The following is a 56,138-nucleotide window of genomic DNA, read 5'->3' on the forward strand; positions in this document are numbered from 1 at the left end:
CCGCCCGCGGTGCGGGCAGTGTCGCCGCCCGCGGGGCGGGGGGTTTCGACCCCACCCGTCACGATGGCCGGGCCGCGCAGGGGAGCCGAGGACGCCCTGTTCGCGCTGCTCGGCGTGTCGACCGGATTCGGCGTGGGGCGTGCCATCGCCGCCGGGGTGTCCGCGATCGGAGGTGGATCGATGGGTGCCGGGTCCGCTGTGGCGTGGGCACTCACCCCACTCACGGTGGTAACCGGCCTGGCGATCGCGCTGTGGGTGATCGGGGTGCGACGCACGTCCGCGGCCCGGACCCAGCTGCGAGCGGCGACGGCTTCGGCGCTCGCCGAATTGCGCGCCACCTGCGAGCGGCTCGTCGTGGCACGGTCGTCGGCGCTGGAACTTGAGGTCACCGGTCATATCGCCCGCCACTACGACAGACTCGCCCGGGACACGGCCCGGCGGGCGGCGGCCATCGACGCCGAGATCGGCAGACTGCGGAGTCCGGCTGCGGATCCGGCCCGGCTGCGATCCGCCCGTGCCCTCGCCGACCGGCTGGCGGTACTCGCTGATCCCGAAGCGGCCAACACTCCCGGACCCGGACCGGGGACCGACGACGAACAGGACAGGTGATGGTCATGGAGGCGGACATGTTCGGAGACAGCGATGGATGTACCCCAACCCCAGACCCCGACAACCAGTTCACGGACGTGTCCCGGGCCGGCCCGGCGGACCATCTGTGGCTGTCGCAGGGCGATGACGTGTGGGATCTGGGCCCCGCCGACATCGACACCGACGCCGACGGGATCGCCGACTCGCTGACCCGGCCGGGCCCGGACGGCATGGCGGTGTACACCGATTCCGACGCCGACGGCCGCGTCGACCTGATCACCGAGATCGGCGCGGACGGTACCTATTCGACGCAGCGCCTGGACACCGAGAGTGGAACCTGGCGGTCCACGGATTCGGGCCGCCTCGCCTGAGACCTGGCCCGGCACGGGACAAAAGCGGAAAATCTCACGTGGGGGCGGCTACCTAGCGTCCGCTCGGTGCCGGTACCCTTGGACAAACGACGCAACGCCGGTGACGGCTATCAGAGGCCATCACCATTCTCGAGGAGACCTGATGACGTCTGCCACAATTCCGGGCCTGGATCCGAGCAGCGCCCCCACCAAGCACGCCGCACTCCTCGAGTGGGTCGCCCAGATCGCCGAACTCACCCAGCCCGACGCCGTCGTGTGGTCCGATGGCAGCGACGACGAGTGGAACCGGCTGACCGCACAGCTCGTCGAGGCGGGCACGCTCATCAAGCTCGACGAGGAGCGCAAGCCCAACTCGTTCCTGGCCAACTCCGATCCCGCCGACGTCGCGCGCGTCGAGTCGCGTACCTACATCTGTTCGGAGAAGGAAGAGGACGCCGGCCCCACCAACAACTGGGTCGAGCCCGCGCAGATGCGTGAGACCATGACCGGTCTGTACCGCGGCAGCATGCGCGGCCGCACCATGTTCGTCATCCCGTTCTGCATGGGCCCGCTCGGCTCCGACGATCCGAAGCTCGGCGTCGAGATCACCGACTCGGAGTACGTCGTCCTGTCGATGCGGATCATGACCCGCGTGGGCACCCCTGTCCTCGAACTGCTCGGTGACGACGGCTTCTTCGTCAAGTGCCTGCATTCGGTGGGTGCCCCGCTCGAACCCGGTCAGGCCGACGTGCCGTGGCCGTGCAACACCGACAAGTACATCACCCACTTCCCCGAGTCCCGTGAGATCTGGTCGTACGGATCGGGTTACGGCGGCAACGCGCTGCTGGGCAAGAAGTGCTACGCGCTGCGCATCGCGTCGGTGCTCGCGCACGACGAGGGCTGGCTGGCCGAGCACATGCTGATCCTCAAGCTCACCAGCCCGCAGAACAAGGTCTACTTCGTAGCCGCGGCGTTCCCGAGTGCCTGTGGCAAGACCAACCTGGCGATGATCCAGCCCACGATCCCCGGCTGGAAGGCCGAGACCGTCGGCGACGACATCGCCTGGATGCGCTTCGGCAAGGACGGCCGTCTCTACGCGATCAACCCGGAGTTCGGGTTCTTCGGCGTGGCTCCCGGCACCAGCTTCGACTCCAATCCGAACGCGATGGAGACGATCGACCGCGGCAACACCCTGTACACCAACGTCGCGCTCACCGACGACGGCGATGTGTGGTGGGAGGGTATCGACGGTGAGACGCCCGCCCATCTGACCGACTGGCTCGGCAACGACTGGACCCCGGAGTCCGACGCGAAGGCCGCGCACCCCAACTCGCGGTACTGCACCCCGCTGGTCCAGTGCCCGTCGCTGGCGACCGAGTGGGACGACCCGCAGGGCGTGCCGATCTCGGCGATCCTGTTCGGTGGCCGCCGCAAGACCACGGTTCCGCTGGTCACCGAGGCCCGCGACTGGCAGCACGGTGTGTTCATGGGTGCCACGGTCGGCTCGGAGCAGACCGCCGCCGCCGAGGGCAAGGTGGGCACCGTCCGCCGCGACCCGATGGCGATGCTGCCGTTCATGGGCTACCACGTGGGCGACTACCTCTCGCACTGGATCGACCTCGGCAAGAACGCCGATGCCGCCAAGCTGCCCAAGATCTTCTACGTCAACTGGTTCCGCCGTGGTGATGACGGCCGCTTCCTGTGGCCCGGCTTCGGTGAGAACAGTCGCGTCCTGGAGTGGATCATCGGCCGCATCGAGGGTGAGGTCACCGGCGAGCAGACCCCGATCGGCATCGTCGCCAAGCCCGAGGAGTTCAACCTCGACGGACTCGACGTCGAGAACCAGGATCTCGTCGAGGCGCTGGCCGTCAACTCCGAGGAATGGGAACGTGAGCTGCCGTTGATCGACGAGTTGTTCGACTTCGTCGGCGACAAGCTCCCGTCGTCGCTGCGGGACGAGCTCGCCGCGCTGCGCGAGCGCCTGGGCGCCTGAATCCCCAGACGCGCTGAATCCCCAGACGCGCTGAATCCCCAGATGCGCTGAGTTCTCGGACGTACTGAATTTAGGAGAGCAGGGTCGTGACTTCGGTCACGGCCCTGCTCTCTTACCTTTATCAGGGCTGAGATCAGGGTGAGACCGGATAGCCCGGCCCGCGGATTTTTGGAAGTCTGGACGGCATGACACTCAGCGAGGGCGGTACCCGGACGCAGGTCGCGGCAGTTGCCGACAGTCTCACCAAGCTCTACGGATCCGGCGACACCGAGGTGGCCGCGTTGCGAGGGGTGTCGGTGACGTTCACCGCGGGCGAGTTCACCGCGATCATGGGACCGTCGGGTTCGGGCAAGTCGACGCTCATGCACTGTCTGGCCGGGCTCGACGTCGCGACGTCGGGCAGCGTGCGCATCGGTGACGTCGAACTGACCGCGCTGGGTGACAAGGCCATGACCACGTTGCGGCGCGACCGGATCGGATTCGTGTTCCAGGCGTTCAATCTGGTGCCGACGCTGACGGCGGCCGAGAACATCACCCTGCCCCTTGACATCGCCGGCCGTGATGTCGACAAAGCGTGGTTCGACACGGTGGTGTCGCGGCTGGGTCTGACCGACCGGCTCACGCACCGGCCCGCGGAGCTCTCGGGCGGACAGCAGCAGCGGGTCGCGTGTGCGCGGGCGCTGGTCGGGCGGCCCGACATCATCTTCGGCGACGAGCCGACCGGCAACCTCGATTCGCGATCGTCGGGGGAGGTGCTGGAGATCCTGCGGGCGGCGACCGACGAGTTCGGGCAGACCGTCGTGATCGTCACGCATGATCCGCGGGCCGCGTCGTACGCCGATCGCGTCGTGTTCTTGGCCGACGGGCAGATCGTGCGGGAGTTGCGAGCGCCGAAGGCCGACGACGTCTTCGAGGTGATGAAGAACCTCGACAATCCGGTGGGTGCCTGACATGCGACGGACCTCGGTGATGCGGCGGGTGTCGCTGCGTAATCTCGCCGCGCACAAGCTCCGGCTCGCGCTGACGGTGTTCTCGATCATGCTGGGCACGTCGTTCGTGGCCGGGTCGATGGTGTTCACGGCGTCGATCTCGAATGCTTTCAGCAGCCTTTTCGACAATGTGGCGCCGGGGGTGTCGGCGGAGGTGTCACCGTCCTCCGACGCCCTCGGCGCCGGTGTCGACAACCGGATTGTCGACGAATTATCCTCGCGCAAAAGTGAACTCGGGATCAATCGACTGGTGACCGATGTCCGGGCGACGGTCACAGTGGCAGGTGGTGACGGTAAGGCGATCTCGACGGGCGGTGCCCCGGCCATCGCCTCGGCATTCACTCCGCCCGACGAAGCGCTCGCACCCGATGCCGACAGGATCATGCCCGGTGGCCGGGCCCCGAAAGGCAAGGGCGAGATCGCGATCAATCGCTCGGCTGCCGAGAAGAACGGCCTGGAGGTCGAATCCAAGACCAAAGTCGTTGTGGGACAAGGATCTACCGAACCGATGGATGTCACCGTGGTGGCTCTGATCGACCAGCCGGGCGCGACCAGTGGTTTCGTCAACATCTGGTTCGACGAACAGACGGCCCGCGAACTCATGACCGATGGCACCTACGTCGGCTTCGTCGAACTGCAGGCTGTTCCCGGGGTGTCGCCGCAGCAACTGCGGGACAGGGTGGCGGCGATCTTGGATCCCGAACGGTACCGGGTGCGCACCGGTGATCAGGTCCGCGCCGACGCGAAGGGTGCGTACACCCAATTTCTCGACATCTTTCAGGGAATCCTGCTCGCGTTCGCGGCCATCGGCCTGGTGGTGGGTACCTTCATCATCTACAACACCTTCTCGATGATCGTCGCCCAGCGGAACAAGGAGTTGGCGCTGCTGCGCGCGGTCGGGGCGAGCAGGCAACAGATTTCGCGGTCGGTGCTGTTCGAGGCGTTCGTCGTGGGCCTCGTCGGCGGTGGCATCGGTCTGGCCGTCGGGATCGGTCTGGCCGCCCTGCTCAAGATGCTGGCGAACTCGGGTACGGGCCTGCCCGATGGTCCGCTGACCGTCACCCCGGCGGCGGTGCTGGCCGCGCTGTTCGTCGGCATCGTGGTCACGATGGTCAGCGCCTGGGTGCCGGCGGCACGCGCTGCGCGGGTGGCGCCGGTGGAGGCGATGCGGGCCAGTGCCGCCGAGGACGGTACCACGCTGGGCCGCCGTACCCTCGTCGGTGCGGGTTTCGCGGTCCTGGCGATCGCGCTCATCGTCGGCGGTGCGACCCGTGTCGGCGTCGGTCCGGCGGTGACGGTCGGGTTGGGCGCCGGTGCCGCGATCATCGCCGCGGTCCTGGGGGGCCCGGCACTGTCGCGGCCGTTCGTCGGCGGGCTCGGACGTATTCTGGGCGCGCCGTTCGGCAAGGTCGGGCAGCTCGCCCGGACCAACGCGGTCCGCAACCCGCGCCGCACGTCGGCCACGGCGTTCGCCCTGACCCTCGGTCTGCTGCTGGTCTCGATCATCGGCATCCTCGGTGCCTCGTTCAAGGGCACCGCCGATGCCGCGGTCGACACCGGGGTGGGCGCGTCGTTCATCGTCAGCGACTCCAACCAGCAGGCCCTGCCCGCTTCCATCGCCGAGGCGATCTCCGGCACGGAAGGGGTCGGCAGCGTCGTCGCGTTCGGCGTCGTGCAGGCCAAGTACGACGGCAGGTTCGTCACCGGGCAGTCCGCGGTCGGCACCGGTCTCGGTGACCTGCTGCACCTGCCGATGCTCGACGGGGCATCGTCGGAGGTACCCGGCGACGGCATCCTGGTGCCCGAGACATGGGCGCGGGACAAGGGCTGGAAACGCGGCGAGGTCCTCACCTTCTCGACGATCGGCGGCAAGGACGTCCACGTCCGGGTCGCCGGGGTGTTCGAGGACAACCCGCTGGTGCAGTCGTGGGTCATTGGTGCCGACGCCTATCGCGAGCTGGTCCCGGCATCGCTGCGGATGACGACGATGGTGCTGGCCGATCCCGCACCGGGCGTGGCACCGGACGTGCTGCGGGCGCGTCTGGACGCGGCCACCGCCGACTACCTGACCGTGCAGGTCCAGGACCCCGAGCAGTTCAAGGGCACGATTTCCAGCATGATCGACCAGATGCTGGCCGTGTTGTACTCGATGCTCGGGCTGGCGCTGGCCATCGCGATTCTCGGCATCGTCAACACGCTGGCGTTGTCGGTGGTCGAACGCAAACGCGAGATCGGGACGTTGCGGGCGATCGGCATGCTGCGGGCGCAGGTGCGCCGCAGTATCTACCTGGAGTCGGTGCTGATCGCAGTCTTCGGGGCGGTGCTCGGAGTGGGGCTCGGTTCCGTGATCGGCTGGGCGCTGACCAGGACACTCGCCAAGTGGGGTCTGGGTGATCCGGTGATGCCGTGGTCGCTGATCGGCGGAACGGTGCTGGCCGCGGGTCTCGTCGGTATCCTCGCCGCGCTGTGGCCGGCGGTGCGGGCGGCCCGGACCAAACCGCTGGAGGCCATCGCGGATCTGTGACCGGACGCCGATCGGGTCACGTGACCAGGATCGCCGGGAACATTCGCGTGTTTCCGACTGCCGGTGTCGGCGGGCACGGTAGGTTCTTCGGCATGACTGTGACTGCAAGAACTGAATTCGACGTCGACGCCCCGGCGTCGCTGATCATGGAGATCCTGCTCGACATCGACTCACTGCCGAAGTGGTCCGAGGCGCACAAGTCCGCCGAGGTGCTCTCGACGCATCCCGACGGCACGCCCGACCGGGTACACATCGTCGCGGGCCTGTCGGGTATCTCCGACGAGCAGACGCTGGCATACAAGTGGACCGAGAACTCGTGCACCTGGGATCTGGTGGAGGGCAAGCAGCTCAGCCTGCAGCACGGTTCGTACACGCTCACGCCCACGGCCACCGGGACGCACGTCGATTTCGAGCTTGAGGTCGATCTCAAGATCAAGCTGCCCGGTCTGATCGTCAAACGCGGCCAGAAAGCTGCCGTCGAAACCGCGAAGAAGGGACTCGTCGCCGAGGCCAAGCGGCGCTCGGCGAGCTGACTTTCAGCCTCCCCGGCCTCGTCGACCGGACCGCTTCGGGCGGTTCGTGGATTTCGTGACCGGACCCGGAACCAATTGTTGTGGTGCCGTCACCCGACGGACGTCCACGTCGTCTACGGTATAGGCACCGTGACGCCGGTGGACGTCCGTTTTTCGTTTCGAGGAGGCCGATCATATTGAATATCAACAAGTTTCGCTTTCGCATCGCCAGTGCGATCGTCGGACTTGGTGCGGGACTTGCAGTTCTGTGTGCGGGTGGGGGCGCCGGTACGGCGTCGGCGGTGAGTTGCCAGGCGGTCGACGGCCAGCAATTCGAGAAAGTCGTGGAGAAATCGGGGTGTGGGGTCAAGGCGGGTAAGGGCAGCCGGGCGACGGCACTCGAAAGCAGCGGCCGGGGAACGGCCGTGGCCATCGCCGACACCGGCGGTGAGGCGACCGCCGACAACAGGCAGCCGGGTTCGATCGCGCTCGCGGGCGCGTCCGAGGGGGGTAACGCGCGAGCGGTGACCATCGGACCGAACGCGCTCGCGCTTGCCAAGGCAGCGAAGGGTGAGGACACGCTCGCGGTCGGCGGCGCCGGCAGTCAGGCCAAGATCGGCACCGACGGTGCTGTCTGCTACGGCACGGCCGCGCTGGCGGTGGAGCTGAACAAGGCCAGGGGCTGCGCCAAACTCGGGCCCGCGCTGGTCGTTCAGTAGTCGGGAAGCGGTTTGTGGGCCCGGCTTCACGGGTCCACAAACCGCGAGTCGGCGCAAACCGCAAGTCGGGGACGGCCGGCACAGGACTTTCGGCCCGAATCGTCGGTCGGGTTCAGCTCTAATTCACCTTCCGGTCAGGTGGTGCGCATATGGTGGCAGGGTGACCGAGGTTTATACACCGGCCGTGGACGGCCAGGCCCAGTTCGGACCGGATTTCAGCAAACTCAACGGCCGCGAGGCGCTGCAGGAGCTCGTCGATCTGCGTAACGTCACGCAGTTCGCGGTCAACGACGACGACGATGACGACCCGGTGCTCCTGACGCTGCCGAGCCGCAACGTCGTCGACACCTGGCGCGAGGACTACCCGTACGACGACCGGATGAGCCGCCGCGAGTACGAGATCACCAAACGCAAGCTACAGATCGAGCTGCTGAAACTGCAGAAGTGGACCAAGCAGACCGGGCAGCGGTTCCTGCTGGTATTCGAGGGCCGCGACGCCGCCGGCAAGGGGGGCACCATCAAGCGGTTCAACGAGCATCTCAATCCGCGCGGTGCCCGCATCGTCGCGCTGGAGAAGCCGAGTGAACGTGAATCCACCGAATGGTATTTCCAGCGGTATGTGCAGCATCTGCCGGCCGCCGGGGAGATGGTGTTCTTCGACAGGTCCTGGTACAACCGCGCCGGCGTGGAGCGGGTGATGGGTTTCTGCACCGACGACCAGTACTCGCAGTTCATCGCGCAGGTACCGGCGTTCGAGAAGATGCTTGTCGACGACGGCATTCATCTGGTCAAGTTCTGGTTCTCGGTGTCGCCGCTGGAGCAGCGCACGCGGTTCGCGATCCGGCAGATCGATCCGGTCCGGCAGTGGAAGCTGTCGCCGATGGATCTGGCCTCGCTCGACAAATGGGACAGCTACGGCGCCGCGAAGGAGGCGATGTTCGCCGCCACCGACAACGATTTCGCGCCGTGGACCGTCGTCAAGAGCAACGACAAGAAGCGCGCCCGCCTCAATGCGATGCGGCATGTGCTGGCCTCGTATGAGTACACCGGCAAAGACGTCGAGTTGGTCGGCGATCCCGATCCGCTGATCGTCAGTCGGGCGCGCGACACCATCGGGGAATAGTCGCTGCCGGAGTAGTCTGGCGGCGTGCGGACAATTCTCAGTGCTGTTCTGACACTCGCCGCGATGGCTGCCATCGTGCTGGCGGTGCCGTCGTGGTGGGTCAATGCGCGGCTGGTCGATTCCAACGGTTTCGCGTCGACGATGCGTCCGGTGGCCGAGCAGCAGAAGGTCCGGGACTACATGACCGAGCAGATCACGCAGGGCGTGATTGACCGGACGGGCGGTTCGGGGAGTTTCACGGGCGGGGTGACGAGCGCTTTCGTTACTCCGCTCGCCCGTGCATACACCAATTCTGCCGAGTTCAAGGACGATTTCGTCGCGGTCGTCTCCGACCAGCACGACTATCTGTTCAACAAGCCGGCCGCCGACGGGCGCGAGGACCATGGTCTCGAACTCGACATCGCACCGATGGTGAATCGGGTGCTCAAGAAGCTCGGCGTTCCGGTGCAGACGTCCCAGCAGGTGCTGGTGCAGTTGAGCGGTTCGAATCTGGAGGCCGGGCGATACCACGAGACCGGCCTCAATATCGCCCGGCTGGCGTACGGGTCGGCGGCTGTCGCGATCGTCGGCGCCCTCGGCGGGTTGGTGATCGCCCGCCGCCGGGGCCTGGTGCTGCTGGCCCTGGGCCTGGCCACGATAGCCGCCGCCGTCGTCAGCTACGCGGCGGCCGTGGTGGGCGCCGGCCGCGCCAAGGACGAACTCACCGGCGGCGCGGGTTCGGACCGTGCGGTGAGCGAGGCGATCGTCGACACCGTGCTCGGCAATCTGCGTGAGCTGTCGTACATCGTCGGCGGAGCCGGCCTGGGTGTGTTGCTCCTGGGTGTGGCCATCACTGTGATCACGCGCCGCTGAGTACCCCGCCTGTTGAGGTGCGAGGAGCGCTGGCGACGAGCCTCGAAACTCCGCGAGATCACACGCTACCGATTGTGCGCCACAGGAATTCGTAAGCCAGAGCGGATTTGAACGCCGACTGCTTGTTGTCGGCGGCACCGCCGTGCCCGCCTTCGATATTCTCGTAGTAGCTGACGCGGTGCCCGGTCTCCTCGAGTCTGGCGACGAACTTGCGGGCGTGCCCCGGGTGCACCCGGTCGTCGCGGGTGGAGGTGGTCACCAGGATCGGCGGATAGTCGGTGTCGGCGTCGATGTGCTGGTATGGCGAGTACTCGCCGATGTACGCCCATTCGTCGGGGTTGTCGGGGTCGCCGTATTCGGCCATCCACGACGCGCCGGCGAGCAGCAGATGGTAGCGACGCATGTCGAGCAGCGGAACCTGACACACGATGGCGCCGAACAACTCCGGATAGCGCGTCAGCATCACCCCCATCAGCAGGCCACCGTTGGAACCGCCCTGCGCGGCCAGTTGCCGCGGTGTGGTGAGCCCGTCGGCGACAAGCTTTTTCGCGACCGCCGAGAAGTCCTCGTATACCTTGTGCCGGTTGGCTTTCTGGGTCTGGGTATGCCACAGCGGACCGTACTCGCCGCCGCCGCGGATGTTGGCGATCACGTAGATGCCGCCCCGGGAGATCCAGTTGCGGCCGCTCACCGCGGTGTACGTCGGTGTCTGCGACACCTGGAAACCGCCGTAGCCGTACAGCAGTGTGGGGCCGCTCGTCACATTCTCATCCCGGATCACGAAGTACGGGATCTCGGTGCCGTCGGCGGAGGTGGCGAAGTGCTGTTCGGTGCTCACCGTCGACGTGTCGTATTGTGCCGGTGCGGATTTGATCACGGTGACCGGCGCGCCGCTGTCTCCGTGCAGCAACGCCGGTGGCGTGGTGAACGACGAAGCGGTCCAGAAGGCTTCGTCACTGTTGTCGGGGTCGGTGTCGAGTACGGAGATGGTGGCCAGGTCCGGCAGTCCCGGCTGCGGTACCGGCGTCCAGTCGCCGAGTGTGATCACCTCCACCTCGGTGGCCACGTCGCGCAGTTTCACCAGAATCAGATGGGATCTGGTGAACGCGAACTTCTCGAGAGAGGTGTGCGCGTCGGGGGCGAACAGCACCGTGTGATCGCGGCCGCTCGCGAGATAGTCGTCGTAGTCGAATACCAGCAGGGTGTCGGCGTCGTAGGTGATGTCGCCGGCGGCCGGTGCTGACACGGTCGGTGATGACACGGTCCAGGGGGATCGGGTCAGCACCAGCAGCCAGTTCCGGAACACGGAGAACCGCGAGTCGGTGGGCACCTCGATCTCGACCAGCGCGCTGTCCACCAGCTCGTAGGTGATGGTGTTGTAGAAGTCGGTGCTGCGCATGACGTAGTCGCGCTCGAATCCGGGTGTCGAGTCGTGCGATGCGGACACCGCCACGTCGCCGGGGTCGCCGGTGAACACGGTGATCGCGTCGTCGAGGGGGGTGCCACGTGTCCAGCGTTTGGTGACCCGCGCATACCCCGACGACGTCATCGCCCCGTGTCCGTCGGGCTGCCCACCGAAGTCGGTGCCCACCCAGATGGTGTCGTGATCGATCCAGTCGATGCGGGACTTGTTCTCCGGCAACACGAATCCGTCGGTGACCCAGGTGCGGGCGTCGACGTCGAACTCGCGGATCACTACCGCGTCGGCGCCGCCCCGCGACAGCGACACGAGGGCTCGCGTGTAGTCGGGGCACAACATCGTGACCGACGACCACACCCAATTCTCGTCCTCGGCGGCGGCGAGGGCATCGACGTCGATCAGCACATCCCAGTCGGGGGTGTCCGTCGCGTACGACTCCAAAGTGGTCCGCCGCCAGAGCCCCTTCGGATTCTGCGCGTCCTTCCAGAAGTTGTACAGAAACTCACCGCGTCTGCGCACGTACGGAATCCGCTCGTCGGTGTCGAGCACCTCCAGCGTCTGCGCCCGCATCTGACGGAACCGATCGCAGTCGGTGAGCGATGCGACGGTCGGCTCGTTGTGCGCCCGAACCCACTCGAGCGCCGCCTCCCCGGTCACCTCTTCGAGCCAAAGATACGGATCGTCTGCTGCAGGCGTCTCGGTCACCCGTCCAGTCTGCACCACCCCCTCGCTGGAGGAGGTACGAGGAGTGTCAGCGACGAGCCTCAACCGGCAGTGGGGACTACTTGCGGCCGGCCTTCCAGTTCAGGCCCCAGTTGTAGGCCTCGTCGACCTTGTCCTGGGCACCGCGGATGTAGCGCACCTCGCGGTTGACGACGAGTTCGCCGCCGCGGTTCTCGAACAGGGCGATCGCGCACGAGAGCGCGCTCTGGTCGGCCTCGTCCAGGCGGACCTCGATCTGCGGTCCGTTCGTCGGGAAGACGGTCACCACGCCGTTGGCGGCGGCCCAGTTGGGGGCGCCCTCGTAGATGTAGGCGAAGATGAGGATTCGCCGGATCTGCTGTGTCGCAGCCAGATCGATGTACATGTTCTCGCCGCCGGTGCCCGAACCCGAGCGGTCGTCGCCGTCGAGGAGAATGATCGGCTTGCCCTCACGCGGCGCCTGGAACGAGTTGCCGAGGGCCTGTACGATGCCCTTGCTGCCGTCGGTGAACTCCCACAGGCAGGCCAGGTCGAGGTCGATTCCGCTGGACCGTTTGAAGAAGCCGCCCTTCTTGGCGCCGCTGGTCCAGTTGAGGTTCACCCGCAGTTGTCCGACGGCCGAGCCCTGCTTGGCCAGCGAGACGCTGGGTGCCGACTTGGTGAGCGTCACCTTCTGCAGCGATATCCCGGGTTGGGCGGGGGCCTGCTGGGTCGGGGGCTGCTGCGGGGCGGCAGGCTGCGACGGTCGCTTGTTGTAGTCGATACCCATTGTCACTGTTCCTCTTCGGTATTGGTGTCGGTGCTGTTCGTGACGGTTGTGCGCGATGAAACCTGTTGTGGTGTCGTATGTTTTGGAATCCATGTCGGGGACGGAATGGTCAGCGGACCTCGATGCGGGCGCGGCGGCCGAATCCGTCGGCCACCTCCAGGGTTCCCGACGGTGTGCGGCGGCAGCTCGCGACCGCCGCATAGCAGGGACGTGAATCGTCGGGCACCACGAATCCACCGTCGACGTGATAGCGGGAGTTGGTGATCTTGACGGCGACCGCCGACGGGTCGCCGGGTGCCGCCGGGGGCGCATCGCGACGTAGGTAGACCATCGCCTCGGTCACCCCCGGCGGCCAGGCGAATGTCAGGACGCCGCCACCCGCGCCGAACACGGCGATGTCGGGCAGGCCGGGGACGGTGGGGGGTCCGGTCGGCACTGGATCAGCTTCGGTACGTTGACGTTTCGGTGCTCTGCGGGTGGTGTCGATGCGTCCGGGAACCGGCGGTGCGGGGGTGTCCGAGGGTGGTGGCGTGACTTCTGGTGCCGGGACGGGCTGTGGGTCCGGAGGTCGGGGCCGTGCGGGGGCGGGCTGGAAGATCTCCGGGGGCTGCGAGGGTGGTTCCTCGCTCTCCACCGAGGCCCCGAATTCACCCGCGAGGTCGTGCAGAATCTGGCGCGCACCGGCCGGGCCGAGACCGCGATCGATTGCCTCCTCGAACAGGAACTCGTAATCACCGTGCCGCAGAACATCTTCGACGAGCACAGCGGCCCGCACCCGGGGACGCAGGTAGTCGGCGACGGATTCGCTGACCGCCTTGCAGTAGGCGATGAGCCGGGCGATGTCGCCGAGCAGGATATCGCGGCAGTGGACGACGAGTTCGTCGAGCACCGCCCGCATCGGGCCGGCCGGCATCTCGCGGACCCGATCGGACAGGATCCCGACGCGGGTCTCGATCCGCTCGGCGTCGGTGGCGTCGTCGAGGCTCATTCGCAGCAGCGCGAGGAGTGTCGGGGTGGGTTCGTTGCCGGACTGGATGCGGTCGAATTCGCCTAGCAGCCTGGTGATCTGGCTCAGGCGCTGTTCACTGATCGGGTCAGGTGGCGCCGTCGGCGGCGCGGGTTGCGTGGTGTCGCCGATGATGCGGTGCCGGCGCATCCGGGCCTCGATCTCGTCCGGGGTGAGCCCTCCCATCGCACCGATGTCGGACAGCCCGGCCCGTTTGGATTCGGGGATGCCGCCGTACCGTTCGACGAGCCGTTCGATCGCGTTGTCGAGCAGTTCATATCGTCCCGCATCCCGCTGTTCACGTTGTGCGGCAACGGCTCTGGCTTCGACGATCCGGCTGGTGGCGTACCGCAGCGGCTTCGACCGCGTGTCGTGGGAGCGCACCAGCTGGGTCACCAGGCTGCGGTACTTGGGGTGATCGCGTTGCTTCTGCCAGAACGCCCACACCGCTTCGATTCTGCCGACGGCCTGATCGTCGGTGATCCGCTCGGCCTCGTCGAGCGGAATATCGTACAGCTCAAACGAATCGGAGGACGACAGTCCGCCGCGCCGGTCGACGGCGGCGAGGACGCGTTTGCGGTAGTCGTTGGAGTTGAACGGTTGCATCACCATCACCCGTCGCGGCGCCGGGACCGGTGGACCTGTTCGAGTTCGCGATTGACCTCCGATTGTGACAGTGTCGCACCGGTTTTCGCCGACAATCGCAATGGTATCCCGGCGTCGACGTGGAAGGCCGTCACGTGCAGCACGCCGTCGAATCCCATCTCGAAAGTCACCTGCACCTCGCTGCCCTCGTCGTGGCCGCGGGGGATGTCGCGAATGGTGCCCTCTATCAGTATCTTTGCGTCCTGGGGGCGGGAGGATTCCTGCTGCCCGGCCTGTTCGAGGACGGTCAGCTCGATGATGTCCTGGTCGGCACGCATCGTGCCGAACGACCGTCGCACCCGGATGGGCAGGGTCTGGTTGCGGTGCACCAGCCACGATGCCTGCAGGTCGCCGTCGCGAACGGCGAGCACTCCGAAGCCGCGGGACACCACCGTGTCGACGGTGATCTCCAGCATCCGACGCACCCCGCTCACCGGCAGCCCGAACGCCGCGGCCACCCGACTGCACGATTCGTCGACGTCGGTGGGCGATGCCGACAGCACCGGCGCACCGTCGGCGAGGCGGCCCCGGGTGCGCAGGTCGGCCGTCACCAGCCGTTCCACTTCCAGTTTGTCGCCGTAGATGGCGGCGCCCTTGGCGACGGCCAGATCCGGGTCCGACAGTTGCGGATTGAGGCCCAGTTCGTCGCGGATCATGTTGGCGACCATCGGCATTCGCGATGAGCCGCCCACCAGCAGCACCCGGTCGATGTTGGCCGCACCCCGGTCGCGCGCGGCGGCCAGACAGGACCGGGTCAGTTCGACGGTGCGCTTGAGCAGCGGCCCGGTGAGGTCTTCGAGTTGCGCGCGGGTCAGCGTGATCACCGACCGCACCCCGTCGTGGGCGACGATCACCGACGTCGAATCCGAATCCGACAGTTCATGTTTGGCGCGTTCGGCGGCCAGCACCAGCGCCTGTGATCCGGCCGAGTCGTCGAGTGGGTCCTCGGCGTCGGGATGTTCGGCGCAGAATTGCTGCGACAGGTACAGCGCGATCCGTTCGTCCCAGTCGGCGCCGCCGAGTTGATGATCGCCGTCGACGGCCAGCACCGAGATACGCCGGTCGGCCAGTTCGATGACGGTGGCGTCGAATGTTCCGCCGCCCAGGTCGTACACCAGCACCTTCTCATCGGGTGTCGACGACGAGAAGGCGTCGGTGATCTTGCTGAACCCGTACGACAGGGCGGCGGCGATCGGCTCGGACAGCACACCGGCCACCTCGATGCCCGCGTAGCTGCCGGCCTGGATGGTGGCGCGGCGTTCGTCGTCACCGAAGTAGGCGGGCACGGTGATCACCGCCCGCTGCACCTGCTCGCCGGAGAACGCGGCGTCGGAGATCAGCGACTTGAGGATGAGCGCGGAGATCGCCGGCGCCGACCACGTCTGCCCGTGCGCCACGAACCGCCAGTCCGCATCCCCCATACGTCGCTTGACCAGCGCGCACACGTTGTCGGGGTCCAGCCGGGCCTGCCTGCGGGCACCCTCACCGACCACATGGTCATAGGCCGACGCCAGCAGTACCACGCTCGGGGTGGTCTGGGACCCGTCCAGACCTGCGATGATCCGGGGCCGGCTCCCGGCGTCCACCGTCGCGATGGCGGAGTTGGTCGTGCCCAAGTCGATTCCGTAGACGCCCACGATCAGCCAGCCTAACAGCGCAAAACGCCCAACGGCAGGGGTGCGCGGCGGCGCTACTCTGAGCAGATGACAGACGTTGACGACCAGTTGCGACAACTCGCCGAACGCGTGGAGGACCTGACCCGCGTGGTGGTCAGGCAGGCGCAGACCCTCGACCAACTCGTCGACGCCGACCGCGCCCGCACCTCCGGCCCCGACCTGCCCCTGCTTGTGGAACTGTTCGCCGTCTTCGTCGACGCCGACGCCTGCGCCCGCTCCGGCGACGCCGCCTTCGCCTCCATCGCGGGCAGCCTCGAACGCCTCATCACCGGCCGCGGCGGCGAGATCATCACCCCGTCGGTCGGCGACCCCTTCGAGGTCTCCACGATGGAAGCCGTCGACGTCCGCCCCGCCACCGCCGATGACACCCCCCGCACCGTCGCCGACCCCATCCGCCCCGGTCTGCGCGTCGGCCCCCGCTCCGTCCGCCCCGCCATGGTCACCGTCTTCGGAGACTGACAGTCGACAAGCTGCGCGCGCTCATGGTTGAACGGGGCGTGAGCGAGGACGATATCGTCGCCCAATTCAGTGCGGCACGCCGAGCGAGCCGGAAGGTTCCGACTGAATCGTGAGCGTGAAGCGGATTGTGCTCGACGCGAACATCTCTATATGACGTTGGAGTGCCGCGGTCAGTCACATCGCGCTTCACAGCGCCCGGCGCATGATGATTCTCGGGAAGCCGTCGATCACCGAAGTGGTGTCGGCGGCTTTCTCGAATCCGGCTTGTTCGAACATCTTTCGGGTTCCGACGTAGGCCATGGTCATGTTGACGCGGTCGTTGCCGTTGTCGACGGGGTAGGCCTCGATGACAGGGGCGCCGTGGTCGCGGGCGAAGTCGACGGCGCCGGCGATCAGCGGTGCGGCTATGCCGCGTTTGCGGAAGCCGGGCCGCACCCGTACGCACCACAGCGACCACACGGGCTGGTCATCGATGTGGGGGATCTTGCGGTTTCGGGCGAAGGTGGTGTCCGCGCGGGGTGCGACGGCGGCCCACCCGACGACGTCGCCGCCGTCGTAGGCGAGGACCCCGGGCGCGGTCTGCCGGCTGCACAGGTCACGCACGAACTCGCCGCGTTCGAGTCCGCGCATCGCGAGGTTCTGTTTCGACGGGATCCGGTAACTGAGGCACCAGCACACGTTGGCGTCGGGCCGTTTGGGTCCCACCAGGGTGCGGACGTCGTCGAAGTTCGATGCCGGTCGTATCTCCATGCCCCCACTGTTCCGCATAACGCGGTCAGCAACTGTCCGGTTTCGGGCACAAGTACCTGCGGTTGGCGATCAAAGGAAATACGGCGGCGCTGCTGCCGCTGTTCACACCAGTGATTCGCGGCCGCCTATCGCCGCCCGGGCGCGACGAGGATGAGCAACGCCAGCCCGAGCAGCGCCATCCCGGACCAGCCGATGAGCCCGAGGTGTTCGTCGAGGATCAGCACGGCCAGCACTGTCGCGACGGCGGGTTCGACGAGGGTGACGGTGGTGGCGGTGGTGGCGTCGATCCCGGCCAGTCCACGGCTGAACAGTACGTAACCGACGAACATCGGCACCAGTGCGAGGTACGCGAGCACCAGCCAGGCGTCGGCGGGAATGCTGTCGGTGACAATGAGTCCGGCGGTGGCGATCGGTGTGAGCAGCACCCCACCGGCACCCAGCACGGCGCCGGCCGCGGCACCACGAGGAATGCGGCGGTTGATGATGCGGCGCAACGCCCACGAATATCCGGCATATGTGGCACCGGCGACCAAACCCAATGCGACACCCGCAGGCACCGATGACGCCGCTGCTCCGTCACCGTCCGTCATGCACAGCGCGGCGCTGCCCACGACACCGACTGCGCACGCGATCATCCACCGCACGGTCAGTGCCCGCTCGTCGAGTACGCGTTCAATGATCGCCGAGGCCATCGGCGCCGATGCCAACGACACCACCGTTCCCAGTGCAACGCCACCCACCCGCATCGACGTATAGAACGCCAACGGATAGATCGCGACACACACCGCCCCGAATGCGATGACACCGACGCTGCGCGTCAACGTATCTCGGTGCCAGAGCAAGACCCTGGCATTGACGATCGCCTGCAGCAGTCCGCCCCCGCCCATGGCGACCGCCCCGATCACCAGCGGACTCACCGTCGGCGCATACGCCGCAGCCAACCCCGTGCTCCCCCACAAGACAGCCGCCGCAAACACCGACAACGTCGCCGATTCGTGCAGCTTCACCAGTCGCACGCTACCGCGCCGCATTGTCCTGACGACTCGATTGCAACCGCGCTTTCACGGGAGGGAATATCCGGAGAATGTCGTCTCACGGTCGAGGTGCGGGGGAGCTCACGTCAGAGCGTTGAGGATGTCGGTGAGGGTGGGGCCGGGAGTGATGGTGATGGACAGCTTTTGTTCGGTGGACTCGGTCCGGGAGATGCGGGTGATCCGGTCGCGGTACCAGTGATAGATGTTCGGGGAGACGCCGTCGGTGGTGTTCTCGTGGTGCTGGGCGGTGATCGAGGCGAGTTCGTTGATCGCCGCGACCGCCGAGGGGTTGGAGATGCGGTGCATGAAGATCCGGTGCCGGTCGGGGATGCCGAAGATCACCCCGTGGTGGGCTGATTTTCCGCAGTAGACGTGCGCGATCAGCGAGCGCATCGTCAGGATTCTCGACGCGACGAACACCGACGCTCCGCCGAGCGCCTTGAGCGACTTGTCGGTGGAGGTGGCGATCCGGTCGAGGGGTTCGGCGTCGGTGTTCTTGGTGCCGATGGCGAACAGCCGATCGGCGCCTCCCGCGGCCACCTGCGCGGCGTCGAGGTACATCACGTCGTCGTGATCGTCGGGTGTGGCGGTGAGCGAGATGACCCGGAACGGATTGGTGGGGATGGCGTGCGCGGCCGGGAACCGGTCGGTGCGGGGTTCGTCGACGAGTACCGCCTTCGCCGACGAACCGGGCTTGGTCAACGGTGCGAACCGGGTGGTCGGTGCGTCGTCCGCCATGGTGCCGGGTGGCCGGAAACCTATCCGCGTGGCGCGGCCGGGGTACGACGCCCGATGACGTTCGACGCACAGCACGACGCACAGATCGTCGGTGAGGGGCCGCGCGTACGACAGGTCGGTGGTCGATGCGGTGATGCTCGCGGTAGGCAGCACACGCGCCCTGACCTGGGTTTCGAGCTCGGCTGCGGTCATCTCGTCGACGCGGGGCTCGGACCGGACGGCCAGGAGCGCGTCGAGGTGACCGCTGATCGCCTGTGCCCAGTTGCCGCGTGACGTCGAGGCGCACAGCCGGACGATCTCCTCGAACCGGTACACCGTGCCGTCGGCGCAACACAGATCCGACGCGTCGTCGGCGACGGCCTCGATCCCGTGGTCGGCGAGAAAACGCAGCGAGTGGCCGCGGATCCAGTCGAGGTCGTCCGAGTGCAGGGGCACCACAACAAACTACCTGCACTCGCCTGCCGATGCCCCGCCCGCCCGCCGATGTCACAACTTCGCCGGGTGCGGAAAGAAGCTACTACCGAGTACGCGGGACTCCTGCGCCACCGAAGGCGACGGACGTAGGGTAGGGGCGTGTCTGAACACTTCCAAACAGTTGTCCTGGGTGCTGGTCCAGGTGGGTACGTGGCTGCGATCCGGTCGGCTCAGCTGGGCATGAAAACTGCCGTCATCGAAGAAAAGTACTGGGGGGGTGTGTGCCTGAACGTCGGGTGCATTCCTTCCAAGGCGCTGCTGCGTAACGCCGAACTCGCGCACGTCTTCAACCACGAGGCCAAGACGTTCGGCATATCCGGTACCGCCACCTTCGACTTCGGCGCCGCTTTCGACCGCAGCCGCAAGGTCTCGGACGGCATCGTCAAGGGTGTCCACTTCTTGATGAAGAAGAACAAGATCACCGAGATCGACGGGTACGGGGTGTTCACCGACGCCAAGACCATCACCGTCGGCGACCGGGTGATCACGTTCGACAACGTCATCATCGACACGGGCTCCACCGTCCGGCTGCTGCCGGGCGTGGAACTGTCCGACAACGTGGTCACCTACGAGACCCAGATCCTCACCCGTGAGCTGCCCGGCTCGATCGTGATCGTCGGCGCCGGCGCCATCGGTATGGAGTTCGGGTATGTCCTGGCCAACTACGGCGTGGACGTCACCATCATCGAGTTCATGGACCGGGTGCTGCCCAACGAGGACGTGGACGTCTCCAAGGTCATCGCCAAGGAGTACAAGAAGCTCGGTGTGAAGGTCCTCACCTCCACCGGTGTGCAGACGGTCACCGACAACGGCGATTCGGTCACCGTCACCTATAAGGACAAGGCGGGCAACGACGGTTCGCTCACCGTCGACAAGGTGCTCATGTCGGTCGGTTTCGCGCCCCGCGTCGACGGTTTCGGCCTGGAGCGCACGGGTGTGCAGCTCACCGAACGCGGCGCCATCGCGATCGACGACTACATGCGCACCAATGTCGACGGCATCTACGCGATCGGTGACGTGACCGCCAAGCTGCAGCTCGCGCACGTCGCGGAGGCACAGGGAGTGGTGGCCGCCGAGACGATGGCCGGCGCGGAGACGATGACCCTCGGTGACTACCGGTTCATGCCGCGTGCCACGTTCTGCCAGCCGCAGGTCGCCTCGTTCGGTTTGACCGAGGCGCAGGCCAAGGACGCCGGTTACAACGTCAAGGCCACCCAGTTCCCGTTCTCGGCCAACGGCAAGGCGCAGGGCCTGGCGGCCACCGCCGGCTTCGTCAAGCTGGTGACCAATGCCGACACCGACGAGCTGTTGGGCGGACATCTGGTGGGCGACAACGTCTCCGAGATGCTGCCTGAGCTGACCCTGGCCCACAAGTGGGACCTGACCGCCAAGGAACTGGCCCGCAACGTCCACACGCACCCCACCCTTTCTGAGGCTCTCCAGGAGACCTTCCACGGGGCTATCGGGCACATGATCAATCTGTGATCGGGTACAAAAACCGCCCTCCACAACGCGGCGGATGCAGATACGCATCGCCGCAGTCGTGGAGGGCGGTTTTTGTTCGGGGGTTCGGGTGAATGAGGTGAGCAGGGTCTGGGTGCCTCCGTGGGTGTTGGATATTCGGGGAACAGTCGAGTGTCTGCACCGGGGGTCGGGGGATCCCGCGATGCGGTATGCGCCCGACGGGTCGGTCTGGCGGGCGTCCCACACCCCAGATGGTCCGGGAACCCTCCGGTTACTGGCCGTACCGGAGGGTGTGCGGGGAACGGGCTGGGGTCCGGGCGGGCCCTGGCTGGTCGAGCACTTTCCGGAACTTATCGGAGCACTGGATGATCCGGAAGAACTGCGTACCGACGATCCGGTGGTGAACGGACTTGTCCACCGGGCCCGGGGTTTCCGGATCTGCCGGACCGGCCGGGTGTGGGAGGCGCTGGTACCGGCGATCCTCGAACAGAAGGTGGTGGGTACCGAGGCGTTCCGCGCCTGGCGATATCTGTTGCGGCGCTTCGGTGAACCCGCCCCCGGACCGGTCGCCGCATCGATGCGGGTGCCGCCGCCACCGCAGGTGTGGGCGCAGATCCCGTCGTGGGAGTGGCATCGCAGCGGTATCGAACCGGTACGGATGCGCACGATCCGCGGGGCAACATCGATGGATGTGGAACGCCACCCCGACAAACTGACGGTGCTGCGCGGTGTGGGGCCGTGGACGGCGGCCGAAACCCGGATGCGGGCCGTCGGCGACCCGGATGCGGTGCCGGTGGGCGACTTCCACATCCCGAGAGTCGTGGGGCAGACGCTAGCCGGCAGCCCCGTCGACGACGCCGGGATGCTCGAACTCCTCGAACCCTTTGCCGGACAACGGGGCCGGGTGGTCCGGCTGTGCGTCCGGTACGGCGAGTGGCCGCAACGCAAGGGCCCCCGAATGTCGGTGCGCGACTACCGCTCTCTGTAGAACCGCCTCATGCACGCGCGAACTGGGTCCGGTACAGCTGCGCGTAGCGACCGTCACGTTCGAGCAGGGCCGGATGATCACCGCGTTCAACGACGCGTCCGTCCTCGATGACGACGATCTCGTCGGCGGCCCGGATCGTGGAGAGCCGATGCGCGATGACCAGCGACGTCCGCCCCGCGAGTGCCTCGGCGAGGGCGTCGGCGACCTCGGCCTCCGATGTCGAATCCAGATGTGCGGTGGCCTCGTCGAGGATCACGACGGCAGGTTTGGCCAGCAGCAGCCGGGCGATCGTCAGGCGTTGCCGCTCACCACCGGAGAGCCGGTATCCACGTTCTCCGACAATGGTTTCCAGACCGTCAGGTAGCATCCGCACCAGTTCGTCCAGCCGGGCCCGGCGCAGCGCGGCCCACAGTTCATCGTCGGGGATGTCGGGCCGGGCCAGCGTCAGATTTGCGCGGACGGTGTCGTGGAACAGGTGACCGTCCTGTGTCACCATGCCGACGGTGCGGTGCACCGAGGCGCCGGTGAGGTCGCGGACGTCGACACCGTTGAGGGTGACCGCCCCGGAGTCGACGTCATAGAGCCGCGTCGCCAGCGATGCGATGGTGGATTTGCCGGCGCCGGAACTGCCGACGAGCGCAACCATTTTCCCGGCCGGAATGTCGAGGTCGACGTGGTGCAGGATCGTGGTTCCGCCCCGGCTATCCAGTTGCGCAACCTCTTCCAGAGAGGCGAGCGAAACCTTGTCTGCGGCCGGATAGGTGAAGGACACGTCGTTGAACCGCACCGAGACGCCGTCGCCGACCCCGGGGACGTCCACGGCATCCGGTCTATCCTGGATCAGCGGTTCGAGGTCGAGGACCTCGAAGACCCGCTCGAAACTCACCAGCGCACTCATGATCTCGACGCGGGCGTTGGCCAGCGCGGTCAGCGGTGCGTACATCCGGGTCAGCAGCAACGCCAGCGACACCACCGCGCCGGCCGAAAGGTGGTGGTGCACAGCCAACCAGCCGCCCAGGCCGTACACCAGCGCCAGCGCCAGCGCCGACACCAGCATCAGTGCGCTGAAGAAGTAGGTTTGCAGCATGGCCTGACGAATTCCGATGTCGCGCACCGCATCCGCGCGGTCCGCGAACTCTGCGGATTCGCGGTCGGGACGGCCGAACAGCTTCACCAGGGTGGCGCCGGGTGCGGAGAACCGTTCGGTCATCTGCGTCGACATCCGTGCGTTGTACTCGGCACTCTCCCGTGCCAGGCCGGCCATGCGCCGGCCCATCCGTCGGGCGGGCAGCACGAACACCGGCAGCAGGATCAGCGTCAGCAGGGTGATCTGCCAACTGATCGCCAGCATCACCCCGAGTGTCAGGACGAGGGTCACGAAGTTGGAAACCACCCCCGAAAGGGTGTCGCTGAACGCTCGTTGCGCCCCGATCACGTCGTTGTTCAGGCGGCTGACCAGGGCACCGGTGCGGGTGCGGGTGAAGAACGCGACCGGCATACGTTGTACGTGATCGAAGACGGCGCGACGTAGATCCAGGATCAGGCCCTCGCCGATGTTCGCCGACAACCAACGCGCCCCGATTCCGGTGACAGCCTCTGCTACGGCGATCAGCGCGATTACCACGGCCAGTCCGACGATCGCGCCGCCCGCCGACGAATCGGCGTCGGTGATCAGGTCGATGACGCGTCCCGCCAGCAGCGGCGTGACCACGGTAAGGACGGCCATCAGCACCGACAGCGCCAGAAACACGACGATCCGCCGCCGGTGGGGGCGGGCGAATCCACCGATACGGCGGGTGGTGGCGCGCCGGTCCGCCCGTCGCGTCTTGTTGTCGTCGGGGGTGTGGGACGACTTGTACATCACGTCCCACGCCACGGATTCCATGCTCATCGGCCGACCTCGATTCTGCTCATGCCGTAGAGTTCACTTCATCAAGTGCACTTGATGTCAAGCGAATTGTCGAAAGAGCGGATCGTGCCCGAGGGACTGTGGCTCAAACCGGGACAGGTCGCCCAGCGGGCCGGGGTGGCGGTGTCAACGCTGCACTACTACGAGGAGTACGGGCTCATCAGCAGTCGACGCACCTCGGGGAACCGGCGGGAGTACCGGCGCGACACCCTACGTCTCGTCGCGTTCGTGCGGGCGTCGCAGACATTGGGCATTCCGCTGGCCCGGATCAAAGCGGCGCTCGCCGACCTGCCGCACGATCGGCCGCCCACCAAACAGGATTGGGCTCGCCTGGCAGAGGACTGGCGCGCCGATCTCGACCAACGCATCGCCGGGCTGATCGCGTTGCGCGACAATCTCGCCGACTGCATCGGCTGTGGCTGCCTGTCACTGACGACGTGTCCGTACGTCAATCCGGGTGACAGACTGGGCAAGGAAGGGCCCGGGGCACGTAAACTGCTGCCCGACTGAATGATTCGACAACCCGTCGATCTTTCGGGAGATAACTGGTCGGACGATGACGCCCCCGATGGCCGGCGCGCGGCGCCGTCTATGTCGGCACCGCACTTATCGACGAGAACTCGTCGATACCCCCTGCGTCTGCCGCCCCACCGATGTGTCAGGCGTCACCGCCCGCCCTATCTCCCCGGATTTCTCCCCGACCCGAAATCACGTTGTGACAACTGATCGTGTGGGTTAGTAAACACTACTGATGCGCGTCTGTCCAGAATCGCCGCTATGCAGAGTTTTGCCGCTCCAAGGTCCGCGATCTTGTCTTAGGAATACAGAATATCGAAACTGGTGACGGTGGTCACAAATTGACAGGTTGATGATCTTGACCTTGAATTCTGTTGCTGATCAGCAAATCTCGGACATGGGGTGGTGCTGTATGTGATCGGGGACTTACGACTCTGGTGGCGGCATTCGGTCGATGACACGTTTCATGAAATCGATCGCCCGTTGGCAGACGGCCTCTCGGCCGATGGGCTTGAAGAGTTTGCTCGTGCCCACGATCACTGGTGATTTACCGGACTTTACGGTAGCCATGCAGTCAGTTGTATCTCTGGAGTCTACGAGAACGAGTCGCCCCTTGATGGAGATGTCGTAGGAAACTTCGTACCATCCACGATCCTTCATATCCTGCTCGAAGGTAGGGCGGTTTCCGGTAGCGTGCGAGAGCAATCCGGCGTCAGGGCCTCCGTGAAAGTACCAGATGCATCCTCTCGCCGTCTGGTGGTTGGCGACCGCTACATCCATAGCGGTGGCGGGGTCGAGTCCTGCGTCGCCGAGCTCTGCGTCGGTCAGAGCGGTGCAGGGTTCGTAGGTGGTTCCGTCATTATTTGTCGACCAGCGGTCCGGGAACGGAGTCACGAATGGGAGTGCGACTCCTCGGGCATCGGTTTGACGAATGCTCGATCCGGGTACTCCTACTCTGGAATCAACTGTTGCAGTGGGTGAACCGTCGACCGAACAGCCGGATGGCATGCACATGACGCCGACAATTGCCAGCGCAAGCGGGCGCGAGCTGTTGCCGCGTCTGATGTCATCGGGACTGTCTATAGGTGGCATTGCCATTGAGGTTCGGCTCACGTTTCTGTGATGATTACAGCCGATTCTTGATCGGTCACGGCGAGGGTCCTGGCTGCGTCGGAGCACGCGGAAGCCAGATTCTTCGCCGACGCGGCGCGAAGTTGCAGACTCGCGACCCACTCGTTGATGTTGTTGCGAAACATGGCATGCATGTACTGTCCTTCAACACAGTCGCCGAAGTGGTTCAAGACGAACAACCTCTTCGCGCGATCGGCGATAAGGTCGAGTTCGTCGCCGACGTGCTGTGCCACCAGTCCCCGTTCTTTCCACCAGGCTTCGGTGAACTGGAACACCTGCTCGGATGTGAACGAGTAGTGCTGCCCGTCCGGTTTATCCTCGTCGCCTGCCATAGCGTCCCCCTGCGCTCGGTCACCCCCGTACACGACTGGCGCAGGTAGCGTCGATCGTGAACCATCTTCACCGTACGAAAGGTGTTGATAGTTGACTTAACTCGTAGCAGTGAACACGGTATGGTCGCCGTTGTCCAGACTGTGGACAGATGTTGTGGACAACTGGTATCGGGGGATGCGGTGGCGGCACGGAGCCCATGGTCGGCGATGAGTATCGGTGAGGTGATCGGTGTCGTTGGTACGATGTCGGGCGGCAGCGCATCCGGCGACACGCAGGCATTCAACGAACTCGTTACGGCGGCAGGGAAACTCGGCGACTCGATGATCGAGAGCTTCGCCGGGGGCGACGCACGCGGCGAAGGTGCCGATGCCGGTCGTTCGGCGGGACGTGAACTGGGAGAATTGATCCTGACCGACTCCGACGTCGCTGCGGTGACCAGCAATGCCATGTCCTCGGCCGCGGATGTGGTCGCCGCCACGTCGAAGGAGACCCCGCTCCTGGAGTCGATGCGCAGGGACGCGGAGACCAAGACGGCCTCCATTATCGAGGTCCGGGCGTCGGTGGAGCGTCTGATGAACTATTCGTACACCGATCCGATGAATGAGATCGACGTGCACACGGACACTGTCCTGGGAATCGTACAAAATCGTTGGATCGCGAACACGGCGACGACCGCCGGTACGGATCTTCTGTCGACGACCGGCGATACCACCATCGCGACGACATCAAACACACCGTACGGCAACATATCTACACCCCTGACGACCACGACGGGCGGCACACCGACAACCAGCACGCCGACAACCAGCACGCCGACGAACAGCGGCCCGACCACCACGTCCCGTGCGACGACCGACCCCACCGGTACGCCGAGCAACACCAGGACGACCACGACACCCACACCGGTGCGAGCTGCGGACAATCAGACCACCGCCGACAACAGGACGACCAGCCGCGCCACCCCGTCAACCGGACAATTGCCGAACAGTACTGTGTGGCAAACGAATCAGGATGAGAAGAGCCGGCCGAACGGCACGCCGGGCGCCGACAGCCGGGACGATCCCGCCGCGCACAACCCGGACCACGATGTCACCGACCCGAATCTCGCCGGACCGGTGCCGTACTCCGGCCTGAATCTGCCCGCGAATCCCACCGGGTCACCGACCGGAACGCCGGTGGGAAGTCCACGGGTCAACGGGATTCCGCCGACCACACTCCCGCCCAGATCCATCACGGGCACGTCACCGGTGCCGACGACAGCTTCCGGGCCGGTGAACACAGGTGCCCGACCACTGGCGTCCGGCCCGATGGCGCCTGCTGCCAGGGCCGGTGGTTCGGGCGACGACAAGAAGGCGCACAAGTCCGCGGGCTACCTACACACCACCGACAACGGCTCCGAGGCAGTGGGTGCGATGCCGCTGGTGGCACCGCCCGTCCTCGGTGACTGGTCGCACCCCGGCGACGACGTCGCAGACGAAACCCGTGCCGGCGGGGAAACCGGAAGCGGACCGGTCCGGACGTGAGCATCCATGCGTCAGCGACGTCGCAATCGTGATGCCCAGCAGGCGATCACAAACATCAGGACAGCGATACCGGCGCAGTAGACGAGTGCGCCGTTGACACCCCACGGCGGCATCACCACGATCTCCTGCCCGGTGCCGTACACGCCGTTGAGGAATGGCATATATCCCTGGATGGTGTAGCCGTTCGGGATCAGCGCGACCGTGTTCTCCACGATGTACACCCAGCCGAGCAGCACCGCCACCGATGCCGCCGGATTGCCGATCGCAGCGGCCACACCGAGCGAAATACCCACTGCTGAAACGGCATACATCGGGATCGTCAGCACGAACCGCAGACCTTCCGCGGAAACCAGGTCGACGTCGCCGTACACATTGGGGTAGAAGACGGGCAGTGCGATCATCGTCAGAATCGCCAGGGCGACAGCGCAGATCGCTGCCCCGCCGCCGTAGAAGATCCACCGGGCGGCGACGGTCGTCCCGGATCGCGGAAACAGTATCCGCCCGAGGTCGCCGACGTCGCCGCGTTCGGCGGCACTCTGCGTATACGCTGCCGCACAACACCATACGGTGACTGTGAACGTCAGAATCCAGTAGACCGAGTTGGTGGTGCCCACGGCCACCACCTCGACGTCGGTCGATATCGTCGAAAAGTGTTCGGACACAGTGGCCACCACCGCGGTGACCAGCAACGGCAATATGACCGCGCCCGGCAGGACGACGGTGGACAGGAGGCCGCGTCGTCCGCCGGTGCGGATCCGTTCGGCGGCAACAGCTCTGCCGATCCGGCTCACGGAGGCCGGCACAGTGATCACCGGGCTTCTCCGATCGCAACCAGATACGCGTCTTCGAGTGAGCGGTGGCCGTCGACGAAATCGGCAATCGGTGTGTCGGCGACGATCCGGCCCCCGTCGAGAACGGCGACCCGGTGGCCGTTGCGTTGCACCTCATCGAACAGATGCGAGGCCACCAGAATGGACCGTCCTTCGGCGGCGAGTTCGGCGAGTAACCCACGCACCCAGCGAATCCCCATGATGTCCAGTCCGTTCAATGGCTCGTCGAGTACCAGCGTCGGTGCGTCACCGAGCAAAGCCCCGGCGATTCCGAGCCGCTGCCGCATACCCAGTGAGTATCCGGAAATACGGTCACCGGCGAACGGCGTCAGCCCAGCAATGTCGAGTACTGTCTCCACTCGGTCCTGGTCGATGCCGGAAGCCGTTGCGAGCCAGCGAAGATGGCGAACACCGGTGTGACCGTGATGGAAGCCGTCGGAGTGTAGATGCGTGCCGATCTCGGCGAGCGGTCGTGCCGCTCGTGCCGCCTCGCCGCCGTTCACCGAAATCGAACCCGACGACAGCGGCACGATTCCGGCGATCGCTCGGAGCAGCGTCGACTTCCCGGCTCCGTTGCGCCCCAGCAGGTAGGTGATCTGCCCGGCGGCAGCTGTCAGGGTGACCTCGCGCAGAATCTCGCGGCGACCCAGGCGCACACCGATGCGGTCGACGAGGATTCCCGGCGGGGCCGCCGCGGTCACCGGTTGCAGTAGACGTTGAGGCCCACGGTCTTGACGCCGGTGCACAGCGACTTTGCCGAGAGCTTCCAGTTGCCGTCCAGCTTCTTGAATTCGATCGTCAGACGGATCGTCGGGCGGCCGGTCGAGCCGCTGTTGAGGGTGGCTTTCGCGCTGTTGCCTTGCTGCCGAAGCGGTCCGGTCACGTTGTGCCAGCCGCGCGGCGGGCGGAACAGGCCCAGCCGGTACACGGTTTTCGGCACCACGACCGCGTTCATGCCGCCCTCGACGTTCGCGGCCTTGGCCCGGTCGGAGGCGTTGGTGGCCACCAGGAAGGTGACGATGTTGCCGAGCTCTTTGAGTGACGGTTTGGCCGAGGTGACCCGGTAGTCGGCGGGCAGCGTCCCGGTCGGTGTGCGTACCGTCGGGGCTGCGATCGCGGCGCCGGCGGCACCCACCAGCGCGGATGCGGCGACCGCGGCTGTCGCGGTGGTCATGGCGATCGATGGACGGATGTGCATCGGTACTCCTGAATTTCGTGAATGGATTGGGTTGCGTCAGTTGAATGCGGCGGACCGGGCCAGGCGCAGTGTGATCTCGCAGTCACCGTCGGGTGCCGGGATCACGTGTACCCCGTACTGTCCGGCGAGTGCGGGTGAACTCGACTCGATGGCGTATTCGACGGCGCCGCGGGCTATTCCGCGAGCGATCTCCGGATGCGAGGTGCCAACCTGCCGCAGCGGGCACGAGCACATGGTGATCTCGTGGGTTCCGAACGCGCTCAGCACATTCGACACTTTGAAGCCGAGTGCGCGCAGCGCGTCGGCTGTGACGGTTGCAGGGTCGGGGAACATCGCCGGGTCGGCAGGCGCAGTACCGGCGAGAACCTTTGCCGCCCACTGTCTCCCGGCCAGCACCCCGGTCTGCTCTCGTTCCTCCGGAGAACCACCGAGGTGGCCGAGCAGAATACTCAGCAGATTGTCGACGGCCAGTTCGTTGACGGCGACGTACCCGGTACGCGGCCGGCCCGCCGACTCCGACCGCAGCACCACCGACGCCGCCTTGCCGTCGTCGACGAGATTACGCAGGTGAAAGCGGGCGGTGGTGACGTGCACACCGAGTTGCTGCGCCACCTGCGCCGCCGTGACCGGTTCCTCGGCCATCCGTAGTATCCCGAGCACGGTGGTTCGCGGATCGCCGGACATGCTGGGGCCCACTATGATCCGCTTGATTCGAGCACCATCAGGGTGGCGACGGCGTCGGTGGTCGCGTGCAGTGAATGGGTGACCTTGGCCTCGACGTGTACGGCGGAGCCGGGTTCGAGATCGATGTGCCTGTCTCCGATGGTGAAGTCGATTCGACCGGATTGCCCGAGGACCAGAATCGGTTTGCCCGCACGATGATCGGGCATCTTCTGTCCGGCACGGAAAACGAGCCGGATGACGACGACGTCATCGCCGCGGTACATCACCGAGATGTTCGGCCGCGCCGAATCCGCCGGCGATTGTTCGGGATCGTTCAAACCGGTGATCTCGGTGAACGGTGCGGTGTCGGCCGTCACGCCGCGTCCTTGACGGCGACGAGTTCGATGGCCGCGAGGTTGTCGCGGTACTTGCTGAACGTGGCCCGCATCCCGAGAATACGCTTGCGGGCCTTGGGGTTACGGACCACATTCGCGACGAAGCGCAGCGTGCGCGGCACCCCCTCGTCGGCGATGACCCGCCGCGGTTCGAGCAGAGCCATCGGTGCGAAGGCTACCTTCTCGATGGTGAAGCCGTTGTCGGTGAACAGTTTTCGCCACTCCTGCTCGGTGAGTGGGCGGGCGTTGACCTTGATGGAGCGGGCCAGCGATTTGCGGATCTCGGTCTTCTCATCGTCGCCGAGGGTGTCGGGGTTGAGAGCGAGTTCGTGGATCGCGTACCGGCCACCCGCACGTAGCACCCGGTGGGCCTCGGCGACGATGGCGGCCTTGGCGCGGTCGGACTGCATGGTCAGCATCGCCTCGCCGATCACGGCGTCGGCCGACGCGTCGTCGAGTCCGGTGGCGGCGGCGTCGCCTTCGACAACCCGGCCCCGGCTGCCGACGGCCTGTGCCGTGAGCGAGACGGCGGCCGGATCGGCTTCGACGCCGATATATCCGGCCGGGCTGCGACCCAGGATCGACACCGCCGTCTTGCCGAGGCCCGGGGCCAGTTCCACAACCTGGGCGCCGGCGAGACGGGCGTCGTCGAGCAGTTGTTCGGTGAGGGCGCGGCCACCCGGTCGCAGAACTCGTTTGCCGAGGCGGGCGAGCAGCCAGTGGCCGGGCATGTCCTCGGGTTTGCGGCCCGCAAGGGGCAGATCGCCCGCGGGGGTGTGACTGGTGGGGGTGTCGCTCATGATGCGCTCCCTGATGGTTGCGGCGAACCTCTCGATTTAGAGGATTAGAACTACTCTAAATCATCTAAGGGTTGCCTGTCACTACCCACGGCGAGTATCCCGCTGGATGCGCAGCGTGCCGATGGTGGTGGCCAGCGAGTCGTACTGCCCGACCAGCAGCGTGAACGAGATGAGCCGCGGTTCGTCGAGGTGCCGGGCCAGCGCCGACCAGGTGGCATCGTCGATGTCGTGGGTGGTGACCAGCTGGTCGACGGCCAGCAGCATCGACCGCTCCCGATCGCCCCAACCTGCGTCGGGACCTTCGATGATGTCGGCGAACTCTCCGTCGGTGACGCCGGCCCGCTTGCCGAGCCGGCGATGATGGTCGAGCTCGTAGTCACAGCCCCGCAGATGCGCCACCCGGATGATGATCATCTCGGTGTCCTTGCGGGACAGTTTGCCGAACGGCATCATCCGCGAACTGAAGTACAGCCACCCCCGGAACAGGCCCTTTGACCGGCCCAGCGTCGAGAAGATCCGGGCATCATCGACGCCGATCACCCTCGCCGCCGCCTGCGAAAAGGCCCAGTTGAACGGCCCGAGTTGCCAGAAACCGCCGGGTTCGATACGAGGTGTGCTCATGGGGGCCACGGTAGCCGACGGATGGGCGATCGAGACCGTGGCCGTTACGATGGGAAAACACATGTGCCGACCGGAGGGATCACTGATGAGTTCACCACGAAGCGGACGGGCCGCACGGTTCGGTGCAGGTGCCGCTGCCGCGGCTCTGGTGGCCGGTGGCCTGCTGTGGGTACCGGCCGAAGCACACGCCGCCGACGGACCGTACGGAGCCATCGCCTACTCGAAGCAGACCAAGCGATACGGAGTGTCCACCGGCAAGTCGTCGGCCAAGAAGGCATCGAGATCAGCTAAGAACAAGTGCGCGACCCTCGGCGCGACCGACTGCAAGGTGGTCGCCCGCATGAACGACGACTGTGCCGCCGTGGCGGTCAACCCGTACACCGGCCTGTCGTCGTCGGCGAATGCGAGTAACGTCCTCGCCGCCCAGCGCGCGGCGAAGGAAGGTACCGCCAACGGTCAGATCGTCGCATCCGGCTGCGCCAAGTCCAACGATCCGTTCTGAGCGGTGATGATTCCTCGCACCCGCGGTCGGCAGGGTGATGAGGGCCACTAGTCTTGGTGCATGACTGATTTTGAACCGAAAGTATTCACCTCCGTCGATGAGCTGCGCGCCGCCATAGGCACCGACCTCGGGTCGGGTGAATGGCTGGAGATCACGCAGGAGCGGGTCAATGCCTTCGCCGAGGCCACCGGCGACCACCAGTGGATTCACGTCGACGTGGAGAAGGCGAAGTCGGGGCCGTTCGGCGCCACCATCGCCCATGGTTACCTCACCCTCTCGCTGCTCCCGGTGATCGCCGGTGGCATCTTCACCGTCGAGGGCCCCAAGATGGTCATCAACTACGGCGCCAACAAGGTGCGCTTCCCGCATCCGGTGCCGGTGGGCTCGCGTATCCGCTCCAACGCCGTCATCACCTCCGTCGAGGAGACCAAGGCCGGGGTGAACGTGGTGGTCACCAACACTGTCGAGATCGAGGGCGTCGAGAAGCCCGCCCTGGTTTCGGAGAACATCCGCCTGCTCGTCTACTGAGATACCGCAACCCGCACGCCGGCTGAGGTGCGAGCCCCGCGAGCCTCGAAACCGAGGTGAGACTACATTGTCCGCTCACGAGGTTTCGAGGCTTGTCGCTTACGCTCCTCGCACCTCAACCAGCTGAAGGGGTCAGCAACTGCTTCGCCGGACCTCGCCCGATTCGGTCGATATCCTTCGGGTGGATGAATGTGGCGTCTGAGTGTCGGTCGAACAATGGAACATGCGGATGGGGATGCTCAGAACCCCCGTGCGTTGTGCGTATTGTCGACGGGTCCCAATACTTCGCTCGGAAGGCTAACGAAATGAATCTTCTGCCACGCAAGTCCACCGCGGTGCGAGCAGGCCTCGCCACGATGGCCGTCGGAATGGCTGCGACGGGGCTGATCGCCACCGGTCCGGGCGAGGCGCAGGCACGTGACGGCCACTGGTACGGCGCCATCGCGATCTCGCTGGAAACCGGCAACGCGTCGGTGGTGGTCGACTACCCGACGGTCGCTTCGGCGAGGCGGGCCGCGATCCGTAAATGTGGTGCGTACGACTGTGATTGGGCAGTCACCATGGACAACAGTTGCGGTGCGGCCGCACAGAACCCATACACCCGGCGCTGGGGTTACTCATACGCGCCGACGCGCGCTCGCGCCGAGCGTCTGGCCAAGAGCAAGGCCGGTGGCGGACGCACGATCGTGTGGGGTTGCACCACCCGTCCGCGCTACTGACCTGCGCTGAAAGCCGGCCTCACCGCCGTCAGCAGTTGTTGGGGGCGGGTTTGCCCTGTAGGCGGTTGTCGAGCCAGGTGAGGGCGTCGGGAAATCCGGTGACCGTCGCCAGGAAGTGTTCGCCGGGGACCTCGCGGTAGGTGACGTTGGCGCCGAGCCGGCACTGCTGCGCGAACAGATTGCGGGTGCCGGCGGGCGGAATCCAGAACTCCTGGGCGCCCTGGTAGATATACAGCGGTACCACCGACTTCTTGTCGGCCATCTGGGTGATCTTGTAAATATGCTGGGCCACAGGTGAATTGAACGGATCATTGTCGTTCGATAGCAGCTGTGACGGCATGAACGTCAGCCCGCCCAGGATTCCCCAGGTGGCGCAGCCGTCCTTGAGTGGTGAGGTCACCAGCCACTTCGTCGCATTGTTGGCGAGGGTGAGCAGTTCGGGACGTTCGCGGGCCACCCCGAACATGGCCTCGTGGAACAGACCGGTCGCCAGGTTGGCGTTCATGCTGGCCGAGAGGATCCGGTAGTCGGCGGGAACGCCGCCCATCGCCGCCCCCACGAGTCGGGGCGCGATGTCGGGGGCGTACTCGCCGGCGAGTTTGGTGGCGCCGTTGGTGGCGATAGCCCCGCCCGAGTAACCGGTCATCCCGACTCGGGAATCGCTGAAAGCCTTTGCATCGTAGTTGGATACGGCTCGGATCGAGTCGAGGACGATGTGTCCGGCGGTGGTCGGTTCGGCGTAGGCCATCCGCGGTCCCTGATGGTCGGGGACGATCACCGCATACCCGCGGTGCAGGGACAGTTGGGTGGTCGGCGGGAAGAAGTCGGTGGTGTTGGTGTCGCCGCTGAAGCCGTGGGCCAGCGTGTAACCCGAGGTGCATTTGGTGCCCATCGAATCGATCGGCAGATTATTCACCACGATGGGGCGCGCGCCGCCGCGGGTCCACCGGGAACGGGGGACGACCAGCGTGGCGGTTCCGAACGACGGCTGCCCCAGTGCATCGGTGCTGACGAACTTGATCTGCTGCGCGTAGCGGATGGGTACGGTGACCAGCGGCGCGGCTACCCGCGTGACGTCGCGGGTACGCAGAATGGTGCCCGGCTTCTGGCCGGCCAGATTCTTGGGCCACGCGTCGAAGAATGCGTCACCCACCGGCGACGGCAGGATCGCCGCCCGCAACTCCTGGACGCTGTGCGGATAGCCGGGCGCCTTCGCCCGGTCGGGGATGGTCTTGAGGCGTGGATACGGTGCGGGCGGGACCACCGAGTCGATGGTCTTGGTGACCTGCTCGGGCACCGGGCGCATGTTGGGCGGCACCGCCGAAGCGGTGACTGACGTCGACATCCATAGTGTCGCCGCCACGATGAGCACGCCTGCGCCACGTGTGAACCCTGAAACGCGCCGCATCCGGCCTCCCGTCCTGTGGTGCCACGTGAAAGTCGAGGTGGCGCGAAGTCGCACTTTATTGGTGTGGATTGGTGCCGGTGTGGGAACGGACCGCTAGTTACAAAGCTGTGATGATGGCCGGGTGGGGTCAGTTCATGTAGGGGGAGACGCTGCTGCGGTGTTCGTTGATGCGCAGCGTCGAGCCGAGGGGCGGGAAGGCGCGCTGGGTGCAGTTGGCGCGTTCGCAGACGCGGCAGCCGGCGCCGATCGGGGTGATGCTGGCCTGCGGGCCGATCTCGAGGCCGTCGGAGTAGATGACGCGGCCGGCGTGGCGCAATTCACAGCCCAGGCCGATCGCGAACGTCTTGCCGGGCTGGCCGTAGCGGGTAGCGCGGCGCTCGACGGTGCGTGAGACCCAGAAGTAGTCGCGGCCGTCGGGCATCTCGGCGATCTGGGTGAGGATCTTGCCGGGGGAGGCGAAGGTCTCGTACACCGCCCACAGTGGGCAGGTGCCCCCGCTGGAGGAGAAGTGGAAGCCGGTCGCGGACTGGCGTTTGGACATGTTGCCGGCCCGGTCGACGCGGACGAACGACCACGGGATGCCGCGCAGATTCGGCCGCTGCAGAGTGGACAGCCGATGGCAGATCGTCTCGAAGGAGACTGCGTAGAAGGCGGACAGGCGTTCGATGTCATAGCGGAAATCCTCCGCGGCGCCGTGGAACTGGCCGTACGGGAGGATTGCCGCCGCGGCGAAGTAGCTGGCCAGGCCGGTCAGCGCCAGCGAGCGTGAGGTGTCGTCGGAGAAGTTGCCCTCGGCGACGAGTCCGTCGAGGAGGTCGCCGAACTCCAGGTAGGCGAGTTCGGCGGCGAGCCGGAAGGTGCGCCCGCCCGCCGACAGCGCGTTGGAGATGTCGAGTCTGCGAGTCTCGGGATCGAAGTTGTGCAGCACGTGATCGCCCATGTCGACGCGGGTGACGATTGTGACGCCGTGCGCATCGCTCAGGCGCTGGGCGATACCGCGCCGGATGTCGGCCGAATGCATCCGCATCCGGCTGGTCATCTCCTCCGCGGCGACGTCGAGCTCGTGGATGTAATTGCGCCGCTGATAGAAGAAGTCGCGCACCTCCTCGTGCGGGGCGGTGATGGTGCCGCGTCTGCTGCGGTCGCCGCGTTCGTCGGTGGCCGCGGCGAGTTGGTCGGTGACGATGCGGTAGCGCCGGTGCAGGTTGACCATGGCCTGCGCCATCGCCGGGTGCGAGGCGACCAGACCGCTGATCGCCTGCGCGTCGGTGGCCTCTGCGGGGGCGTCGACGTCGTCGTCGAACAGCGCCTCGCGCAGCTCGGCGATCAGGCGCATGTCGTCCTGGGCGTCGAAGAAGCCGTCGTCGACGCCGAAGCGTTCGGTGATCTTCGCCAGGACCTTGGCGGTCATCGGCCGGGCGTCGTGCTCGATCTGGTTCAGGTACGACGGTGAGATGCCGAGCGCGCCGGCCAGCGCGATCTGCGAAAGGCCCTGCTCGGAGCGGAGTCTGCGCAGGCGAGCGCCGACGAACGGCCGGGCGTGGGTTTTGCCGGTCCCTGTGGTGATTTTGCCCATCGGATCAGCGACGTCGCGTAGTGTGAGCTTGCTCACATGATTGATCGAGGGAGGGCGGAGTCGGGCTTACCGCCCGGTAAGCAGGGTGCCGGGCCGGCGCCCGGGTACCGGTCACCAAAATCCCAGTACGCGCGTACTTTTTTATTCTCCGTCCCGTCGATTTCACATCTCCAGCTTCGCAAACTTTGCAAAATTTTGCCCGACTGTGGCTCCGATTCGCATTCGTCAGGTGTTTGACCTGCGAGTTTTCTTTGTGGCAACCTCGTTTCAGACATCACCGGCACCCCACCGCGGATTCGCAAATCGAACGCGCAGTGCTGTGTCGGCCGTCTCCTCAGGCAAGCGGCTCGCAAGAGCTGATCGCAGGACATTGAGAAAGCGAAGTAGGCAATGAGCAACGTCGGAAAGCCCCGCACAGCCGCGGAAATCCAGCAGGACTGGGACACCAACCCCCGGTGGGCGGGCATCACGCGCGACTACAGCGCCGAGCAGGTCGCCGAGCTGCAGGGCAACGTCATCGAGGAGCACACCCTCGCTCGCCGCGGCGCCGAGATCCTCTGGGAGGGTGTCACCAAGGGCGACGACAGCTACATCAACGCACTCGGTGCCCTCACCGGCAACATGGCCGTGCAGCAGGTGCGCGCCGGCCTCAAGGCCATCTACCTCTCCGGCTGGCAGGTCGCCGGTGACGCCAACCTCTCGGGCCACACCTACCCCGACCAGTCGCTCTACCCGGCCAACTCGGTGCCGAGCGTCGTCCAGCGCATCAACAACGCCCTGCTGCGCGCCGACGAGATCGCCCGCGTCGAGGGTGACACCTCGGTCGACAACTGGGTCGTGCCGATCGTGGCCGACGGCGAGGCCGGCTTCGGTGGCGCCCTCAACGTCTACGAGCTGCAGAAGGCCATGATCAAGGCCGGCGCCGCGGGCACCCACTGGGAAGACCAGCTCGCCTCGGAGAAGAAGTGCGGCCACCTCGGTGGCAAGGTGCTCATCCCCACCCAGCAGCACATCCGCACCCTGACCTCGGCCCGTCTGGCCGCCGACGTCGCCAACACCCCCACCGTCGTCGTCGCCCGTACCGACGCCGAGGCCGCCACCCTGCTGACCTCCGATGTGGACGAGCGTGACCGTCCGTTCCTCGACGGCACCCGCACCTCCGAGGGCTTCTACGGCATCAAGAACGGCATCGAGCCCTGCATCGCCCGTGCCAAGGCCTACGCTCCCTACGCCGACCTGATCTGGATGGAGACCGGCAAGCCCGATCTCGAGCTGGCCAAGCAGTTCGCCGAGGCCGTCAAGTCCGAGTACCCCGACCAGCTCCTGGCCTACAACTGCTCGCCTTCGTTCAACTGGAAGCAGCACCTGGACGACGCGACCATCGCGAAGTTCCAGAACGAGCTCGGCGCGATGGGCTTCAAGTTCCAGTTCATCACCCTGGCCGGCTTCCACGCCCTCAACTACTCGATGTTCGATCTGGCCTACGGCTACGCCCGCGAGCAGATGAAGGCATACGTCGACCTGCAGGAGCGCGAGTTCGCCGCCGAGAGCCGTGGCTACACCGCCACCAAGCACCAGCGTGAGGTCGGCGCCGGCTACTTCGACCGGATCGCTACCACCGTCGATCCCAACACCTCGACCGCAGCGCTCAAGGGCTCGACCGAAGAGGGCCAGTTCCACTAGGAGTTGCCGACCGGAGCCGTGCACCGCGGTTCCGATCAGACTGCCGACGTCGCGTCGAGGTCGAATGCCTACCGATCGCGACGTGACGCCCAGCTGACACGCCGGGGTGGGCGGGACTTCCCCGCCTGCCCCGGCGCTGTCATATCCGCGCCCAGGCGCTTGTCATATACGGGTGCGGGTGACCGTGACCTGTCTGTCCCGCCTGTACCGATTGCCTTCAGCGAGGAGCCGCCGTGACGCCCCAGGCGATCTGCAGGGTCGGCGTGGTCGGCGCCGGTCAGATGGGTGCCGGCATCGCCGAGGTCTGCGTCCGGGCGGGCACCGACGTGCTGGTCTACGACAGGACCCCCGAACTCGCCGCCGACGGCCGGGCCCGTGTGCTGCGCTCGCTCGATCGCGGTGTGTCCGGCGGCAATATCACCGCACGCGAACGCGACCAGGCGTCGTGGCGGCTGACGTTCACCTCCGACCTGACGACGTTCGCCGACCGGCAATTGGTCATCGAGGCCGTCGTCGAGGACGAGAGCGTCAAGACCGGCCTGTTCGCCGAACTCGATGCGATCGTGACCGATCCCGATGCGGTGCTCGCGTCGAGTTCGTCGTCGATCCCGATCCTCAAGCTGGGCATGGTAACTGCCGACCCCGGCCGGGTGATCGGCATGCACTTCTTTCATCCGGTCGCGGTGCTGCCGCTGGTCGAGTTGGTGGGCACACTGCTGACCACGGCCGAGACATCCACGCGCGCAGAGGCTTTCGCACACGACGTCCTCGGCAAGCAGGTGGTGCACTCGGACGACAGGTCCGGGTACATCGTCAACGCGTTGCTCGTGCCGTATCTGCTGTCGGCAATTCGTATGGCAGAGAGCGGATTTGCTTCTGTCGACGACATCGACAAGGGGATGACTCTCGGCTGCGCGCACCCGATGGGGCCGCTGAAGGTGGCCGATCTGGTGGGCCTGGACACCGTCAAGGCGATCGCCGACAAGATGTACGAGGAGTTCCGCGAACCCCTGTACGCGCCGCCGCCACTGTTGCTGCGCATGGTCGACGCGGGTCATCTGGGCAAGAAATCGGGCCGCGGATTCCACACCTATGGCGCAGCCCCCTCCAGTGCCGCTCGGTGAGGTCAGCCACAATGCTAGCTAGGCGCTTGCATTTGCTAGCAATGCGCGCTTACCGTGGAGAGGTCAGAAAAACACCCACCGCCCAACCCCGCCACTTCGGTAGGCGCACGAGGACCGCATCCGGGCCCGTGAGTTGAAGGGTAAAGGGTACAGGACCTAAGGAGTTCGACATGACCACTCTCGCCACCCCCCTCTACGCAGTCGTCGGCGCCGGCGATCTGGCCCTCACCCAGCTCAACGAGGCCGTCGCCTCGCTGCGTGAGCGCACCGAAGCCGCCACCGAAGACGCCCAGGCCCGCTTCGAAAAGGCCAAGGTTCGCTTCAACGAGCTGCCCGAAGAGGTTCCGGCCAGCCTCGAAGAGCTCAAGGGCAAGTTCACCGCCGATGAGGTCAAGGAGCAGGTCGACGCCTACGTCGCCCTGGCCACCACCTTCTACAACGGCCTGGCCGAGCGCGGCGAAGAGGCTCTCGACCGTCTGCGCACCCAGCCGCTGGTCGCCGAGAACATCGAGCGCGCCGAGAAGGTCTACAACGACGCCGTCGAGCTGACCGAGGACGCCCTGGGCGTCGTCTCGACCCAGACCCGCGCCGTCGGTGAGCGTGCCGCCAAGCTGGCCGGCACCGTCAGCGGCAAGACCGTCGACGCCGCCGCAGCCGTCGAAGAGGCCGCCGAAGGTGTTGCCGAGAAGCTCGAAGAGGCCGCTGTGGCCATCGAGGACGCCGGCGCCAAGGTCAAGGCCGACGCCGAAGAGGCTGCTGCCGACGTCGCCACCAAGGCTCCGGCCCGCAAGGCTCCCGCCAAGAAGGCTCCGGCCAAGCGCGCCCCGGCCGCCAAGTAATTTCGCGTAGCAACAACACCCCCGTGGTCTTTGAGACCACGGGGGTGTTTGTAGTCAGTGTGGTTCAGTCGAGGGCGGCGACGCGGGCGCGCTCGGTCTCGATGTCGAAATCGGCTTTGGGCCAGTCCAGTTCGAGGTTTTCCAGGGTCTCGATCAGGAGTTCGCAGATCGAGAGCCGGGCGAACCACTTCTTGTTGGCGGGAATCAGGTGCCAGGGTGCCGAGTCTTTGTCCGTCTTGTCGAAGATCGCCTGATACGCCTCGAGGTAGTCGTCCCAGAACCCGCGCTCGTCGATGTCGCCCGGATTGTATTTCCAGTACTTGTCGGGGCGTTCGAGCCGTTCGGCCAGCCGCGCCTTCTGCTCGTCCTTGGACACGACGAGCGCGCATTTGATCACGGTGGTGCCCGCGGCGACGAGTTCGGATTCGAACGCGTTGATCAGTTCGTAGCGCCCCGACCATTCCGACTCGGGCACCAGATTGTGCACGCGCACCGGGAGCACGTCCTCGTAGTGGGAGCGGTCGAAGATGCCGATCCGGCCCGCGGGCGGCAGCGCCTTGCGGATACGCCACAGGAAGTCGTGTTCGAGTTCTTCCTTGGTGGGTTTGCCGAAACCCCTGATCGTCAGCCCCTGTGGGTCGACGAGACCGCCCACGTGCCGGACGATGCCGCCCTTGCCCGCGGTGTCCATGCCCTGTAGCACCAGCAGCACCGAACGGTTGTCGCCCGCCCGTCCGTTGGCGTACAGCAGTTCCTGCAGGTCGGCCATGACCTGGCCGCGTTCGGCGAGCAGGCTTTCGCCGAACTCCTTGTCGCCGTCGAAACCGGGTGTCGACTCGGCGTCGAACTCGGCTATCGGTCCGGTCGCGCCGACCCGGAGCGCCTCGGTGGCGGTTGCGTTCCATCCTGGCTTGCGGTGTCGTGACATGTGCATCCCTTCAGACGCGTGCGAACTGATACTGCCAACAGGTTCTACTCGCGGAGTCCGGCCGCCGGTGGAGGAAATTCAGATCACGGGGGTGTAATCCGCGGCGGGGCCGCCAGGAACTCCTCACGTGATCCGTTGACGGCGACGATGCCCACGATCGAACTCCACACGAACATCGTCAGATAGTCGATCACCTCGCCGACCGAATCGCCGCCCTCGGCCATCCACCAGTCGACCGAACGGGTGATCGACCCGACCAGCGCGTGCGCCCACACCCCGACGCCCGAGATGTCGGCGCCGCGTTCGGTGAGCCGCATCGTGATCAGGACGGTGATCAGCTCGATGACCAATTTCTCCGAGTCGGCGCTGATCATGGCGTCGCCGGACTGCGAGGTCAGGGCGAATCGGTACAGATTGGGTTCGTCGGCCACGGAGGTGACATACACCTCGATCACGGTCCGGGTCAGCGAGTACTCGTCCGCATCGTCGGTGATGGCTGAGGTCAGGCGCGGCAGGATGGTCGACTCGAAGATCCGCGCGGCCATCGCCAGGCGCAGGTCGTTCTTGTCGGTGAAGTAGCGGTACAGCACCGTCTTGGACACCCCGATATGGGTCGCGATGTCGTCCATGCCGACGTCGGCGCCGAGCTCGTGCACCGCGCCGATCGCCCCGTCGATCAGATCGGTGCGCCGGGTGAGCCGATGCTGCTCCCAGCGCAGTTTGCGGCCGTCGGTCTTGCCGTCCTGATCGCCGCGGGCGGCCGTGATGTTGGCCAGCAACACCTGTTCGATGCTGCGCGTCATCGCGCCGGCCGCGGAAACTGCTGCACGGGCCGCGGCTGCGGGACTGGGACGGGTGGCCACGTGGCAAGCGTAGTGGCTGGTGCGCAAGACTGGTCCAATGCGGCAGATACAGGACGTAAGCCCTGCACCCACGAAGCCCCCGGCCCCGCCGTCGACAGCGTTTGCCCTGGGCGACAGCGCCGCCGACGCACAACGTCGCCGGGACCTGACGAAGATGAAGGTCGTCGCCACCGGATGTCTGGTGGTCGCGGCGATCATCTACCTGTTCACCAGGTATCTCGAACATCGCGACGGCCACGACGTCGCGGCGTGGGTGGGCTATGTGCGCGCCGCGTCGGAGGCCGGGATGGTGGGTGCCCTCGCCGACTGGTTCGCGGTGACCGCTCTGTTCCGGCATCCGCTGGGGCTGCCGATCCCGCACACGGCGCTGATCCGTAAGAAGAAGGACGACATCGGCGATCAGCTCGGCGGGTTCATCGAGGACAACTTCATGACACCCGCGGTCATCGAGCATCGGGCATACACCTTGGAACTGCCGCGCAGATTGTCGACATGGGTGGCCGATCCGGCCAATTCCGACCGGATCGCCGATGAGGTGGCACGGGGCTTCTCCCTCGCGGCGGAGATGCTGCGCGACGAGGACATCGAAGGGCTGATCACCTACGCAATCAAGTGGGCGGGCGAACCGCAGTGGGCGCAGCCGCTGGGGCGGGTGCTCGAACAGCTGATCACCGAGGACAGGCTCGAACCGGTCTTCCAGCTCGCCTGCGACAAGGCGCACGACTGGGCGCTGGGCAGCCAGTGGCTCATCGACCGGATCATCGACGAGGACGTGGGGCCGTCGTGGAAGCCGAAGTTCGTCAACACGCTGCTCGGCGACCGGATCTACCGCGAACTGGTCGACTTCACGTACAAGGTGCGCGCCGACCCCGGACATCCGGTGCGTCGGTCGATGCACACCTTCGTCCGCGACTTCGCTGACGATCTGCAGCACGATCCGGAGATGATCGCGCGGTTCGAGGCCATCAAGAACGAGTTGCTCGGCCGTGACGAGGTGGGCAACGCGGCGTCGACGGCCTGGAAGACCGGCAAGGCGGTGATCGAGCAGATGCTCGAGGACCCCAACAGCACGCTGCGAAACTCGCTGTCGGACGCCGTTGTCCAGCTCGGTGTGCGGATTCGCGACGACCGGCCGCTGCAGGAGAAGATGAACGGCTGGGTGGCGCGTTCGGGCAAGCACATCGCCGAGAACTATTCGCGTGAGATCGTCTCGGTGATCACCGAGACGGTGCGCGGCTGGGATGCGGACGAGACCAGCAAGAAGATCGAACTCCAAGTGGGCCGGGATCTGCAGTTCATCCGGATCAATGGAACAGTCGTCGGTTCGCTGGCCGGGCTGGCCATCTATACGGTGTCGGTGCTGATCTTCTGACAGCATGTGATCGGATTGGCGGATGTGTACCCGGGTTGAACCAGATCACCACTGCTTGCATTTGTTAGCACTCGTGCGGATACTGGACCCTGCGATGAGAAAGCGAGTGTGACGGTGACAACGGACGGCGAGTCGGCCACCGGCGACGAGTCAGCAAACCACGGCGACGGAACCGGTGTCGCCGATGGCGGCCCTGTCGACGCCGTCGCGCACGCCGCCCAGGACGCGGTCACCCACGCCGCGCAGGACATCGGCACCTTCATCCGTTCACAGCGGGTCGCCGCCCAGGTGTCGCTGCGGCAACTGGCCGAACGGGCCGGGGTGTCCAATCCGTACCTCAGTCAGATCGAACGCGGCCTGCGCAAACCGTCGGCCGACGTGCTCGCACAGATCGCCAAGGGCCTGCGCCTGTCGGCCGAGGTGCTGTACGTTCGCGCGGGAATCCTGGAAGAGCGCCCGGCCAGCCCGGTGCGCGACGCACTGATCGCCGACGACGCGATCAGTGAACGACAGAAGCAGATGCTGCTGGAGATCTACGAATCCTTCCGCAAGGAGAACGCCGAAACGGCCCAGTCGGGGTTGCTGCAGGAGTTCGCATCGCGACAGGAAGATCCAGACCGACGAGGAAGAGACAACACATGACCGACAATCGACTGACCGCCGCATTCGGTCAGGTGGCCGACATCGTCGAACAGCTCCGCGATCGGGGCGAGGTCGTCAGCGGGCAGGTCGCCGGCAGGCTGTCGTCCGGGGTCGAGGACGCCAAGGAGAGCGCGCAGACCCGGCTCGAAGCGGCGCAGGCCGCCTTCGATGACGCGGTGGCGCAGGCCCTGGCCCGGTTCGACAAGGCCAAGGACAAGCTGTCGGTGGAACTGCCGGAGGAGTTCGAGGAACTGCTCGCCAAGTTCTCGCCCGAGGAACTGCGCAAAGTCGCCGAGGCGTACCTCGGTGTGGCCGCCGCGATCCTCAAGGCCCTGCAGGAGCGGGCCGCGACCCTGGGGCTGCCGGTGGCCGGTAAGTCCGGCGGGGCCGGCACCGACGGGGAGACCGACGAGCCTGCGCCGCTCGCGGTTGCGGCTCCCGTGGAGCCTGTTGTCGAGAAGAGCATTGTCGAGAAGCCGGTCGTCGAGAAGCCGGTTGTCGAGAAGGATGTTGCCGAGAATCCTGTAGCCGAGGAGCCTGCGGCTGAGAAGACGGCGCCGGCCAAGACCGCGGCCGCGAAGAAGGCCGCGCCCGTCAGGAGCGCCCCGGCCAAGAAGGCTGCTCCGGCCCGCACCGCCGCGGCCAAGAAGGCGGCTCCCGCCAAGAAGGCCGCTCCGGTCAAGAAGGCCGCCCCGGCGAAGGCCGCTGCGACGACGACGGCGGCAGCCCAGAACACGGCAGCCCAGAAGGCAACAGCCCAGAAGGCGGCCCCTGCCAAGAAGGTGCCGGCGAAGAAGACACCCGCCAAGAAGGCCGCCGCGACCCAGACACCGGCTGCGAAGGCCACCGGAACGGCTCGCAAAGCAGCACCGGCGAAGCGGACGGCCAAGTAGCCGGCACGTCGGGTCACCGGGGGTCACTACAGTGGACCCGTGACTATCGCATCGTTTCTGGACTATGGCCGTAATCTCGTCCTGCTGCTGATCACCGTTGCCGCCGGTATCGCGTCCGCCGTCGCGCTGGCGCACGCAGCGGTCCAGCGTCCCGACGCGTTTACCGCCGTCGACCGCCAGAGCAAGGTGTTCTGGGTGTCGATCCTGGCCGCGGCAACTCTGTTCATCTGGCTGTTCGGCGCCATCGGGATGCTCGGCATCATCGGTGTTGTCGCTATGCTCGTCTACCTTGTCGATGTGCGGCCGCGCGTCGACGCGATCCAGGGCAAGTCCTGGTTCAGCAAGAAGTAGCGTGCAAGCTCGCGATGGGCGTGCTCATATGAGGCGAAGAGAGGTCTGCGCGGTGGCGAACGAGTACCGGATCACCGATCTGGCGAAGGCGGCCGATGTCAGCGTCCGCAATATTCGCGTGTACCAGGATCGTGGTCTGCTGCCGCCGCCGAAGATTCTCGGACGCACCGGTTGGTATTCCGAAGAACATCTCGTTCGGCTGAAACTGATATCCGGGATGCTCGACCGCGGCTACACGTTCGCCACGATCAGTGAGCTGCTGCACGCCGCCCATCATGGGATGAAAGTGGAACAGGTGCTGCGGGGCACGCCGAAATCGGGCCGCTTCCGCAACTTCAAACGTGCCGCCACCATCACGATCACCGAATTGCGCAACAGTCTCGGCGCCAGCGACCGGACCATCGCGCTCAGCCAGAAGCTCGGCCTGCTCACCAAGGACGGCGCGCATTACGCCATCCGCAACCCCGAGGTCCTCGAAGGCGCCGAGGTGCTGGTCAAGAGCGGCATCGAGATTGACGTCCTGCTCGACCGCTGGGTGCGGGTGCAGGACGACCTCGCCGACGTCGCGAAGAGTTTTGTCTCCATCATCACCGACAAGTATTTCAACGAGAATCTGCCCAATCTCGGGGACAAGGCGATCAAAGAGATGGCTGAATTGATCCAGACGGTCCGGCCGATGGCGCACGATATCGTCGAGACCACCTTCCGCAAGGCGCTCGACGAGCAGATCTCCAAGGCGATCGGTGAGGCGTCGACGTACTTCAACGCGTCGCCGTCGGCCACCAGGGACGCCGCCGAGCAGGCTGTCGAGGGGCAGGCTGTCGAGGGGCAGGCCGTCGAGGGGCAGGCCGTCGACGATGGCCCCACCGACGATAAGCCGGAGCCGGATACCGGGAGCGCGGCGGAATAGGCCGCATCGGATGAGGAGCATGAAGTGACACGTAAATCGGTGATCGGTTACGGGGGCGCCGCGCTCCTCGGCGGTGCTGCGGCGGGTGTCGGCGCGGGCGTCGGGTTGCTGTTCGGGGCCATCACCTGGGAGGCGATCCGCGGTGCACGGCCCCTTGACGACGGACCCGACGACCAGTTGGCATCACCGGCTGAACGCGTGGCCGGGACCGTACTCACCGCCGATGGCACCCGCCTCAACGTCGTCACCTATGGGCCGTCCGCGCGGGAGCAGGCCGATCGGGACGTGATCGTGTTCGTGCACGGATGGACGTGCACCACCGAGTACTGGAATCCGCAGCTGAACCACCTGCTCGCCGGCAGTTCCGGCGATCGCACCGTGGTGGCCTACGACCAGCGTGGGCACGGCCGCAGTGAACTCGGTACGCGCAAGCTGTCGGTCGACATCCTCGGACAGGATCTCGACGCGGTGCTCTCCCAAGTGGTGCCACCGGGACGTAAGGCCGTTCTCGTCGGGCACAGCATGGGCGGGATGACGATCATGTCGTGGGCGCAGCAGTTCCCCGACCGGGTCGCGCAGATCGCGTCGTCGGTGGTTCTGGTGTCCACCGCAGCGGCCGACGTGGTGCAGAACATCGACGTGCTGCCACAGGTTTTTCCGCGCTACACCACACCGTTCCGGCCGCTGGTGACCAAGATGATCACCTCGACGCCGATCCCGTTGCCACGCACCGCAGTCGGGCATCGCGTGGCTCATTACGCGACCCTCGGGCCCGACGCTCGGGTGGCACACGTCAACTTCGTCGACGACCTGGTGTGCAACTGCAGCGCCCGTGCCCGCGCAGGCTGGGGTTCGGCGATGGGCAAGCTGAACGTCACCAGCGGCCTGCGGAATCTGACGGTCCCGGTGACCGTCGTCGTCGGCAGCGCCGACCGTCTCACCCCGCCCGCACATGCGGACTTCATGGCGGAAATGTTGCGCCACAACGGAACCCTGCGTGACTACGTCACCTATGACGGCGTCGGCCACATGCTGAGCATCGAGGCCGAGGACGATTTCAACATCCTCCTCGACAAGGTCCTGGCCGAGATTTCGCCTATTTCGTGACGGCCGTCGCAGGGCTATCGTGACAGGATGAGCGTTGCGGGAAAGACCGTACTGATCACCGGTGGCGGTAACGGAGTGGGTGCCGAGACGGCGCGTCAACTGCGTGCCAGGGGTGCGAACCTCGTGCTCACCGACGTCGATCGCAGCGCGCTCGACGGCGTCGTCGGTGAACTGGGCGCCGGGCACGCGCTCGGCATCGTCGCCGATGTGACCGATCTGGCGGAGATGGAGTCGGCGGTGGCCGCCGCCACCGAACGTTTCGGCGGTGTGGACGTCGTCGTAGCGAACGCCGGAATCGCCTCGTACGGAAGTGTTCTCAATGTGGACCCGGCAGCCTTCTACCGGGTGATCGACATCAACATCAAAGGTGTGTTCAACACCGTCAGGGCCGCTCTGCCGTCGATCATCGAGCGCCGGGGTTATGTTCTCGTCGTCTCTTCGCTCGCGGCATTCGCCACCGGGGCGGGTATGGCCCCCTACAGCGCGTCGAAAGCGGCGGTGGAGAACTTCGCCAACACCCTGCGGCTGGAGGTGACCCATCTCGGCGTGGCCGTCGGCAGCGCCCACATGAGCTGGATCGACACCCCGCTGGTCCGTGATGCCAAATCCGACCTGCCGTCATTCGGCAAGATGATCAGCAGACTGCCCCCGCCACTGAGTAAGACGACCTCCGTCGACAAGTGCGGGAAGGCGTTCGTCAAGGGGATCGAGAAACGCAAACGACGCGTGTACTGCCCGGGGTGGGTGGGTGTGTTGCGGGTGATCAAGCCGCTGCTGTCCACCGCGGTCGCGGAGGCCTCGGTCGGCAAGGACGCCGCGACACTCATCCCGGAGAGTGACGCGGAGATCGCGGCGCTCGGGCGGTCGGTATCCGCCCGCTACGTCAACGACGAGTGATCGGACACGCGTTAGATTTCGCAGCCGACGAGGACCGGTTCGGGATGTAGGTCGACGCCGAAGGCGTCGCGGACTCCGGAGCGGACCTCGCGGGCCAATGTGAGTAGGTCTTCGGTGGTTGCTGGTCCCCGATTGGTCAGGGCGAGTGTGTGTTTCGTGGACAGGCGGGCGGGAGCATGTTCGCCCGGGTGGCCCTTGGCGAAACCGGCTCGTTCGATCAGCCAGCCGGCGGAGAGTTTCACCGCGCCATCGGGGGCCGGGTACTGCGGGATCGTCACGTCCTTGCCCAGGCGGGTCCTGATCCGGTCCAGGATCTCCGGCGCGCGGGCGGCGTCGACGATGGGGTTGGTGAAAAACGAACCGGCACTCCAGGTGTCGTGATCGTCGGGGTTCAGGACCATGCCCTTGCCGCCGCGTAGCGACAGGACGGCGGTGCGGACGTCGGCAGCGTCGGCGTCCTGTCCGGCGTCGACGCCGAGAGCGGTGAACAGTTCCCGGTAACGAAGCGGCCTGCTCCGGCGGTCGGGGGTCAGCCAGAACGACACCGCCACAACAACTTTGTCGGCGCGATACTTGAGAATGCTGCTGCGGTAACCGAGTTCGAGATCATCCGGGGTCAGGGTGCCGGCGGTGCGGGTGGCACGGTCATAGACGTCGACCGACCGCAGAATGTCGGCGATCTCCACCCCGTAGGCGCCTACATTCTGTACCGGGGTGGCGCCGGTGGAACCGGGAATCCCGGACAGGCATTCGAGGCCGCCGAAGCCGTTGTCGATGGTCGCGGCGACCAGCGTGTCCCATTCCAGACCGGCATCCGCGCTCACGTACGGCTTACCGTCCTCATCGGCGGCGAAGGTGTATCCCGAACTCTCGATGACCACCGCGGTGCCGGGGAAACCGTCGTCGCCGATCACCAGGTTGGAACCGCCGCCGACGATCAGCACCGGGGTGCCGGCGTCGTCGAGCGCAGCGAGGGTCGCGATGAGTGAGGTGGTATCGGCGCAGCGCACCACATCGCGTGCGGGGCCGCCGAGGCGCAGCGTGGTCAGCCCGGACAAGAGCAGCGAGGAATCGGTCACGAAGTCAGCCTAATGACCGGCGGCCAGTGTCATGAACTTCGCCGACTTCGTCGGCTGGAGCGGTACCGTTACGGCCATGGCCACCAGGTTCGAGCATTCCGTCGACTACCCGTTCTCCACCGCCAGACTGTGGGAACTGTTCTCCGTCGAGAACTACTGGATCGATCTGCTCAAGGAGATCAACGGCGACTACGGTGTGCTGGAGGAATTCACCCGCGCCGGCGACACCGTCACCGTCGCGATGACCCAGAGCATCCCGGAAGCCAAACTGCCGTCGATCATCACCACCGTCCGCCGGGGCGATCTGAAGATTCCGCGCCGCTTCACCCTCAAATACGCGGGCGGCAACATCAGCGGCGACACCAAGGCGAGCGTGTCCGGGGTGTCGGCCGGCATCACGGGGAGCCAGATCAGTTCCGGTGACAAGGCGTCGACGCTGTACCGCGGAGAGATCAAGGTGTCGATACCGTTCGTCGGCGGCAAGATCGAGAGAATCGTCAAGAATGAGCTGGTGGACCTGTTCAACAGCGAACGCGACGAGACCATCAGCTGGGAAAGCCGAAACAGAAGCCAGGGGTAGGCCACTGTAGCCTGAATCGCATGGCAAGACGGCTCAGCTACTCCGCGCGCTACCCGTACCCCGCGGAACAGGTCTATCGGGCGCAGACCACACCGCGGTACTGGTACGAGATGATGGCGGGTTTCGAGATGTTCTCGCCCAAATGTGAGGTGGTCGACTTCACCTCCGACGATTCGGGCCTCAAGGTGGTCCTGCAGCAGACCATCGGCCGCGACCAACTGCCGCCGATCGCACAGACCGTCCTCAAGAAGGACATGGTGATCACCCGCGAGGAATCGTTGGGGATCTTCGATCCGGGTATGACCAAGGGCGATTACACCGCGTCGATCCCGGCGGGACCGGGCAGCCTCAAAGGCTGGCAGGAACTGTTCCCCACCGATACCGGCTGCACCCTGCGCAAGACCAGCGAGGTCAAGGTCTTCGTGCCGTTCGTCGCCGGCAAGCTCGAACAGCTGATGCTGGTCAACCTCGTCGACCTGTTCCGCGCGGAGGCCGCCTACGCCAAGGACTGGATCGTCAAGAACTTGTGAGCGCTGCCCGGGCATCGGGGCGCATCACCCGCGGCACCACCAACATCAACCGGTTGCGCCGCGTCGATCGTTGGATGGCGCATGAGCCGGCTGTCGTTGCCGCGCTGACCGGTCATGCGCGTCCGCTGGTCATCGACCTCGGTTATGGGGCCCGTCCGGATACGGCCGTGGAGATGGCCGGCCGGTTGCGTGTCGTCGCGCCCGATCTGGAGATGGTGGGGTTGGAGATCGACCGCGATCGGATCGTCGAACCCCGTGACGGGGTGCGGTTCGCGCTCGGCGGTTTCGAACTCGCCGGGCTGCGGCCAACGCTCGTGCGGGCGTTCAATGTGCTGCGGCAGTACGACGAGGGCGAGGTCGAGGCCGCGTGGGGGCAGATGCGGTCGGCGCTGGCACCGGGCGGGCTGATCGTCGAGGGTACGTGCGATGAGATCGGGCGGCGCTGCTGCTGGGTGCTGCTCGACGCCGACGGGCCGCGGTCGCTCACCTTCAGTTGGTCGCCCGCACATACCGGATATCCGTCGGAGCTGGCCGAACGGCTGCCCAAGGTGCTTATCCATCACAATGTGCCGGGCGAACCTGTCCACGAGTTGCTGGCCGCCGCCGATCGGTGTTGGGACATGGCCGCCGGCTTCGCCCCGTTCGGGCCGCGGGTCCGGTGGCGGCAGGCGCTGGCGTTGCTGCGGGAGTCGGGGGTTCCGGTGCGGGTGAGTCGGCGGCCGACTCGGGACAATGTGCTGACGGTTCCGTGGGGTGCGGTCAGGAGCCTCGGGTCACCGGACCCTTCGTGACCCTCGCTCCTTCGTCGCTTCGGCCTCAGGGATCAAGGAGATTTGGTCGCTCGTTCGTCGTATCGGCTGCAGGGATCAAGAGGGTGGCTCCGTTTCCTTTGATGCGGGCGAACTCGCTACGTGGCCGGGCGGCATATCCTGGTGGTCATGCGAGTTGCGATGGCGCAGATCAGCTCCGGTACCGATCCCGCGGAGAATCTGGAACTGGTGGCGGCGGCCACCGAACGGGCGGCGGCCGGAGGGGCCGAACTTGTGGTGTTCCCGGAGGCGACGATGTGCCGGTTCGGGGTGTCGCTCGGCCCGATCGCGCAGCCGCTCGACGGGCCGTGGGCCGACGGGGTGGCCGAGATCGCGGCGCGGAACGGGGTCGGGGTGGTGGCCGGGATGTTCACGCCCGACGGTGATCGTGTGAAGAACACCCTGCTGGCCGTGACACCCGACGGGGAACGGGCGGGCTACGACAAGATTCACCTGTACGACGCGTTCGGGTTCGCCGAATCACGGACCGTCGCGCCCGGCGCCGAACCGGTGATCATCACCGTCGCCGGTTGCCGCGTCGGCCTGGCCACCTGCTACGACATCCGGTTTCCGCGGCTGTTCACCACCCTTGCCCGCGCCGGCGCTGATCTGATCGTCGTGCCGGCGTCGTGGGGGGCCGGGCCGGGCAAAGTGCATCAGTGGCAGACCATGGCCACCGCGCGGGCGCTCGACTCGACCGCGTTCGTCGCGGCCGTCGGGCAGGCCGAACCGGCCGATCCGCAGGTCGCGGCGTCCGGGGCGCCCACCGGAATCGGACACAGCCGCATCACAGATCCCTTCGGTAGCGTGGTCGCCGAATACGGCAGCGCTCCCGAGGTCGGCGTCCACGACATCGACCTCGCCGCTGTCGGCAAGGCCCGCACCGCGCTGGCCGTCCTGGACAACGAGCAGCACATCACGGAACCTCGTCTGGCGTTCTGACGTTGTCCGTAGGTACCCGGGCCTGACGTGCCTGATGACGACGAGAACTGGGCGGGGAGCGAGGACGCGGCAGGCACCCGTCCCGAACCCTGCCACCGGAGAATCTAGGACCGACGTATGAGTGATGAACACCGGCCCGACGCGACGGTCGGCGACCCTGATCAGTGGACCGCCGCGGGTGAGGACACCCTCGACGGTTCTGCAGCCGTCGACGGACCGGGATCGTCGCCCACTCAGGAGAACGCGACCCAGCCCGTCGACCCCGATCGCACCGTGCACGGTACCGGGCCGGCGGATCCGGATCAGACCCTGCGCGGCGTCGAACAAGTGAACCTGGACGTGCCGCCGTACGAGACCGGACCGGTCGATTTCGGGAAGACCGCGCGCGGTTCGGATGTGAGCGAATCACCGGATTCGCGGTTCGCGGCCACGGCGTCGCGGCCGACGATCCCCGGGTCCGCGCCGGTGCGGACCGACGACACGGGCACCATGAAGATCGAACCGCAGTCCGCGTTCAGCGGAACTCAGGCATACTCCCAGGTCGAAGGCGCCGGCCGGGTGCCGACCACGCCGTTCGACCACGGTGAGGACACCGCGCATCTCGGCGGGCAGACCCCGCCGCCGGCCGGACACGGTGGTGGTGTGGTCGCCAGTTCGCCGTCGCGGCGCAACCGCGGCAAGATCCTCGCCTGGACGTCGGCGACGTTGGCGCTGGTGTTGGTGATCGGGCTCGTCGGCAGCGAACTGTTCTTCCGCAATCGCGCACAGAGCTGCATGGAGAAGGCGTTCAGTGACCTGACGGGCTCACCGACGAACGTCGCCCTGTCCAAGAAACCGGTCCTGCTACAGGCGATGAGCAACGAGTTCCCGTATGTGCAGGTCGACACCAAGAACGAATCCGGCACCGGCATGACATTGCACGCCCGGGCCGAGGGTATCCAGCGCTCCGGTGACGACACGACGATCCGCAGTCTCGACGGCACCGGATCGGTCCCCTTCGACCGGGTGACCGAACTCGGCGAACAAGCTCAGGACCAGAATCAGTCGGGCGGCGGGGGTCTGCTCAGTGCCGGCGAGATCACCAAGGTGTCGGGCAACGCCGCCGACGGCACCGTGTCCATCGAGGCCAGCGTGAAGGCACTGTTCCTGTCGATCCCGGTGTCGACGACGATCAAACCGGTCGTCGAGGACGGCAAACCGCATTTCGAGGTGCAAAAGGCCAACGCCTTCATCTTCGGTGTGCCGTCCGACTTCGCCCAGCAGATCGTCGACGAGGTCACCACCACCATGTTCGGGACCTTCTTCGACGAGGTGAGCATCGACAACCTCAAGGTCACCGATACCGGCGTCGACTTCACCGTGTCGGGCAGCGACGTCAAACTCATCGCCGACAACAACACCGTCGCCGGCAACACCGTGAAGTGCGGCTGATTCTCAGCTGAAGACGACGGTCTTGCGGCCGTGGACCAGAACGCGGTCCTCGAGGTGCCAGCGCAGGCCGCGGGCCAGGACCAGGGTTTCGATGTCGCGGCCCTGACGGACCATGTCGGCGACCGAATCACTGTGGTCGATGCGAATGACGTCCTGCTCGATGATCGGTCCGGCGTCGAGGTCGGCGGTCACGTAGTGGCAGGTGGCGCCGATCAGTTTGACGCCCCGCGCGAACGCCTGATGGTAGGGGCGGGCGCCGACGAAGCTGGGCAGGAAGCTGTGGTGGATGTTGAGCGCCCGGCCCGCCCACGCCTCACACAGGATGGGCGGCAGGATCTGCATGAACCGGGCCAGGACCACCGCGTCCGGGTGGTAACTGTCGACGATGCTCGCGACCTGCGCGAACGACTGTGCCTTGCGCTCGGCGGTGAACGGTACGTGGTGGAACGGGATGCCGAACCGTTCGGTCAGTTCGGCCAGGTCGGCATGATTGCCGACGACTGCGCTGATCGTGGCGGGCAGTTCACCCCGGTGGGCGCGCCCGAGCAGGTCGATCAGGCAGTGCGATTCCTTGCTCACCAGCAGCACCACCGACTTGGCCGCGGCGGGGTCGGTGAGCTTCCATTCCGCGTTGAGCGGGTCGCCGACCTCGGTCTGGAATCTGGCCGCGATCTCGTCACGGGTCAGCGTCACGGCGTCGGCGCGGATCGCCTGCCGGGTGAAGAACCATCCCGAATCGGGGTCCGAATGGTAGCCGGCCTCGGTGATCCAGCCGCCGATGTCGGCCAGGAATCCGGAGATCCGGGCGACGATGCCCGTCGTGTCGGGGCAGCCGAGGGTCAGGACGTAGCGGTCTGTACCCGAAGATGAAGGGCCGGAAAACGAGGGGCTTGAGGACGAAGGCCCGGTCGGTGAAGTCACATCGTCAAGTGTGCCAAGCTCGACTGTGTGACCAACAACGACCTCAGGGTGACCGACACCGATCTCATCACCCGCTATCCGCGCCGCGACGTCGCGGCCATCGTCGACCACACGCTGCTCAAACCGGAGGCCACCCGCGCGGACGCCGAGGCCGCGATCGCCGAGGCCGTCGACCTCGGGGTGTTCTCGGTGTGTCTGTCACCGTCGATGCTGCCGATCGACACCGGGATCGTGTATACCTGCGCCGTCGCCGGATTCCCGTCGGGGAAGCATCATTCGCTGGTCAAGGCGGCCGAGGCGCGGCTGGCCGTCGACACCGGCGCCGACGAGATCGACATGGTGATCGACGTCGGAGCCGCGGTCAACGGCGACTACGACGAGGTGTTCGCCGACATCCTGACCGTGCGGGAGGCCATCGGGCGGGAGAAGGTCCTGAAGGTGATCATCGAATCGGCTGCGCTGCTGGAGCTTTCGGGTCCGGATGCGGTGACGCAGGTGTGCAAGCGGGCGGTGACCGCCGGCGCCGACTACGTCAAGACCTCCACCGGTTTTCATCCGCTCGGCGGGGCGAGCGTCGAGGCGGTCGAGTTGATGGCCGCGGCCGTCGGCGACGGCGCCGAGATCAAGGCATCCGGCGGCATCCGGACCGCCGAATTCGCCGCCGCACTCATCGATGCCGGAGCCACCCGTCTCGGATTGTCGGGCTCACGGGCGGTCCTGGACGGTTTCGCCGAGTAGCGCGATCTGTCGGGTGTCGATCTCGGTGCCGGTCTTGCCGGGATCGGGGTGGTGCGAGTCGTGATTTCAGCCACTCAGGGCACAATTGCACCGTCGCACATAGCGTGACACGCATGGTTCGCCGGTAGATTTGATGGGATGAACTGGCAGTGTCACCCGGATCAACCGCACCTCAACCGACGCACAGTGCTGGTCGCGGCGGGCATCGGTGTGGCCGGGCTGGTCGCGGCGGCGTGCGGCACCGGATCCGACGACGACAAGAAGGACACCGGGCCCAAGAAGCCGAAGGTGTCGGTCGCCTACACCCCGGACCTAGCCTCGCCGGACGCCCCCAACCCGACGGACGAGTTCTCGGTGAAGGCGAGTAAAGGTACGTTCAACCCGGACGTGAAGCTGCTGAACCCGCAGGGTGTGGCCGTCAAGGGCGAATTGTCCGACGACCGCACCACCTACACGATCACCGAACCGCTCGGCTACGGCGCCACCTACACTTGGCGCGGCACGGCCGTGGGTTCGGACAACCTGCCGGTGAAGGTGCGCGGCAGGTTCACCACGCTCACCCCCGACGCGCAGCCCAACGTGGTCATCAACGTCGCCGACGGCCAGGAAGTGGGCATCGCCGCTTCGCTCATCCTCAAGTTCGACAGCACCATCGACGACAAGGCCGCCGTCGAGAAGGTCCTCAAGGTCACCACCACACCCGAAACCGAGGGCAGTTGGGCGTGGCTTGGTGAGGACGACGGATCGCGCGTGCACTGGCGGCCCCGCGAATACTGGAAACCGGGCACCAAGATTCATCTCGACGCCAAGCTGTACGGGCTGAGGATGGGCGAGGGGGTCTACGGCGCCGCGGACATGACCAGCGACTTCGCCATCGGGCGGTCGCAGATTGTCAAGGCCGAGGCGTCCTCGCACCAGATCGTGGTGATCCGCGACGGTTCGACACTGATGACGCTGCCGTGCAGCTACGGCGAAGGGGACCTCGACCGTAACGTCACCCGCAGCGGGATTCACGTCGTGTCCGAAATGCACGAAGATTTCTATATGACCAATCCGGCCGCCGGATACTTCA

The 56,138-nt window shown here is 66.1% G+C and carries 56 protein-coding genes and 1 pseudogene; 34 read left to right on the forward strand and 23 right to left on the reverse strand.

Annotation, left to right across the window (positions count from 1 at the left end):
• From KDB67_RS11540 to KDB67_RS11580, 9 genes and pseudogenes are all read left to right on the forward strand, one after another.
• A pseudogene (locus KDB67_RS11540) lies at positions 1–609 on the forward strand (hypothetical protein); the annotation flags it as partial.
• Positions 610–626: 17 nt separating this feature from the next.
• Positions 627–959 carry a DUF6802 family protein gene (locus KDB67_RS11545; protein WP_291015852.1) on the forward strand — a complete coding sequence of 111 codons (333 nt, stop codon included), beginning with the start codon at positions 627–629 and terminating at the stop codon, positions 957–959.
• A gap of 142 nt (positions 960–1,101) precedes the next feature.
• On the forward strand, positions 1,102–2,931 hold the full coding sequence (locus tag KDB67_RS11550) for a phosphoenolpyruvate carboxykinase (GTP) (RefSeq protein WP_291015854.1): 1,830 nt from the start codon (positions 1,102–1,104) through the stop codon (positions 2,929–2,931).
• Between the two features lie 185 nt (positions 2,932–3,116).
• Positions 3,117–3,881 carry an ABC transporter ATP-binding protein gene (locus KDB67_RS11555; protein ID WP_291015856.1) on the forward strand — a complete coding sequence of 255 codons (765 nt, stop codon included), beginning with the start codon at positions 3,117–3,119 and terminating at the stop codon, positions 3,879–3,881.
• A gap of 1 nt (position 3,882) precedes the next feature.
• Complete coding sequence (locus KDB67_RS11560) at positions 3,883–6,444, forward strand: FtsX-like permease family protein (RefSeq protein WP_291015931.1); 2,562 nt, start codon at positions 3,883–3,885, stop codon at positions 6,442–6,444.
• Positions 6,445–6,536: 92 nt separating this feature from the next.
• Positions 6,537–6,977 carry an SRPBCC family protein gene (locus KDB67_RS11565; RefSeq protein ID WP_291015857.1) on the forward strand — a complete coding sequence of 147 codons (441 nt, stop codon included), beginning with the start codon at positions 6,537–6,539 and terminating at the stop codon, positions 6,975–6,977.
• Between the two features lie 176 nt (positions 6,978–7,153).
• Complete coding sequence (locus KDB67_RS11570) at positions 7,154–7,675, forward strand: DUF6764 family protein (protein WP_324388305.1); 522 nt, start codon at positions 7,154–7,156, stop codon at positions 7,673–7,675.
• Between the two features lie 160 nt (positions 7,676–7,835).
• Positions 7,836–8,798 (forward strand): polyphosphate kinase 2, encoded by a 963-nt coding sequence (gene ppk2, locus KDB67_RS11575; protein ID WP_291015861.1) that lies wholly within the window; start codon positions 7,836–7,838, stop codon positions 8,796–8,798.
• A gap of 24 nt (positions 8,799–8,822) precedes the next feature.
• Positions 8,823–9,650, forward strand: a complete 828-nt coding sequence (locus KDB67_RS11580; protein ID WP_291015863.1) for a hypothetical protein — start codon at positions 8,823–8,825, stop codon at positions 9,648–9,650.
• Positions 9,651–9,708: 58 nt separating this feature from the next.
• Here the strand turns inward: KDB67_RS11580 and KDB67_RS11585 are convergent, their stop codons facing one another.
• The 4 genes from KDB67_RS11585 to KDB67_RS11600 form a co-directional block, all read right to left on the reverse strand.
• Positions 9,709–11,775 (reverse strand): prolyl oligopeptidase family serine peptidase, encoded by a 2,067-nt coding sequence (locus tag KDB67_RS11585; RefSeq protein ID WP_291015865.1) that lies wholly within the window; start codon positions 11,773–11,775, stop codon positions 9,709–9,711.
• A 76-nt stretch (positions 11,776–11,851) separates the two neighbouring features.
• Positions 11,852–12,541, reverse strand: a complete 690-nt coding sequence (locus KDB67_RS11590) for a tellurium resistance protein (protein WP_291015867.1) — start codon at positions 12,539–12,541, stop codon at positions 11,852–11,854.
• Between the two features lie 109 nt (positions 12,542–12,650).
• Entirely contained in the window at positions 12,651–14,153 is a 1,503-nt protein-coding gene (locus KDB67_RS11595) for a hypothetical protein (RefSeq protein WP_291015869.1), read from the reverse strand.
• A gap of 5 nt (positions 14,154–14,158) precedes the next feature.
• Positions 14,159–15,829, reverse strand: a complete 1,671-nt coding sequence (locus KDB67_RS11600) for an Hsp70 family protein (RefSeq protein ID WP_291015870.1) — start codon at positions 15,827–15,829, stop codon at positions 14,159–14,161.
• Positions 15,830–15,895: 66 nt separating this feature from the next.
• Between KDB67_RS11600 and KDB67_RS11605 the strand changes: the two genes are divergently transcribed.
• A complete protein-coding gene (locus KDB67_RS11605) occupies positions 15,896–16,327 on the forward strand; it encodes a nucleotide exchange factor GrpE (RefSeq protein ID WP_291015872.1) in 432 nt (143 codons plus the stop codon).
• Positions 16,328–16,513: 186 nt separating this feature from the next.
• Here the strand turns inward: KDB67_RS11605 and KDB67_RS11610 are convergent, their stop codons facing one another.
• The 3 genes from KDB67_RS11610 to KDB67_RS11620 all read right to left on the reverse strand — a co-directional run bounded on the left by KDB67_RS11610 (position 16,514) and on the right by KDB67_RS11620 (position 19,284).
• A complete protein-coding gene (locus KDB67_RS11610) occupies positions 16,514–17,077 on the reverse strand; it encodes a GNAT family N-acetyltransferase (protein WP_291015873.1) in 564 nt (187 codons plus the stop codon).
• Positions 17,078–17,202: 125 nt separating this feature from the next.
• Positions 17,203–18,084, reverse strand: coding sequence for a DMT family transporter (locus KDB67_RS11615; protein ID WP_291015875.1), 882 nt, complete (start codon positions 18,082–18,084; stop codon positions 17,203–17,205).
• 108 nt (positions 18,085–18,192) lie between these two features.
• The gene (locus KDB67_RS11620) at positions 18,193–19,284 is read right to left on the reverse strand and encodes a hypothetical protein (protein ID WP_291015877.1); all 1,092 of its coding nucleotides are present in this window, start codon (positions 19,282–19,284) and stop codon (positions 18,193–18,195) included.
• 138 nt (positions 19,285–19,422) lie between these two features.
• Between KDB67_RS11620 and lpdA the strand changes: the two genes are divergently transcribed.
• Both lpdA and KDB67_RS11630 read left to right on the forward strand, forming a co-directional pair.
• Entirely contained in the window at positions 19,423–20,808 is a 1,386-nt protein-coding gene (gene lpdA, locus KDB67_RS11625; RefSeq protein ID WP_291015879.1) for a dihydrolipoyl dehydrogenase, read from the forward strand.
• An 88-nt stretch (positions 20,809–20,896) separates the two neighbouring features.
• Positions 20,897–21,775: a 3-methyladenine DNA glycosylase gene (locus KDB67_RS11630; RefSeq protein WP_291015933.1), complete on the forward strand. Its 879-nt coding sequence runs from the start codon at positions 20,897–20,899 to the stop codon at positions 21,773–21,775.
• A 7-nt stretch (positions 21,776–21,782) separates the two neighbouring features.
• Here KDB67_RS11630 and KDB67_RS11635 read toward each other — a convergent pair whose 3' ends face one another.
• On the reverse strand, positions 21,783–23,666 hold the full coding sequence (locus tag KDB67_RS11635; RefSeq protein WP_291015881.1) for an ABC transporter ATP-binding protein: 1,884 nt from the start codon (positions 23,664–23,666) through the stop codon (positions 21,783–21,785).
• Between the two features lie 54 nt (positions 23,667–23,720).
• Here KDB67_RS11635 and soxR point away from each other — a divergent pair, with 54 nt between their 5' ends.
• Positions 23,721–24,194, forward strand: a complete 474-nt coding sequence (gene soxR, locus KDB67_RS11640) for a redox-sensitive transcriptional activator SoxR (protein WP_291015882.1) — start codon at positions 23,721–23,723, stop codon at positions 24,192–24,194.
• Between the two features lie 432 nt (positions 24,195–24,626).
• On the opposite strand, the gene KDB67_RS11645 is transcribed toward soxR, so the two are convergent.
• Together KDB67_RS11645 and KDB67_RS11650 are read right to left on the reverse strand one after the other, a co-directional pair.
• The gene (locus tag KDB67_RS11645; RefSeq protein WP_366852154.1) at positions 24,627–25,298 is read right to left on the reverse strand and encodes a DUF3558 family protein; all 672 of its coding nucleotides are present in this window, start codon (positions 25,296–25,298) and stop codon (positions 24,627–24,629) included.
• Positions 25,299–25,309: 11 nt separating this feature from the next.
• Positions 25,310–25,663, reverse strand: coding sequence for a hypothetical protein (locus tag KDB67_RS11650; protein WP_291015884.1), 354 nt, complete (start codon positions 25,661–25,663; stop codon positions 25,310–25,312).
• A 207-nt stretch (positions 25,664–25,870) separates the two neighbouring features.
• On the opposite strand from KDB67_RS11650, the gene KDB67_RS11655 reads away from it, so the two are divergent.
• A complete protein-coding gene (locus tag KDB67_RS11655) occupies positions 25,871–27,187 on the forward strand; it encodes a hypothetical protein (RefSeq protein ID WP_291015886.1) in 1,317 nt (438 codons plus the stop codon).
• An 11-nt stretch (positions 27,188–27,198) separates the two neighbouring features.
• On the opposite strand, the gene KDB67_RS11660 is transcribed toward KDB67_RS11655, so the two are convergent.
• From KDB67_RS11660 to KDB67_RS11690, 7 genes are all read right to left on the reverse strand, one after another.
• Positions 27,199–27,999 carry an ABC transporter permease gene (locus tag KDB67_RS11660; RefSeq protein ID WP_291015887.1) on the reverse strand — a complete coding sequence of 267 codons (801 nt, stop codon included), beginning with the start codon at positions 27,997–27,999 and terminating at the stop codon, positions 27,199–27,201.
• The gene (locus KDB67_RS11665) at positions 27,996–28,718 is read right to left on the reverse strand and encodes an ATP-binding cassette domain-containing protein (RefSeq protein ID WP_291015888.1); all 723 of its coding nucleotides are present in this window, start codon (positions 28,716–28,718) and stop codon (positions 27,996–27,998) included. Before KDB67_RS11665 ends, KDB67_RS11660 begins: the two co-directional genes overlap by 4 nt.
• A complete protein-coding gene (locus tag KDB67_RS11670; protein ID WP_291015889.1) occupies positions 28,715–29,215 on the reverse strand; it encodes a hypothetical protein in 501 nt (166 codons plus the stop codon). Before KDB67_RS11670 ends, KDB67_RS11665 begins: the two co-directional genes overlap by 4 nt.
• A gap of 36 nt (positions 29,216–29,251) precedes the next feature.
• The gene (locus KDB67_RS11675; protein WP_291015890.1) at positions 29,252–29,899 is read right to left on the reverse strand and encodes a helix-turn-helix domain-containing protein; all 648 of its coding nucleotides are present in this window, start codon (positions 29,897–29,899) and stop codon (positions 29,252–29,254) included.
• An 11-nt stretch (positions 29,900–29,910) separates the two neighbouring features.
• Entirely contained in the window at positions 29,911–30,255 is a 345-nt protein-coding gene (locus tag KDB67_RS11680) for a cupin domain-containing protein (RefSeq protein ID WP_291015892.1), read from the reverse strand.
• Entirely contained in the window at positions 30,252–31,073 is an 822-nt protein-coding gene (locus KDB67_RS11685) for a class I SAM-dependent methyltransferase (protein WP_291015894.1), read from the reverse strand. The genes KDB67_RS11680 and KDB67_RS11685 overlap by 4 nt, the downstream gene beginning before the upstream one ends.
• An 81-nt stretch (positions 31,074–31,154) precedes the next feature.
• Positions 31,155–31,694: a carboxymuconolactone decarboxylase family protein gene (locus KDB67_RS11690; protein ID WP_291015896.1), complete on the reverse strand. Its 540-nt coding sequence runs from the start codon at positions 31,692–31,694 to the stop codon at positions 31,155–31,157.
• An 85-nt stretch (positions 31,695–31,779) separates the two neighbouring features.
• Here KDB67_RS11690 and KDB67_RS11695 point away from each other — a divergent pair, with 85 nt between their 5' ends.
• The 3 genes from KDB67_RS11695 to KDB67_RS11705 all read left to right on the forward strand — a co-directional run bounded on the left by KDB67_RS11695 (position 31,780) and on the right by KDB67_RS11705 (position 33,443).
• Entirely contained in the window at positions 31,780–32,196 is a 417-nt protein-coding gene (locus KDB67_RS11695) for a DUF4189 domain-containing protein (RefSeq protein ID WP_291015898.1), read from the forward strand.
• Between the two features lie 60 nt (positions 32,197–32,256).
• Complete coding sequence (locus KDB67_RS11700; RefSeq protein ID WP_291015900.1) at positions 32,257–32,724, forward strand: MaoC family dehydratase; 468 nt, start codon at positions 32,257–32,259, stop codon at positions 32,722–32,724.
• Positions 32,725–33,029: 305 nt separating this feature from the next.
• The gene (locus KDB67_RS11705) at positions 33,030–33,443 is read left to right on the forward strand and encodes a DUF4189 domain-containing protein (RefSeq protein ID WP_291015901.1); all 414 of its coding nucleotides are present in this window, start codon (positions 33,030–33,032) and stop codon (positions 33,441–33,443) included.
• 28 nt (positions 33,444–33,471) lie between these two features.
• Here the strand turns inward: KDB67_RS11705 and KDB67_RS11710 are convergent, their stop codons facing one another.
• Both KDB67_RS11710 and ramB read right to left on the reverse strand, forming a co-directional pair.
• Complete coding sequence (locus tag KDB67_RS11710; RefSeq protein ID WP_291015903.1) at positions 33,472–34,851, reverse strand: lipase family protein; 1,380 nt, start codon at positions 34,849–34,851, stop codon at positions 33,472–33,474.
• A 127-nt stretch (positions 34,852–34,978) separates the two neighbouring features.
• The gene (ramB, locus tag KDB67_RS11715) at positions 34,979–36,427 is read right to left on the reverse strand and encodes an acetate metabolism transcriptional regulator RamB (RefSeq protein ID WP_291015937.1); all 1,449 of its coding nucleotides are present in this window, start codon (positions 36,425–36,427) and stop codon (positions 34,979–34,981) included.
• A gap of 390 nt (positions 36,428–36,817) precedes the next feature.
• Between ramB and aceA the strand changes: the two genes are divergently transcribed.
• The 3 genes from aceA to KDB67_RS11730 all read left to right on the forward strand — a co-directional run bounded on the left by aceA (position 36,818) and on the right by KDB67_RS11730 (position 40,073).
• Positions 36,818–38,110, forward strand: a complete 1,293-nt coding sequence (gene aceA, locus KDB67_RS11720) for an isocitrate lyase (protein WP_291015904.1) — start codon at positions 36,818–36,820, stop codon at positions 38,108–38,110.
• A gap of 233 nt (positions 38,111–38,343) precedes the next feature.
• Positions 38,344–39,234: a 3-hydroxybutyryl-CoA dehydrogenase gene (locus KDB67_RS11725; protein WP_291015906.1), complete on the forward strand. Its 891-nt coding sequence runs from the start codon at positions 38,344–38,346 to the stop codon at positions 39,232–39,234.
• A 170-nt stretch (positions 39,235–39,404) separates the two neighbouring features.
• Positions 39,405–40,073, forward strand: a complete 669-nt coding sequence (locus KDB67_RS11730; protein ID WP_291015908.1) for a heparin-binding hemagglutinin — start codon at positions 39,405–39,407, stop codon at positions 40,071–40,073.
• Between the two features lie 64 nt (positions 40,074–40,137).
• Here the strand turns inward: KDB67_RS11730 and KDB67_RS11735 are convergent, their stop codons facing one another.
• Positions 40,138–41,001 (reverse strand): PPK2 family polyphosphate kinase, encoded by an 864-nt coding sequence (locus KDB67_RS11735; protein WP_291015910.1) that lies wholly within the window; start codon positions 40,999–41,001, stop codon positions 40,138–40,140.
• A gap of 83 nt (positions 41,002–41,084) precedes the next feature.
• Complete coding sequence (locus KDB67_RS11740) at positions 41,085–41,864, reverse strand: TetR/AcrR family transcriptional regulator (RefSeq protein WP_291015912.1); 780 nt, start codon at positions 41,862–41,864, stop codon at positions 41,085–41,087.
• Positions 41,865–41,901: 37 nt separating this feature from the next.
• Between KDB67_RS11740 and KDB67_RS11745 the strand changes: the two genes are divergently transcribed.
• The 7 genes from KDB67_RS11745 (at position 41,902) to KDB67_RS11775 (ending at position 48,036) form a co-directional block, all read left to right on the forward strand.
• Positions 41,902–43,236: a DUF445 family protein gene (locus KDB67_RS11745; RefSeq protein WP_291015913.1), complete on the forward strand. Its 1,335-nt coding sequence runs from the start codon at positions 41,902–41,904 to the stop codon at positions 43,234–43,236.
• A gap of 108 nt (positions 43,237–43,344) precedes the next feature.
• Positions 43,345–43,878, forward strand: a complete 534-nt coding sequence (locus tag KDB67_RS11750; RefSeq protein ID WP_291015914.1) for a helix-turn-helix domain-containing protein — start codon at positions 43,345–43,347, stop codon at positions 43,876–43,878.
• Entirely contained in the window at positions 43,875–44,771 is an 897-nt protein-coding gene (locus KDB67_RS11755; RefSeq protein WP_291015915.1) for a heparin-binding hemagglutinin, read from the forward strand. Before KDB67_RS11750 ends, KDB67_RS11755 begins: the two co-directional genes overlap by 4 nt.
• 39 nt (positions 44,772–44,810) lie before the next feature.
• Positions 44,811–45,122, forward strand: a complete 312-nt coding sequence (locus KDB67_RS11760; protein WP_291015916.1) for a DUF2516 family protein — start codon at positions 44,811–44,813, stop codon at positions 45,120–45,122.
• Between the two features lie 52 nt (positions 45,123–45,174).
• Complete coding sequence (locus KDB67_RS11765) at positions 45,175–46,032, forward strand: MerR family transcriptional regulator (protein WP_291015917.1); 858 nt, start codon at positions 45,175–45,177, stop codon at positions 46,030–46,032.
• 24 nt (positions 46,033–46,056) lie between these two features.
• Positions 46,057–47,139 (forward strand): alpha/beta hydrolase, encoded by a 1,083-nt coding sequence (locus KDB67_RS11770; RefSeq protein ID WP_291015918.1) that lies wholly within the window; start codon positions 46,057–46,059, stop codon positions 47,137–47,139.
• Positions 47,140–47,166: 27 nt separating this feature from the next.
• Positions 47,167–48,036 (forward strand): SDR family oxidoreductase, encoded by an 870-nt coding sequence (locus KDB67_RS11775; protein WP_291015920.1) that lies wholly within the window; start codon positions 47,167–47,169, stop codon positions 48,034–48,036.
• A gap of 11 nt (positions 48,037–48,047) precedes the next feature.
• On the opposite strand, the gene KDB67_RS11780 is transcribed toward KDB67_RS11775, so the two are convergent.
• Positions 48,048–49,115, reverse strand: a complete 1,068-nt coding sequence (locus KDB67_RS11780) for a UDP-N-acetylmuramate dehydrogenase (RefSeq protein ID WP_291015922.1) — start codon at positions 49,113–49,115, stop codon at positions 48,048–48,050.
• A 76-nt stretch (positions 49,116–49,191) separates the two neighbouring features.
• On the opposite strand from KDB67_RS11780, the gene KDB67_RS11785 reads away from it, so the two are divergent.
• From KDB67_RS11785 to KDB67_RS11805, 5 genes are all read left to right on the forward strand, one after another.
• Positions 49,192–49,695, forward strand: coding sequence for a DUF2505 domain-containing protein (locus KDB67_RS11785; RefSeq protein WP_291015923.1), 504 nt, complete (start codon positions 49,192–49,194; stop codon positions 49,693–49,695).
• Positions 49,696–49,715: 20 nt separating this feature from the next.
• Positions 49,716–50,225: a DUF2505 domain-containing protein gene (locus tag KDB67_RS11790; protein ID WP_291015924.1), complete on the forward strand. Its 510-nt coding sequence runs from the start codon at positions 49,716–49,718 to the stop codon at positions 50,223–50,225.
• A gap of 23 nt (positions 50,226–50,248) precedes the next feature.
• Entirely contained in the window at positions 50,249–51,016 is a 768-nt protein-coding gene (locus tag KDB67_RS11795) for a class I SAM-dependent methyltransferase (RefSeq protein WP_291015939.1), read from the forward strand.
• A gap of 147 nt (positions 51,017–51,163) precedes the next feature.
• A complete protein-coding gene (locus KDB67_RS11800) occupies positions 51,164–51,976 on the forward strand; it encodes a carbon-nitrogen hydrolase family protein (protein WP_291015925.1) in 813 nt (270 codons plus the stop codon).
• Positions 51,977–52,093: 117 nt separating this feature from the next.
• Positions 52,094–53,407, forward strand: a complete 1,314-nt coding sequence (locus KDB67_RS11805) for a hypothetical protein (RefSeq protein ID WP_291015926.1) — start codon at positions 52,094–52,096, stop codon at positions 53,405–53,407.
• Between the two features lie 3 nt (positions 53,408–53,410).
• Here the strand turns inward: KDB67_RS11805 and purU are convergent, their stop codons facing one another.
• Positions 53,411–54,328, reverse strand: a complete 918-nt coding sequence (gene purU, locus KDB67_RS11810; protein ID WP_291015927.1) for a formyltetrahydrofolate deformylase — start codon at positions 54,326–54,328, stop codon at positions 53,411–53,413.
• Between the two features lie 48 nt (positions 54,329–54,376).
• Here purU and deoC point away from each other — a divergent pair, with 48 nt between their 5' ends.
• Complete coding sequence (gene deoC, locus KDB67_RS11815; RefSeq protein WP_291015941.1) at positions 54,377–55,066, forward strand: deoxyribose-phosphate aldolase; 690 nt, start codon at positions 54,377–54,379, stop codon at positions 55,064–55,066.
• A gap of 138 nt (positions 55,067–55,204) precedes the next feature.
• Positions 55,205–56,138 (forward strand): Ig-like domain-containing protein (locus KDB67_RS11820; protein WP_291015929.1); only part of this gene is annotated, 934 nt, incomplete at its 3' end.

The sequence above is a fragment of the Gordonia sp. (in: high G+C Gram-positive bacteria) genome (genome assembly GCF_020438995.1).
Taxonomy (GTDB): Bacteria; Actinomycetota; Actinomycetes; order Mycobacteriales; family Mycobacteriaceae; genus Gordonia.

Excerpts from the sequence above, each read along its gene's own strand:
- KDB67_RS11545 (WP_291015852.1), top strand. The coding sequence starts at position 627 with ATGTTCGGAGACAGCGATGGATGTACCCCAACCCCAGACCCCGACAAC.
- KDB67_RS11550 (WP_291015854.1), top strand. The coding sequence starts at position 1,102 with ATGACGTCTGCCACAATTCCGGGCCTGGATCCGAGCAGCGCCCCCACC.
- KDB67_RS11555 (WP_291015856.1), top strand. The coding sequence starts at position 3,117 with ATGACACTCAGCGAGGGCGGTACCCGGACGCAGGTCGCGGCAGTTGCC.
- KDB67_RS11560 (WP_291015931.1), top strand. The coding sequence starts at position 3,883 with ATGCGACGGACCTCGGTGATGCGGCGGGTGTCGCTGCGTAATCTCGCC.
- KDB67_RS11565 (WP_291015857.1), top strand. The coding sequence starts at position 6,537 with ATGACTGTGACTGCAAGAACTGAATTCGACGTCGACGCCCCGGCGTCG.
- KDB67_RS11590 (WP_291015867.1), bottom strand. The coding sequence starts at position 12,541 with ATGGGTATCGACTACAACAAGCGACCGTCGCAGCCTGCCGCCCCGCAG.
- KDB67_RS11595 (WP_291015869.1), bottom strand. The coding sequence starts at position 14,153 with ATGCAACCGTTCAACTCCAACGACTACCGCAAACGCGTCCTCGCCGCC.
- KDB67_RS11605 (WP_291015872.1), top strand. The coding sequence starts at position 15,896 with ATGACAGACGTTGACGACCAGTTGCGACAACTCGCCGAACGCGTGGAG.
- KDB67_RS11610 (WP_291015873.1), bottom strand. The coding sequence starts at position 17,077 with ATGGAGATACGACCGGCATCGAACTTCGACGACGTCCGCACCCTGGTG.
- KDB67_RS11635 (WP_291015881.1), bottom strand. The coding sequence starts at position 23,666 with ATGAGCATGGAATCCGTGGCGTGGGACGTGATGTACAAGTCGTCCCAC.
- soxR (WP_291015882.1), top strand. The coding sequence starts at position 23,721 with ATGTCAAGCGAATTGTCGAAAGAGCGGATCGTGCCCGAGGGACTGTGG.
- KDB67_RS11645 (WP_366852154.1), bottom strand. The coding sequence starts at position 25,298 with ATGGCAATGCCACCTATAGACAGTCCCGATGACATCAGACGCGGCAAC.
- KDB67_RS11650 (WP_291015884.1), bottom strand. The coding sequence starts at position 25,663 with ATGGCAGGCGACGAGGATAAACCGGACGGGCAGCACTACTCGTTCACA.
- KDB67_RS11655 (WP_291015886.1), top strand. The coding sequence starts at position 25,871 with ATGAGTATCGGTGAGGTGATCGGTGTCGTTGGTACGATGTCGGGCGGC.
- KDB67_RS11670 (WP_291015889.1), bottom strand. The coding sequence starts at position 29,215 with ATGCACATCCGTCCATCGATCGCCATGACCACCGCGACAGCCGCGGTC.
- KDB67_RS11675 (WP_291015890.1), bottom strand. The coding sequence starts at position 29,899 with ATGTCCGGCGATCCGCGAACCACCGTGCTCGGGATACTACGGATGGCC.
- KDB67_RS11685 (WP_291015894.1), bottom strand. The coding sequence starts at position 31,073 with ATGAGCGACACCCCCACCAGTCACACCCCCGCGGGCGATCTGCCCCTT.
- KDB67_RS11690 (WP_291015896.1), bottom strand. The coding sequence starts at position 31,694 with ATGAGCACACCTCGTATCGAACCCGGCGGTTTCTGGCAACTCGGGCCG.
- KDB67_RS11695 (WP_291015898.1), top strand. The coding sequence starts at position 31,780 with ATGAGTTCACCACGAAGCGGACGGGCCGCACGGTTCGGTGCAGGTGCC.
- KDB67_RS11700 (WP_291015900.1), top strand. The coding sequence starts at position 32,257 with ATGACTGATTTTGAACCGAAAGTATTCACCTCCGTCGATGAGCTGCGC.
- KDB67_RS11705 (WP_291015901.1), top strand. The coding sequence starts at position 33,030 with ATGAATCTTCTGCCACGCAAGTCCACCGCGGTGCGAGCAGGCCTCGCC.
- KDB67_RS11710 (WP_291015903.1), bottom strand. The coding sequence starts at position 34,851 with ATGCGGCGCGTTTCAGGGTTCACACGTGGCGCAGGCGTGCTCATCGTG.
- ramB (WP_291015937.1), bottom strand. The coding sequence starts at position 36,427 with ATGGGCAAAATCACCACAGGGACCGGCAAAACCCACGCCCGGCCGTTC.
- aceA (WP_291015904.1), top strand. The coding sequence starts at position 36,818 with ATGAGCAACGTCGGAAAGCCCCGCACAGCCGCGGAAATCCAGCAGGAC.
- KDB67_RS11730 (WP_291015908.1), top strand. The coding sequence starts at position 39,405 with ATGACCACTCTCGCCACCCCCCTCTACGCAGTCGTCGGCGCCGGCGAT.
- KDB67_RS11735 (WP_291015910.1), bottom strand. The coding sequence starts at position 41,001 with ATGTCACGACACCGCAAGCCAGGATGGAACGCAACCGCCACCGAGGCG.
- KDB67_RS11745 (WP_291015913.1), top strand. The coding sequence starts at position 41,902 with ATGCGGCAGATACAGGACGTAAGCCCTGCACCCACGAAGCCCCCGGCC.
- KDB67_RS11755 (WP_291015915.1), top strand. The coding sequence starts at position 43,875 with ATGACCGACAATCGACTGACCGCCGCATTCGGTCAGGTGGCCGACATC.
- KDB67_RS11775 (WP_291015920.1), top strand. The coding sequence starts at position 47,167 with ATGAGCGTTGCGGGAAAGACCGTACTGATCACCGGTGGCGGTAACGGA.
- KDB67_RS11785 (WP_291015923.1), top strand. The coding sequence starts at position 49,192 with ATGGCCACCAGGTTCGAGCATTCCGTCGACTACCCGTTCTCCACCGCC.
- KDB67_RS11790 (WP_291015924.1), top strand. The coding sequence starts at position 49,716 with ATGGCAAGACGGCTCAGCTACTCCGCGCGCTACCCGTACCCCGCGGAA.
- KDB67_RS11800 (WP_291015925.1), top strand. The coding sequence starts at position 51,164 with ATGCGAGTTGCGATGGCGCAGATCAGCTCCGGTACCGATCCCGCGGAG.
- KDB67_RS11805 (WP_291015926.1), top strand. The coding sequence starts at position 52,094 with ATGAGTGATGAACACCGGCCCGACGCGACGGTCGGCGACCCTGATCAG.